The sequence below is a fragment of the Lachnoclostridium phytofermentans genome (assembly GCF_000733755.1).
Classification (GTDB): Bacteria; Bacillota; Clostridia; order Lachnospirales; family Lachnospiraceae; genus Lachnoclostridium; species Lachnoclostridium phytofermentans_A.
In genome coordinates, this window is sequence record NZ_JPOF01000003.1 from 1500001 (window position 1) to 1557671 (window position 57671).

General features: G+C 35.7%; 44 protein-coding genes, 7 tRNA genes, 1 rRNA gene, 1 pseudogene and 1 other annotated feature (2 of these 54 only partly in view). Of the genes and pseudogenes, 46 read left to right on the plus strand and 7 right to left on the minus strand.

Annotated elements, in window-relative coordinates; all coding sequences use genetic code 11:
- The 14 genes from CC92_RS0111905 to CC92_RS21670 all read left to right on the plus strand — a co-directional run.
- Positions 1 to 1795: ribosomal RNA gene (locus CC92_RS0111905) — 23S ribosomal RNA — on the plus strand (it extends 1123 nt beyond the left edge of the window).
- Between the two features lie 129 nt (positions 1796 to 1924).
- Positions 1925 to 1998 (plus strand) — tRNA-Asp (locus CC92_RS0111910).
- 32 nt (positions 1999 to 2030) lie between these two features.
- Positions 2031 to 2103, plus strand: a tRNA-Val gene (locus CC92_RS0111915).
- A gap of 55 nt (positions 2104 to 2158) precedes the next feature.
- Positions 2159 to 2231 (plus strand) — tRNA-Thr (locus CC92_RS0111920).
- A gap of 9 nt (positions 2232 to 2240) precedes the next feature.
- Positions 2241 to 2322: transfer RNA gene (locus CC92_RS0111925), tRNA-Tyr, on the plus strand.
- Positions 2323 to 2376: 54 nt separating this feature from the next.
- Positions 2377 to 2450 (plus strand) — tRNA-Met (locus tag CC92_RS0111930).
- A gap of 43 nt (positions 2451 to 2493) precedes the next feature.
- A tRNA-Phe gene (locus tag CC92_RS0111935) sits at positions 2494 to 2566 on the plus strand.
- A 47-nt stretch (positions 2567 to 2613) separates the two neighbouring features.
- Positions 2614 to 2686, plus strand: a tRNA-Lys gene (locus CC92_RS0111940).
- Between the two features lie 585 nt (positions 2687 to 3271).
- The gene (locus CC92_RS0111945) at positions 3272 to 4021 is read left to right on the plus strand and encodes an NAD-dependent protein deacylase (protein ID WP_029502668.1); all 750 of its coding nucleotides are present in this window, start codon (positions 3272 to 3274) and stop codon (positions 4019 to 4021) included.
- Positions 4022 to 4267: 246 nt separating this feature from the next.
- Positions 4268 to 4921 (plus strand): fructose-6-phosphate aldolase, encoded by a 654-nt coding sequence (fsa, locus tag CC92_RS0111950; protein WP_029502667.1) that lies wholly within the window; start codon positions 4268 to 4270, stop codon positions 4919 to 4921.
- Between the two features lie 241 nt (positions 4922 to 5162).
- Positions 5163 to 7145 carry a transketolase gene (gene tkt / locus CC92_RS0111955; RefSeq protein ID WP_029502666.1) on the plus strand — a complete coding sequence of 661 codons (1983 nt, stop codon included), beginning with the start codon at positions 5163 to 5165 and terminating at the stop codon, positions 7143 to 7145.
- 191 nt (positions 7146 to 7336) lie between these two features.
- Positions 7337 to 8911, plus strand: a complete 1575-nt coding sequence (locus CC92_RS0111960; RefSeq protein WP_029501492.1) for an IS1182 family transposase — start codon at positions 7337 to 7339, stop codon at positions 8909 to 8911.
- Positions 8912 to 9577: 666 nt separating this feature from the next.
- Positions 9578 to 10264: a response regulator transcription factor gene (locus CC92_RS0111965; protein ID WP_029502665.1), complete on the plus strand. Its 687-nt coding sequence runs from the start codon at positions 9578 to 9580 to the stop codon at positions 10262 to 10264.
- Positions 10254 to 11693, plus strand: coding sequence for a sensor histidine kinase (locus CC92_RS21670; protein WP_051650684.1), 1440 nt, complete (start codon positions 10254 to 10256; stop codon positions 11691 to 11693). Before CC92_RS0111965 ends, CC92_RS21670 begins: the two co-directional genes overlap by 11 nt.
- 546 nt (positions 11694 to 12239) lie before the next feature.
- Here the strand turns inward: CC92_RS21670 and CC92_RS0111975 are convergent.
- Both CC92_RS0111975 and CC92_RS0111980 read right to left on the minus strand, forming a co-directional pair.
- The gene (locus CC92_RS0111975) at positions 12240 to 14021 is read right to left on the minus strand and encodes an ABC transporter ATP-binding protein (protein ID WP_029502663.1); all 1782 of its coding nucleotides are present in this window, start codon (positions 14019 to 14021) and stop codon (positions 12240 to 12242) included.
- A 121-nt stretch (positions 14022 to 14142) separates the two neighbouring features.
- On the minus strand, positions 14143 to 15888 hold the full coding sequence (locus CC92_RS0111980; RefSeq protein WP_031420376.1) for an ABC transporter ATP-binding protein: 1746 nt from the start codon (positions 15886 to 15888) through the stop codon (positions 14143 to 14145).
- Positions 15889 to 16637: 749 nt separating this feature from the next.
- Here CC92_RS0111980 and CC92_RS0111985 point away from each other — a divergent pair.
- Positions 16638 to 17252 (plus strand): annotated as a pseudogene (locus CC92_RS0111985) (GTP pyrophosphokinase); the annotation flags it as partial.
- A 538-nt stretch (positions 17253 to 17790) separates the two neighbouring features.
- Here the strand turns inward: CC92_RS0111985 and CC92_RS0111995 are convergent.
- Positions 17791 to 18702: a S1 RNA-binding domain-containing protein gene (locus CC92_RS0111995; protein WP_029502660.1), complete on the minus strand. Its 912-nt coding sequence runs from the start codon at positions 18700 to 18702 to the stop codon at positions 17791 to 17793.
- Between the two features lie 192 nt (positions 18703 to 18894).
- Here CC92_RS0111995 and CC92_RS0112000 point away from each other — a divergent pair, with 192 nt between their 5' ends.
- The 3 genes from CC92_RS0112000 to CC92_RS0112010 all read left to right on the plus strand — a co-directional run bounded on the left by CC92_RS0112000 (position 18895) and on the right by CC92_RS0112010 (position 21350).
- Positions 18895 to 19620 carry an NUDIX domain-containing protein gene (locus tag CC92_RS0112000; RefSeq protein ID WP_029502659.1) on the plus strand — a complete coding sequence of 242 codons (726 nt, stop codon included), beginning with the start codon at positions 18895 to 18897 and terminating at the stop codon, positions 19618 to 19620.
- A 222-nt stretch (positions 19621 to 19842) separates the two neighbouring features.
- Complete coding sequence (locus CC92_RS0112005) at positions 19843 to 20181, plus strand: hypothetical protein (RefSeq protein WP_029502658.1); 339 nt, start codon at positions 19843 to 19845, stop codon at positions 20179 to 20181.
- A gap of 2 nt (positions 20182 to 20183) precedes the next feature.
- Complete coding sequence (locus CC92_RS0112010) at positions 20184 to 21350, plus strand: cation:proton antiporter (RefSeq protein WP_197035793.1); 1167 nt, start codon at positions 20184 to 20186, stop codon at positions 21348 to 21350.
- Here CC92_RS0112010 and CC92_RS0112015 read toward each other — a convergent pair.
- On the minus strand, positions 21344 to 22081 hold the full coding sequence (locus CC92_RS0112015; protein WP_029502656.1) for a hypothetical protein: 738 nt from the start codon (positions 22079 to 22081) through the stop codon (positions 21344 to 21346). The genes CC92_RS0112010 and CC92_RS0112015 overlap by 7 nt on opposite strands.
- Positions 22082 to 22620: 539 nt before the next feature.
- Between CC92_RS0112015 and CC92_RS0112020 the strand changes: the two genes are divergently transcribed.
- A complete protein-coding gene (locus CC92_RS0112020) occupies positions 22621 to 23916 on the plus strand; it encodes a M18 family aminopeptidase (protein WP_029502655.1) in 1296 nt (431 codons plus the stop codon).
- 514 nt (positions 23917 to 24430) lie between these two features.
- Positions 24431 to 24684: a binding site (T-box leader), on the plus strand.
- Positions 24685 to 24819: 135 nt separating this feature from the next.
- Positions 24820 to 26814, plus strand: a complete 1995-nt coding sequence (metG, locus tag CC92_RS0112025; RefSeq protein ID WP_029502654.1) for a methionine--tRNA ligase — start codon at positions 24820 to 24822, stop codon at positions 26812 to 26814.
- Between the two features lie 244 nt (positions 26815 to 27058).
- Here the strand turns inward: metG and CC92_RS0112030 are convergent, their stop codons facing one another.
- Entirely contained in the window at positions 27059 to 27274 is a 216-nt protein-coding gene (locus tag CC92_RS0112030) for a YaaL family protein (RefSeq protein WP_029502653.1), read from the minus strand.
- 210 nt (positions 27275 to 27484) lie between these two features.
- On the opposite strand from CC92_RS0112030, the gene CC92_RS0112035 reads away from it, so the two are divergent.
- From CC92_RS0112035 to CC92_RS0112055, 4 genes are all read left to right on the plus strand, one after another.
- Positions 27485 to 27748 (plus strand): pro-sigmaK processing inhibitor BofA family protein, encoded by a 264-nt coding sequence (locus CC92_RS0112035; RefSeq protein ID WP_162175512.1) that lies wholly within the window; start codon positions 27485 to 27487, stop codon positions 27746 to 27748.
- 220 nt (positions 27749 to 27968) lie between these two features.
- Complete coding sequence (locus tag CC92_RS0112040) at positions 27969 to 28271, plus strand: hypothetical protein (protein ID WP_029502651.1); 303 nt, start codon at positions 27969 to 27971, stop codon at positions 28269 to 28271.
- Between the two features lie 55 nt (positions 28272 to 28326).
- Positions 28327 to 29139: a hypothetical protein gene (locus CC92_RS0112045; protein ID WP_029502650.1), complete on the plus strand. Its 813-nt coding sequence runs from the start codon at positions 28327 to 28329 to the stop codon at positions 29137 to 29139.
- Positions 29140 to 29519: 380 nt separating this feature from the next.
- Positions 29520 to 30494, plus strand: coding sequence for a hypothetical protein (locus tag CC92_RS0112055; protein ID WP_029502648.1), 975 nt, complete (start codon positions 29520 to 29522; stop codon positions 30492 to 30494).
- A gap of 145 nt (positions 30495 to 30639) precedes the next feature.
- Here the strand turns inward: CC92_RS0112055 and CC92_RS0112060 are convergent, their stop codons facing one another.
- Entirely contained in the window at positions 30640 to 31815 is a 1176-nt protein-coding gene (locus tag CC92_RS0112060; RefSeq protein ID WP_029501701.1) for an IS256 family transposase, read from the minus strand.
- A gap of 415 nt (positions 31816 to 32230) precedes the next feature.
- Between CC92_RS0112060 and CC92_RS0112065 the strand changes: the two genes are divergently transcribed.
- The 18 genes from CC92_RS0112065 to CC92_RS0112150 all read left to right on the plus strand — a co-directional run bounded on the left by CC92_RS0112065 (position 32231) and on the right by CC92_RS0112150 (position 52276).
- A complete protein-coding gene (locus CC92_RS0112065) occupies positions 32231 to 33445 on the plus strand; it encodes a CpaF family protein (RefSeq protein WP_029502647.1) in 1215 nt (404 codons plus the stop codon).
- Between the two features lie 20 nt (positions 33446 to 33465).
- On the plus strand, positions 33466 to 34209 hold the full coding sequence (locus tag CC92_RS0112070) for a type II secretion system F family protein (RefSeq protein ID WP_029502646.1): 744 nt from the start codon (positions 33466 to 33468) through the stop codon (positions 34207 to 34209).
- A 16-nt stretch (positions 34210 to 34225) separates the two neighbouring features.
- Entirely contained in the window at positions 34226 to 35683 is a 1458-nt protein-coding gene (locus CC92_RS0112075; protein ID WP_029502645.1) for a hypothetical protein, read from the plus strand.
- Positions 35684 to 35750: 67 nt separating this feature from the next.
- Entirely contained in the window at positions 35751 to 35969 is a 219-nt protein-coding gene (locus CC92_RS0112080) for a Flp1 family type IVb pilin (protein ID WP_029502644.1), read from the plus strand.
- 12 nt (positions 35970 to 35981) lie between these two features.
- Positions 35982 to 38465 carry a DUF5702 domain-containing protein gene (locus CC92_RS0112085; RefSeq protein ID WP_029502643.1) on the plus strand — a complete coding sequence of 828 codons (2484 nt, stop codon included), beginning with the start codon at positions 35982 to 35984 and terminating at the stop codon, positions 38463 to 38465.
- Between the two features lie 218 nt (positions 38466 to 38683).
- Positions 38684 to 39598, plus strand: coding sequence for a hypothetical protein (locus tag CC92_RS21675; RefSeq protein ID WP_051650683.1), 915 nt, complete (start codon positions 38684 to 38686; stop codon positions 39596 to 39598).
- Positions 39599 to 39703: 105 nt separating this feature from the next.
- A complete protein-coding gene (locus CC92_RS21680) occupies positions 39704 to 40174 on the plus strand; it encodes a prepilin peptidase (RefSeq protein ID WP_051650682.1) in 471 nt (156 codons plus the stop codon).
- 130 nt (positions 40175 to 40304) lie between these two features.
- A complete protein-coding gene (locus CC92_RS0112100) occupies positions 40305 to 40877 on the plus strand; it encodes a TadE/TadG family type IV pilus assembly protein (protein ID WP_029502640.1) in 573 nt (190 codons plus the stop codon).
- A gap of 92 nt (positions 40878 to 40969) precedes the next feature.
- Positions 40970 to 42811, plus strand: a complete 1842-nt coding sequence (locus tag CC92_RS0112105; protein WP_029502639.1) for a DUF6382 domain-containing protein — start codon at positions 40970 to 40972, stop codon at positions 42809 to 42811.
- Positions 42812 to 43108: 297 nt separating this feature from the next.
- Complete coding sequence (gene glpK / locus CC92_RS0112110; protein WP_029502638.1) at positions 43109 to 44608, plus strand: glycerol kinase GlpK; 1500 nt, start codon at positions 43109 to 43111, stop codon at positions 44606 to 44608.
- A 12-nt stretch (positions 44609 to 44620) separates the two neighbouring features.
- Entirely contained in the window at positions 44621 to 45688 is a 1068-nt protein-coding gene (locus tag CC92_RS0112115; protein WP_242841338.1) for a rhomboid family intramembrane serine protease, read from the plus strand.
- Positions 45678 to 46682, plus strand: coding sequence for an SCP2 sterol-binding domain-containing protein (locus CC92_RS0112120; protein WP_029502636.1), 1005 nt, complete (start codon positions 45678 to 45680; stop codon positions 46680 to 46682). The genes CC92_RS0112115 and CC92_RS0112120 overlap by 11 nt, the downstream gene beginning before the upstream one ends.
- A 17-nt stretch (positions 46683 to 46699) precedes the next feature.
- Positions 46700 to 46969 carry a hypothetical protein gene (locus CC92_RS0112125; RefSeq protein WP_029502635.1) on the plus strand — a complete coding sequence of 90 codons (270 nt, stop codon included), beginning with the start codon at positions 46700 to 46702 and terminating at the stop codon, positions 46967 to 46969.
- Between the two features lie 139 nt (positions 46970 to 47108).
- Positions 47109 to 48083 (plus strand): M15 family metallopeptidase, encoded by a 975-nt coding sequence (locus CC92_RS0112130; RefSeq protein ID WP_242841337.1) that lies wholly within the window; start codon positions 47109 to 47111, stop codon positions 48081 to 48083.
- Positions 48084 to 48251: 168 nt separating this feature from the next.
- Entirely contained in the window at positions 48252 to 49820 is a 1569-nt protein-coding gene (dnaX, locus tag CC92_RS0112135) for a DNA polymerase III subunit gamma/tau (protein ID WP_029502633.1), read from the plus strand.
- Positions 49821 to 49846: 26 nt separating this feature from the next.
- Positions 49847 to 50206 carry a YbaB/EbfC family nucleoid-associated protein gene (locus CC92_RS0112140; RefSeq protein WP_029502632.1) on the plus strand — a complete coding sequence of 120 codons (360 nt, stop codon included), beginning with the start codon at positions 49847 to 49849 and terminating at the stop codon, positions 50204 to 50206.
- A gap of 290 nt (positions 50207 to 50496) precedes the next feature.
- Positions 50497 to 51093, plus strand: a complete 597-nt coding sequence (gene recR / locus CC92_RS0112145; protein WP_029502631.1) for a recombination mediator RecR — start codon at positions 50497 to 50499, stop codon at positions 51091 to 51093.
- 73 nt (positions 51094 to 51166) lie between these two features.
- Positions 51167 to 52276 (plus strand): hypothetical protein, encoded by a 1110-nt coding sequence (locus CC92_RS0112150; RefSeq protein WP_029502630.1) that lies wholly within the window; start codon positions 51167 to 51169, stop codon positions 52274 to 52276.
- A 123-nt stretch (positions 52277 to 52399) separates the two neighbouring features.
- Here the strand turns inward: CC92_RS0112150 and yyaC are convergent, their stop codons facing one another.
- Positions 52400 to 52993, minus strand: a complete 594-nt coding sequence (gene yyaC / locus CC92_RS0112155; RefSeq protein ID WP_029502629.1) for a spore protease YyaC — start codon at positions 52991 to 52993, stop codon at positions 52400 to 52402.
- 403 nt (positions 52994 to 53396) lie between these two features.
- On the opposite strand from yyaC, the gene CC92_RS23235 reads away from it, so the two are divergent.
- The 4 genes from CC92_RS23235 to CC92_RS0112175 form a co-directional block, all read left to right on the plus strand.
- Positions 53397 to 54701, plus strand: coding sequence for a LysM peptidoglycan-binding domain-containing protein (locus CC92_RS23235; RefSeq protein WP_029502628.1), 1305 nt, complete (start codon positions 53397 to 53399; stop codon positions 54699 to 54701).
- 166 nt (positions 54702 to 54867) lie between these two features.
- The gene (locus CC92_RS0112165; RefSeq protein ID WP_029502627.1) at positions 54868 to 56067 is read left to right on the plus strand and encodes a DUF5711 family protein; all 1200 of its coding nucleotides are present in this window, start codon (positions 54868 to 54870) and stop codon (positions 56065 to 56067) included.
- Between the two features lie 4 nt (positions 56068 to 56071).
- Entirely contained in the window at positions 56072 to 56773 is a 702-nt protein-coding gene (locus CC92_RS0112170) for a CvpA family protein (protein WP_029502626.1), read from the plus strand.
- Between the two features lie 197 nt (positions 56774 to 56970).
- Positions 56971 to 57671 carry the 5' portion of a bifunctional 4-hydroxy-2-oxoglutarate aldolase/2-dehydro-3-deoxy-phosphogluconate aldolase gene (locus CC92_RS0112175; protein ID WP_029502625.1) on the plus strand. 262 nt of this gene lie beyond the right edge of the window, so the window shows 701 of its 963 coding nt (coding positions 1-701); the start codon lies at positions 56971 to 56973; its stop codon lies beyond the right edge, outside the window.

The window sequence follows — 57671 nt, forward strand, 5'->3', positions numbered from 1 at the left end:
AGCCATACATTCAAAGAGTGCGTAATAGCTCACTAGTCGAGAGATCTTGCGCCGAAAATGTCCGGGGCTAAAACACACCACCGAAGCTGTGGAATCATACTTCGTATGATTGGTAGAGGAGCATTCTTAACTGCGACGAAGCTGTACCGTAAGGAGCAGTGGAGTGTTAAGAAGAGAGAATGCCGGAATGAGTAGCGAGATAGAAGTGAGAATCTTCTAGGCTGAATATCCAAGGTTTCCAGAGTAAAGCTGATCTGCTCTGGGTAAGTCGGGGCCTAAGGCGAGGACGAGAGTCGTAGTCGATGGACAACAGGTTGATATTCCTGTACCATATAGTAACAGAACTGTGGGGACACAGAAAGGTAGGAAAAGCCGGGAATGGAAAAACCGGCGCAAGCACAAAGTCAAGCTGGATAGGCAAATCCGTCCGGTGATGGTGAAGTGTGATGCGGAGTGAAATTTAAGTAACGAAGTTTCTGAACCTATGCTGTCGAGAAAAGCCGCTATTGTTTGCTATATGCCCGTACCGTAAACCGACACAGGTGGATGAGGAGAGAATCCTAAGGCCGACGGGAGAAGCATTGTTAAGGAACTCGGCAAAATGACCCCGTAACTTCGGGAGAAGGGGTGCCTGGGAAACCAGGCCGCAGAGAATTGGCCCAAGCAACTGTTTAGCAAAAACACAGGTCTATGCAAAACCGAAAGGTGAGGTATATGGGCTGACGCCTGCCCGGTGCTGGAAGGTTAAGGGGAGAGGTTAGACGCAAGTCGAAGCTTTGAACTTAAGCCCCAGTAAACGGCGGCCGTAACTATAACGGTCCTAAGGTAGCGAAATTCCTTGTCGGGTAAGTTCCGACCCGCACGAAAGGCGTAATGATTTGGGCACTGTCTCGACAATGCACCCGGTGAAATTGAAATACCAGTGAAGATGCTGGTTACCTGCGCCAGGACGGAAAGACCCCATGGAGCTTTACTTCAGCTTGATACTGGGATTCGGTGCTGCATGTACAGGATAGGTGGGAGACTAGGAAGTAGGAACGCCAGTTCTTACGGAGTCGCTGTTGGGATACCACCCTTGTAGTACTGGATTTCTAACCTGTAGCCGTGACCCGGCTAGGGGACAATGTCAGGCGGGGAGTTTGACTGGGGCGGTCGCCTCCGAAAGGGTATCGGAGGCGCTCAAAGGTTCTCTCAGAATGGTTGGAAACCATTCGTAGAGTGCAAAGGCATAAGAGAGCTTGACTGTGACACCGACGGGTGGAGCAGGTACGAAAGTAGGACTTAGTGATCCGGTGGTATAAAGTGGGATTGCCATCGCTCAACGGATAAAAGCTACCCTGGGGATAACAGGCTTATCACTCCCAAGAGTTCACATCGACGGAGTGGTTTGGCACCTCGATGTCGGCTCATCGCATCCTGGGGCTGTAGTAGGTCCCAAGGGTTGGGCTGTTCGCCCATTAAAGCGGTACGCGAGCTGGGTTCAGAACGTCGTGAGACAGTTCGGTCCCTATCCGGCGTAGGCGTAGGATATTTGAGAGGAGCTGCCCTTAGTACGAGAGGACCGGGGTGGACTGACCTCTGGTGTATCGGTTGTTCTACCAAGAGCATGGCCGAGTAGCCAAGTCGGGACGGGATAAACGCTGAAGGCATCTAAGCGTGAAGCCCCCCTCAAGATAAGATATCCCATTGCGAAAGCAAGTAAGACCCCTTAAAGACGATAAGGTTGATAGGACAAAGGTGGAAGTGTGGTAACACATGTAGCTGATTGTTACTAATAGGTCGAGGGCTTAACCTAAAAGGTTTGTTTAAAAGATTGTTGATCAATGTTTAATGGATTAACAATTTGATTGAAAAAAAGCTTTTCAATCAAATTGTTATATGGTATAATTGAAAAGTGACTTAGTCATCTAAAGTTATTTTAGATGGCCCGGTGGCTCAGTTGGTTAGAGCGCCGCCCTGTCACGGCGGAGGTCGTGGGTTCGAGTCCCATCCGGGTCGTTAGCTTAAGAAATTAAGCGAAAAATTGATATGGGATCTTAGCTCAGCTGGGAGAGCATCTGCCTTACAAGCAGAGGGTCATAGGTTCGAGCCCTATAGGTCCCATTCAGTTACAGTAATGCCGACAGACGATTAGGGTTCGGTGGATTTAATTTTATACGCCGACGTGGCTCAATTGGCAGAGCAGCTGACTTGTAATCAGCAGGTTATCGGTTCGAGTCCGATCGTCGGCTTAGGAACATGGATGGGTTCCCGAGTGGCCAAAGGGGGCAGACTGTAAATCTGTTAGCAACGCTTTCGAAGGTTCGAATCCTTCTCCATCCACTGATTGATACTAAGCATAAGATAATTAATATCAATCAACAAAAAAAATAATATCGCGGGGTGGAGCAGTCTGGAAGCTCGTCGGGCTCATAACCCGAAGGTCATAGGTTCAAATCCTATCCCCGCAACTCCAATCCGAAAGGATTGAAATTAAATAGTTATCATATCCATGCCCAGATAGCTCAGTTGGTAGAGCAGAGGACTGAAAATCCTCGTGTCACTGGTTCGATTCCGGTTCTGGGCATTTGTTTTATGCTTCCATGGTATATAATGTCAGAAGTATAAAACTATGGGATATTAGCTCAGTCGGTAGAGCACTTGACTTTTAATCAAGGTGTCCCGGGTTCGAATCCCGGATGTCTCATTAATTAAAGAAAGCTGTAAAATAATTGGACAATCCATTATTTTACAGCTTTTTTGGCTTTGTTATGTTTTTTTAACTAAAATGTTTTGATACAATATACAACCAATCAATGTGAAATATGTTAATACTGCCTACCATCTTAAAAATGTAAGAGAGAAGATACGTTCTTTAGTAAAGATAAATCATTTATTCTAAGATTTGATTTGTTCTTTGAAAATTACTTGTTACAAGAACAATACCTTATCCATACAACTTATGATATACTCATATTTGAGCAGTACAAGTTTAAATATGAGTTGAATTCAAGGATATCAAACGGTAGAATAAAAGAAAAGTCAGTATTTATTGAGAGGAAGGAGGTATTAAAAAAGATTGATTTATTTTACAGAGGAAAGTCTTCCAAATTTAAATAAGTAACTATAGCTTTGTATAAATTAAAATTATGATCTGACACATACTAAGTAATGGATTTATGTATTGGATGATGAGTATATATGAGTAGAAAATCTGTTTTAGCATAGAATTAAACTAAAAGACCTGATATTTGTGCTATAATAAAACTATGAAAGCAATGGAGATGATTCTATGACAAAAGAAACAGAGCAACTTGTGAGGATTGTGAAGGATAGTAATAATATTGTATTCTTTGGTGGAGCAGGTGTATCTACTGAATCTGGTATCCCAGATTTTCGCTCAGAAAACGGTCTTTATACTACTGGGGGAGGAAAAAAATATTCCCCGGAAAAATTATTATCTCATAGTTTTTTTATGAGGCATACGCTTGACTTTTTTACATTCTATAAAGAACACATGATTTATAAAGAAGCTAAGCCTAATCAAGCACATTTTGCATTAGCAAGGTTAGAAGAATTAGGAAAATTGACTGCTGTTATTACTCAAAACATTGATAATTTACACCAGATGGCAGGAAGTCAAACGGTGTATGAGTTACATGGTTCATCCAATAGAAACTACTGTATGAAATGTAGGAAGAGCTATGAACTTGATCAAATAATGAGTATGGATACCGTTCCAATTTGTACAGATTGTGGCGGTGTTATAAAACCCGATGTTGTTTTATATGAGGAGGAATTAAATCAGACAGTCGTTCAAAAAGCAATCGAAGCAATTGAAAAGGCAGATACTATGATTGTAGGAGGTACTTCACTCGTTGTATGGCCGGCAGCAAGTTTACTAGAGTATTTTAATGGTGATAATCTGGTATTAATTAATAAAAGTGAGACAAGCTATGATAGAAGGGCATCCTTGGTGATTCAGGATTCTATTGGTGCGGTTATGGATACCGTGTTACAAAACATTTTGGAATCTGAGTGAAAAGCTAGTTTTTGCGAATAAATTCGTTTTAAGTAATTAAAGAAATATATGGAATGTTTCATATAGTCTATAACCTGTTACTTAATTATTGTGCTATATGTTATTAAAAAACATGAAAATTCCTTGAAATTAAGCAGATTTGGCATTGAGATATTTTCTGTTACATGATAATATGAGTAAGGAATAATTAGGAATAACATAGTGTTGTAAGTTGCAGTGATGATTTAAATTTGGGAGGTATAAAAAATGAAATTTTTTATAGACACAGCGAATGTAGAAGAAATCAAAAAGGCAAATGACATGGGTGTTATTTGTGGTGTTACAACAAACCCATCATTAATCGCAAAAGAAGGTAGAGATTTTAAGGAAGTAATCACGGAGATCACCAATATTGTAGATGGTCCAATAAGTGGCGAAGTAAAAGCTACTACTGTGGATGCTGAAAAGATGATTGAAGAGGGACGAGAAATTGCTAAAATACATCCTAATATGGTAGTTAAAATTCCTATGACAGTAGAAGGATTAAAAGCAACCAAAGTGTTATCTTCGGAAGGAATTAAAACAAATGTTACACTAGTATTTTCTGCAAATCAGGCGCTATTAGCTGCTAGAGCAGGAGCAACATATGTTTCTCCATTCTTAGGTAGACTTGATGACATTTCAACTCCTGGAATTGATTTAATTCGTACAATCTCAGAAATTTTCGAAATCTATAACCTACCAACTGAGATTATTGCTGCAAGTGTAAGAAATCCAGTTCATATTACAGATTGTGCATTAGCGGGTGCACATATTGCAACAGTCCCATATAGCGTTATTGTTCAATGTACGAAACATCCATTAACTGATGCTGGTATTGAGAAGTTTAAAGCAGATTACAAAGCTGTATTCGGAGAGTAATTCTTTATTGGACTAAGCATAGTATTATGAAACATAATCTCCCATGTAAGAGTAAAATTTGCTCTTGCATGGGGATTTATATCAATTCAATAAACATCAGATTTTATTGTTTATTATTTTATTGGGACCAAACTAATGTTCCAGTAATTAAGTTAACAGTACTAAGGAACACTTATATCAGAAGTTCAAAATTAAACTTCCGATAAGTTGATTATTAGAAATGTATTTAGGAGGATATCACATGAATAACATTGACACAATGTCCATTAATGCGATCCGTGTATTAGCTGCGGATGCTGTACAGAAAGCTAAATCAGGTCATCCGGGATTACCACTTGGATGTGCAGCCATCGCTTATGATATATGGGCAAATGAAATGAAGCATAATCCAGCAAACCCTGATTGGGCGAATCGAGATCGTTTCATATTATCTGGTGGACATGGATCTACGTTATTGTATTCCTTGTTACATTTATTTGGATATGGTTTAACCAAAGAAGATATGATGCAATTCCGTCAGTTAGACTCCCTTACTCCTGGACACCCAGAGTATCGTCATACAAAGGGCGTAGAAGCTACAACAGGACCTCTTGGTGCAGGTATGGCAATGGCAGTTGGTATGGCAATGGCAGAGGAGCATTTAGCAGCAAAGTTTAATAAAGAAAATTATCCTGTAGTCGACCATTATACTTATGTACTTGGTGGGGATGGCTGTATGATGGAAGGTATCTCTTATGAGGCATTTTCTTTAGCAGGTACGTTAGGTCTTTCAAAATTAATCGTTTTCTATGATTCTAATAAGATTTCTATCGAAGGCGATACCGATATAGCATTCACTGAAGATGTTTTAAAACGTTTTGAGGCATTTCACTTCCAGACTATCGTAGTGGAAGATGGTAACAACATTGAAGAAATCTCTAATGCGGTAAAAGCAGCGAAGGCTGATACAACAAGACCAAGTTTAATCCTATGTAAAACTCAGATTGGTTATGGCTGTCCTGCAAAACAGGGTAAGGCAAGTGCTCATGGAGAACCTCTTGGTGATGACAATGTCTTAGCATTAAAAGAGAATATTGGTTGGCCATCCAAAGAACCTTTCTTTGTACCAGAAGAAGTATATTCTCACTATAAGGAAATTGCAGCAAAAAAGGCAGAGGATGAAACTGCTTGGAATAAGATGTTTGAAGAATACCTTGCTGCTTATCCAGAGATGAAAGAAGCTTGGGAGAAGGAATTTAATCTTGATATAGCAAAAGAATTACTTGATAATGAAGAATTCTGGTCATTTGAGGACAAACCAGAAGCAACTAGAAATTTATCTGGTGTTGTTCTAAATAAATTAAAGAATTATGTACCAAGCTTAATTGGTGGTGCAGCAGACTTAGCTCCTTCAACAAAAACTTATTTAAAAGAAGAAGGGGATTTCTCCAAAGACAACAGACTTGGAAGAAACCTTCACTTTGGTGTAAGAGAGCTAGCTATGGCAGCCATCGGAAATGGTATGGTATTACATGGTCTACGTGCTTATGTATCTACCTTCTTTGTATTTAGTGACTATATGAAACCAATGGCAAGATTATCATCACTTATGAGAATACCAACAACTTTTGTTTGGACTCATGACAGTATTGGTGTTGGAGAAGATGGCCCAACTCATGAGCCAATTGAGCAGCTTGCGATGTACCGAGCAATGCCAAACTTTCATGTATTCCGTCCAGCAGATGCGACAGAGACAATTGCGGCATGGTATAGCGCAGTAACATCAAAAGAAACTCCAACAGCTCTTGTATTAACAAGACAGAACCTCCCACAGTTAGCTGGTTCTTCAAAAGAGGCCTTAAAGGGTGCTTATGTATTAGAAGACTCAAATAAGGAAATCCCAGATGCCATTATTATTGCAACTGGTTCTGAAGTTGAACTTGCGGTAGCTGCAAAAGCAGAGTTATTAAAAGAAGGTGTTGATGTACGTGTTGTTAGTATGCCATGTATGGACATCTTCGAGGAGCAGAGCAAGGAGTATAAAGAAAGCGTTCTTCCAAGTGCAGTACGTAAGAGAGTAGCAGTGGAAGCACTGATCGGATATGGCTGGGAGAGATATGTTGGCTTAGATGGTGCGATTGTTTCTATGAACGGATTTGGTGCATCAGCTCCTGCTGCAACCTTATTTAAGAAGTTCGGCTTTACTACAGAGAATGTTGTGGCAGCAGTGAAATCGGTATTATAAGATATTTTGTATTCTTTAAAAGATAAATATCCTTGGAAGAAATGATTTATTTCTTTATGTAAGGGAGTTTGATATAGTTAAGATAAAGGTAAAGAGAAGGGGCTGTGAAAAAAGCACCTAACTAGAAAAGAGGATTTTTAATTCACGTTAGTGAGTTAAAAATCCTCTTTTTGTGGTAAAATTTATCTGCAATGAAAAATCAAACCACAACTTATTCTAAATCAAAACAAGGCATTTTGCCAATGTTTATTTCAGATTTTCTTGATATTTGTGATCCGGTTTTGACATTTGACGAATTCATGGAGGGAATTGACTTAGCTAAGTATCTGAGAAACATACCAGAACATGAAACTGGGCGCATCAGATATAATCCCGTCAACATGCTGAAAACGGTGCTTTTTGGATTTATGACCCAGGGCTACATGTCACTAAGAGAACTGGAAGATAACTGCAGAGTAAATATCAGATTCATGTATTTAATTGATAACGAAAGACCTTCCTACAGGACTTTTTCCTATTTCATCAATGATGTTTTAGGTGACTCCATTGAAGATATTTTCAACGATATCAATAAAAAGATTTTTGAACAGGAAAATGTAGACCTCAACCACCTTTACATAGACGGTTCAAAATTTGAAGCAAATGCGAATAAGTACAGCTGGGTATGGAAAAAAGCTACTGAGAAATCCAGATACCGACTGTTTGAAAAGATAACTGCCCTTTTTCATGAAATCAATACAGACCTTGAATGGTCAGGGCTTAAAATAGAAGCAAACGTAGAGTATGCACCTGAACAGCTACGTGAAATAGCTGATCAGTATGCCAAGGTTTGGAACGTTGATAGATCCGATTTTGTTTATGGAAAGGGACATCGAAAAACCTGTCAGCAGAGGCAGTATGAGAAGCTTTTAGAGTATGCCTCAAAGCTGGAGGAATACATAGAAAAGGTGAATATCTGTGGCCCTGCACGTAACAGTTATTCCAAAACAGATCATTCCGCCACATTTATGAGGATAAAAACGGATTACATGGGAAATGATCAGTTACTTCCGGCATACAATGTACAGGTTGGGGTAGCTGATGAATATATAGCAGTTGTTGACGTTAACCAGTATCGTTCAGACATGGACTGTTTTGTACCACTCATGGAGCAATTCAAAAAGACATATGGATTTTACCCGAAATATCCAACTGCGGATGCCGGATATGGTTCATATAATAACTATATTTACTGTGAACAGCATGATATGGAAAAATACATGAAATTCACTATGTTCAAGAAGGAAACCGAAGATAAAAAATACCATAATGATCCGTTCAGAGCTGTCAATTTCAGATTTAATTCGGAAGGATACATGATATGTCCAAATGAAAAGAGATTTATTTTTTCTCACCGAAGAGCAGTACGTGGAAATGAATACGGACGTCAGGAAGAAATCTATGTCTGCGAAGACTGCAGCAACTGTCCATATACAGCTCAATGCAAGAAAACAGAGAATAATCGTACTATAAGAATCAATCAAGAACTGACAGCGATGCATCAGGAAGTGATTGAAAATCTTGAAAGTATACATGGTGCACTTTTAAGAATGAATCGATCCATTCAAGCAGAAGGAACATTTGGAATCATGAAAAATGATCGAAACTATAAAAGAATTGTCAGAAGAGGAATCAATTCTGTACGATTAGAGATTTTTTTAGTTTCTATCGGACAAAATCTATATAAATATCATAATAAAAAGATGCGACTTCAAAAATCAGCATAAAATCCAAAATGCTGATTCTATGGGGTAGGGGGATTTATGCTCTTTTTTAGAGTGTTGATTTAGATTAAAAACAACTAGAGACGTCGGTTAAACCGACGTCTCTGTGTTAGGGGCTTTTTTCACAGCCCCTTCTTTTTGTTTTTGTATAATGTTTGTTTTTGTATAATGTTTGATTTTGTAGATAATGTTTGATTTTGCAGATAATGTTTGATTTTGCAGATAATGTTTGATTTTGTAGATAATGTTTAGTTTTTTAGAGTTATGTATAGATCTGTGTTAAGTTCTGTAGTTTGATTGTTTTCTATTATTCTATATTACTAGGGTTAGAGTTTTTTACTTATTCCTTATATAGTTCATATTTCTGAACATGATAAATACCCTATGTAATACCATTGAACTTTGATCTACGATATTAAATTGCAGGTTTTGATTTAATTTAGTATATTTTAATGCAAATCTAATTAACTTATCTATTGAAATAACCTTACAGAATCGCTAAAATTAGGATATATACTTGATTTTAAATGCGTGTTCTAAGATCGGATTGACGGAGCATGGAAAGCACCATTATGGAAAGCTTAATAACATTATGGAAAGTTATATGACTAATTTTGAGGTTGTTATTGGTTAAAGTAAAATTAATTGGAATAGAGAAGGAGAAAAGGTATGGCAAAGATATTGATTGTTGAGGATGAAGCTAAGATTGCTAGATTCGTAGAACTTGAACTAAAGTATGAGGGGTATACGGTTGATATTGCAAATGATGGAAGATCAGGACTTGAAAAGGCATTAAAGCCAGATGTTGATTTAGTATTGCTAGATATCATGCTCCCAGGGCTAAGTGGTATTGAGGTTTGTAGGAGAATACGTATGGAATCCCAGGTACCTATTATCATGTTAACTGCTAAAGATGACGTTACGGATAAAGTAGCTGGCCTTGATATGGGAGCGGATGATTATATGACAAAACCGTTTGCAATTGAAGAGTTATTAGCGAGAATTCGTGTGGCACTCAGTAGACATAGTAAAGGTGCTACAGAAGCAAAACAGGATGTTTTAATTCATGGAGAGCTTAGATTAAATCTGGCAAGTCATAGTGCATATTTTGGTGAGGAAGAATTATCCCTTACAAAGAAAGAATATGAATTGCTAGAGTATTTAATGAGAAATAAAAACATAGCGCTAACAAGAGAACAATTACTCAATAATGTATGGGATTACGAATATTTTGGTGATACCAATGTAGTAGATGTTTATATTCGTTATCTCAGACAAAAAATTGACGATAAGTACGGGGTTCATTTAATCAGTACAGTTCGAGGGGTGGGATATATAATTCGAGATGAAAAATAAAGCTGTTGAAAAGTTACGTAACATATTAAAAAAAATTGTGCTACCATACCGTGAAAAAAAAGAAGCAATCTTCGGTGGAATTCGTCTCTCTATTACCAATCGAATTGCTATGAATTATATGAAGCTTTTAATTATTAATGGCGTTCTATTTTTCTTTATATTTTCTATTCTCTATCTAAACATAGAAAAAGGAAGATATGAGGACCTAGCAGAAGAGATTGTTGTTAATTTGGAGAATGATGGGGGCGTTTTTGGAACTGAAGTAAATCCCTATTCAAAATTAGGTGTTAACATGATTTTATATGAAGCCGATACAGAGCGAGAGGTATACAATGATGTTACTTATGATACAAAAAATTATAGTCGTATTTTTAAATCGATTCATTTTACAAAATCAAGTGATACCCATCGTCTTGTTCTAGATGATGAAATAGAATTTGTTCAGGGTGGAACGCTATACCGAGCCCGGTTTTTTTATAATATGACAAAAGACTATAATCGTATGTGGTCTTTAGTATGGAATATGTTAATTTTATATGCTTTCATTGTATTCTTTATTATGAAAGAGGGAAAGAAGGATAATGTTAAACTTCTTGAGCCAATTCAATCTATGTCTGCGACAGTAAATCGTTTGACTGTGAATAACCTTCATAGCGAGCGTTTAAATGTGGCTGGAACGAAGAATGAGTTAAAGGACTTAGCGATTGTTTTTAATAATATGTTGGATCGATTAGAGACATCCTATGAGAGTCAAAAGCAATTTGTTTCGGATGCATCACATGAGCTTCGAACACCGATTGCGGTTATTCAAGGATATATTAATATGCTTGATCGATGGGGATCAAAAGATCAAGAAATATTAGAGGAATCGATTGAAGCGATTAAAAATGAAGCAAAAGCCATGCAGGATCTGGTGGAAAAACTTTTATTCCTTTCCAGGCATGATAAGAAAACGCTAAAATTAGAAAAAAAGATGTTCAATATGAAACCAATCGTAGAGGAAATGGTAAAAGAAACAAAGCTTGTTTCAGCAAATCGAATCATCGAAGCACCTTATCTGGAGGATGTTGATGTATATGGTGATAGGCAGGCTCTAAAACAGGCAATAAGAGTTTTTATTGATAATGCTGTTAAATATACTAGTGATGGAGATACCATCCGTATTTACTGCCGCAACATTCGAGGTGACTGTATGATTGGTGTTGAGGATACCGGAATTGGTATGACAAGAAAAGATATGGACAGCATCTTTAACCGATTTTATCGTTCTGATCATGTCCGTGATCGAAAAATAGAAGGTCATGGATTAGGTTTATCAATTGCAAAGCTAATTATAATGGCGCATACAGGAAGAATTAAAGTCCGTTCTCAGTATACAAGAGGAACAAGTTTTATTGTAACGATTCCAAGAATACGATATGATAATTAAAGGGAAGGACAGTAACTAGTTATACACTTACTGTCCTTTTTTTGTGAATAAAAGTCTGAAATTTTGCTTGAAGTGTGGATAAGTATATTCTACATTCGATATTTAACGATGAATAAGATAAAAAGATTAATTAAGATGAAAAAGTTAAATAAGGTATTGAATTTCTTACCCCATAAAAAATGTCAGAAATGGCTACAATATAAATACTTAATAGGACTTTTAGAGTGTCTTTTGATATGAAATAAATGAAAAAGGTGCTAAGTCCAATACAAGCTCTATTTAAAGCTGATATCATCCGTTAACACCTTTATAACGATAGATAGTTACACACTAAATACCAAATACCATATACCAGTAAGCTGTCTACTTGTCATAAAGTAAAGTTACTTTCTGTATTCATATTTTTTCATCTTGTGAAAAGTAAGGATTTAGTGGTATAACCTATCGTTTGCTCAAATTCTACACATAGTTTAATTCTGCTATGGAAGTAAGGAAGTCATCACAGTTTATTGTAAAGTCACAGGTGTTCTAACTTCCTTATGAAATCTATGCTATATTTTTAAACTGAGCCATATATAAGTTGTAGTAAGCTCCCTTCTTTTCAAGAAGCTCTGCGGCAGAACCAGATTCAATAATGCCACCATTATCGATAACAAAGATTCGATCTGCCTTCTGTATGGTAGAGAGACGATGGGCAATAACAAAGGAGGTACGTCCTTTGAGTAAAGCTTCAATTCCCTTTTGTACAAGAAGCTCTGTATGAGTATCAATACTAGAGGTAGCTTCATCTAGGATTAAGATCTTAGGTTTTGATACCATGGTACGGGCAAACGCTAATAACTGCTTTTGTCCAATGGATAATCCGGCACCACGTTCTTTTAATTCTGTATCGTAACCTTTCTCCATTTTCATAATGAATTCATGAGCATTTACTGCCTTGGCAGCAGTAATAATTTCTTCTTCGGTAGCGTCAAGTTTACCATAACTAATATTCTCCCTGACTGTACCAGTGAATAAGAAATTATCTTGAGTCATGACGCCCATTTGCTCACGTAAGCTTTCAATAGATACCTTTGTTAGGTCGTAGCCATCAATTGTGATAGTTCCTTCCTGAATATCATAGAATCTGCTAATTAGGTTAATAATTGTTGTTTTACCAGCTCCAGTTGGACCAACCAACGCTATCGTTTCGCCAGGCTTAACATGGAAGCTGACATCACGAAGGACATTGGTATCCTCATCATAAGAAAAGGAGACATGCTTAAATTCCACCTCGCCCTGAATATTAGGGAGGGTATAAACATCTTTCGCATCACTAACATCTGGTTTTGTATCAAGAATCTCAAAGATACGTTCTGCACCGGTAATATTCGTTATTAACTGATTATAAAAGTTACTTAAGTTTAGAAGTGGATGCCAAAACATAGAGATATAAGAACCAAAAGCTACAATTGTACCGACATTTACGCTCGGATCCTTACCTATAAGGTTGACACCAACCAGAAAAAGAAATAGGGAGGCGAGTGCCCAGCAGATATCAACGATTGGGCCAAAGGCATCTGCAAATAGTACTGCTGACATAAAAGAATCACGATGTTCTTTTAATAATTCATCAAACTCTTCTTCTGTTTCATTTTCTGCACCAAAACTCTGTATAATACGCATTCCGGATACATCTTCATGAATGAAGGCATTGACATTGGAACTTTTTTTCTTATGAATCTGCCAACGTTTGTGTGCTCTTGTCTGAACAAACCATACGCCAAATGCCATTAGTGGGAAACTACAAAGGGAAGCAAGTGCTAGTTTATAGTTTTTCACAAACATAATAACAACAACAGAACATATGGTAATAAAATCAGGAATTAAAGTGGTTACACTATTACTGAGTACATCTTTCAGTGAATTAACATCACCCATAATACGAGCAAGAATCTTACCGGTTGGTCTTGAGTCAAAGAATTTAAAACTCAAGGTCTGTATATGAGTGTAAAGTTCCTGACGTATTGTAACGAGTACACTATTAGATAATCTAGACATAATGAACATTCGAAGCTTTACTAACAGTACTAAGGTTATATTTAGCACGAGTGCAAAGATTCCTAGTTTCAGTAATCCATTGACATTACCACGCTTGATATAGTTATCAATTGCTGTCTCTATAATTAAAGGATTGACCAAAGAAATGCTAATTGTACCACACATAATCAGTAGTACTACGGCGATTGATTTCTTGTAAGCAAGCAGATAGCGATATAATCTTAGCAGGGTATTTTTTTTCGAGGTTACGTGAAGACTTTCATCTTCTTTAATAGCGTTCACAGCCATAGTTTCACGTCCTTTCGCTATGGGAATTCTATTCATGACAAGGAAAAGTTCGCCTAGCGTACTTTTTCTTGTTTCAGCAGTATCACATCTGTCACAGATGTGATATGCAATGGAAGTTAAATTAATAGTTACATGCGATTACCTCTTTGGAGGCTTCTAAATAATCGCCATACTGTGCCATATAGGTTTCATAATAGAGTCCTTTTTTCTGTAAAAGGCTGTTATGAGTTCCTCGTTCTGCAATTGTTCCATTTTCTAAGAAAATGATTTCATCTGCATTACGAACAGCACTGATTCTGTGAGCGATGATAATCTTTGTAGTTCCATTTAAGGAATTTAATGTTTCTTGTATCTGATGTTCTGTTTCCATATCAAGAGCAGAAGTAGAGTCATCTAGAACTAAGATAGGAGCTTTTTTTGCAATAGCTCTACCGATACTGATACGCTGCTTTTGACCTCCAGACAATCCAACTCCACGCTCTCCAATAATAGTTTCGTATTGTTCCTCCATTTGCTCAATAAAATCGGAGGCCTGAGCACGTTTTAGTGCATGAATGATTTCATCTTCTTCAATGGATGATTTCTTTCCAAGCTTAACGTTTTCATTAATGGTATCTGAGAAAAGGAATACATCTTGCATTACTAAAGAAACGCTTTTTCTTAGCTGAGTAAGATTTAGTTCTTTAATATTCACTCCATCTAACAGTACTTCTCCTTGTTTTACATCATAAAATCTCTGGATCAGATTAATTATGGAGGTCTTACCAGCACCAGTTGCGCCCATTATACCAATTGTCTTACCTGCAGGTAAGTGAAAATTGATATTATGAAGAATCTCTTTCCCATCGATTTCAAAATCTACATTACGAAATTCGATATTCCCAGTTACCTCTTCAAGAATAACAGGATTTTCTGGATTTTTTATAGTAGGTGTTTCTGCAAAAATCTTTTTAATCTTCTTATTTGAAGCGACAGCAGATGCAGCAGCGTTTGTTAACCATCCAATCATCTCCATCGGCCAGGTAATATTATTGCTATACTCAACAAAAGCAGCAAGTACACCTAGGGTGATTTCACCTTGAATGGTTAAGTAGCCTCCATAGATAATAGTGATTAATGGAAGTGCTCTGGTGATCAGCTGAAATAATGGCTGATAACGAATGAGAACTTTGGATTGGCTCATATTCAAGTCGTAATAGCGTTTGTTGTGAGATAAAAATTTCTGAATTTCAAATTTTTCACGAGCAAAAGCTTTTACTGTTCGAACACCAGCAAGATTTTCTTGTGCGATGGTATTAAGAGTTGCATTTTGTTCGCTGATTTCTTCATATATTCCACCCAGCTTTCTCTCTAATAGAAATGCTAAGAGTGCTACCAGTGGCATTGCGATAACTGGAATTAAGAATAATTTTTTATTCAGATGGAACATGCAATATAAGATGATACTGGTATGAATGGTTACCTCTATTAGTAACATACTGACGTAGTTAAAGGCATCCCAGATACGATCAACATCATCTTTTACACGGGACATAAGCTCTCCAGTGTTATTTTTATCAAAAAAATCTACGGATAGTGTTTGTATATGGCGAAACAACTTGCTTCTTAAATCAGCAGATATTTTGGAGCTTACGGAATCAAAGTTATATTCTTTTAAGTATCCAAAGATACAACGACCTGCTCCGATAAGAAAAACAACAAGCAGCAGTGGAGCAAGTTGGTCTCGTTTCCCTTTTTCAATGACATCATCAACAATACGCATAGTAACCTGTGGATTCAGCATATCTAAACCAACGGTTATGAAAATGCAAGTGATGGCAAAGGCATAACGATACCAGTATTTTTTTAAATAGTGCGAGATTTTCATAAGGTGTCTCTCCTCCTTACACACCTATCTAGGTATTTGATTACAATTTGGGTAAAGAAAGGACTAGTTTTATTTCTGTCATGGGTGCTGATCCGAGACAGAAATGTGACTTGCACACGACAAAGGATATGGTTTCTCACAGGTGAAACCATGAAAAGACAAAAAAAAGCCGTGGCAAGATACCACGGCATTCATTCTAAGATATAATAATACTATAGACGTATACCGGAGGCAGTCCTGCATGAATTAATTGTGTTATTTAACATTCCAAAATTATTGATCTTCTTACTCATGAATTCTTACCTCACTTTCTTTATTATTTCCATAGATTGAGTAGATCTACAGATGTAATTATGGTTACTTTTGAATTATATTCCAGTATTGTGGCTATGTCAACCCTAAAATTTATAATTTTTTAATTTTTATGTAAAAAATTATAAACTATCCTTAATTTCCTACGAGTGAATAACTTCTGGATTCTGCTGTATTTCTTTTCATTTCTTAGACCTATACGATAAGGAAATGTAACAGTTAGATAATAAATACTTATGACATTGTAACTAAGATTAACAAAATATTAAAGATACATTAAGACTTAAAAACTTCAAAAATTGTTCATAATTTTATGCTATAATGAAGATAATGCAGGAGAAAAAAGACAGTTAATAATTGAAAATTAAGTATACAAATTAGAAAAAAAGCCATAAGGATACATAGTGTAATATTATGTAAAGGAAAAGGTGACAAATATGGAATTACCGATGTTTTATGATCAAACAGAGGAATGGAATCGAGCCCTTTTATTATATGATGCGGCTCTTAAGGAAGTAAATACAAAGTTAGAAATTCTAAATAATGAGTTTAAGTTGGCACATCAATACAACCCAATCGAACATATTACTTCAAGAATAAAAACTCCACAAAGTATTGCTAAAAAAATTCGCCACAACAATATGGAGCTTACAGTTGAGAATATAGTCAAATACATTAATGATGTTGCCGGTATACGTATTATTTGTTCTTTTACTTCCGATATTTATCGAATCGCTGATTTGATTCGTAAACAAAGTGATGTAAAAGTATTAAAAATCAAGGATTATATTACAAATCCTAAGCCGAACGGATATACGAGTTACCATATGATTGTAACAGTGCCGATATTTTTATCACAGGAAATGATCGAAACTAAGGTTGAGATCCAGATCCGAACAATTGCGATGGATTTTTGGGCGAGTTTAGAACACAAGATGTACTATAAATTTGAAGGAAATGCACCTGCCCATATACGAAGAGAGCTTAAAGAGTGCGCTGATATTGTATCGTTTTTGGATCAGAAGATGTTAGCAATAAATGAAGAAATAAGAACCTATAGTGATGATGCAATGGATCATTATCGTGAAATTGTTTCTGATATGTTCCAAAGTAAAATTAAAGAATCTTACGGAAGCATCGTGGATGACGATAACGATGAGGAAGTAGTGAATGATAAAAATATTCCGGAAAAAGTAAAAGGAATTGAGCAAAAGGAGCTTATCATTGACCATGATATGAATGTAGACAGTGAGATGGTAAGTGCAATACAAGAAAAAGCGTTAAAGGCGAAGGCAAGTGATAAGGTACCTTTCTCCTTATTTGGAAGTAATAAGCGTAAAAAACAAGAGATGAAGGTAAATGTCTTATAACATCAAACATAACATCAGACAATACCAACTAGAATATTCTACTGAGAATATTAATATCGATATAAAACTACACGACAAAAAAACGGGTACAAACGAAGTTGTTCCAAGGAAAGCATGTTAGCTTCTCCAAGGTATTTCGTTTGTACCCATTTTTTATAGATGATTCCAGAGTATGTTAACTATAGAATCGTGCATGGAAAGCTAGTACCCATTATTCTATCTAGAACTTAAAATTTTTTAATAGGTCACCTAAGCCTGTGGTTGCTTGTTCTCCTGTACTATATTCTATTGGTGCGTTAGCTGCGTCGTCGAGAACTTCTTCCTCCTCAGAGACCGCTTTTATACTTAGACTGATTTTACCGTCTTTTACATCCAAGACTTTAACGTTTACCTCTTGACCTTCTTTTAATACCTCAGCAGGTGATTTAAGATGTTTTCCGCATATTTGAGAGATATGGACAAGTCCAGAAAGACCTTCTCCAATTGAAACAAAGGCACCAAATGGCATAAGCTTTTCAACAATACCAGTTGTTACAATACCTTTTTGTACTTGGGATATTTTATGAGCTTTTACTTTAGCTTCTTCCTCTCTTAACACTTCTTTTGCAGATAAAATTAGTTTATTTGCTGCTTTGTCTGCTGTTACTACGATTACTCTTAATTCTCTTCCAACAAAGGTTGAGACATCCTCTACATAAGAAAGGCTTAACATTGAGGCAGGAATAAATGCACGAATACCTTCTAAATAGGTTACAACGCCGCTATTTACAGCATTTGCTACTTTTACTGTAACAACAGTACGTTCTTCCATCATAGTTTTTAACTTATCCCAAGATAATAGATCATCTGCCTTCTTCTTTGATAGAAGTACATTGCCTTCCTTATCCTCTGATAACACCATAACAGTAATCTCTTCTCCGATGTTAACATCTGCTTTAATTGAAAATCGAGGATCATTACTTAATTCTTCTAGCTTAATGATACCCTCAGAGCAATACGCTAAGTCTACAATAACTTCGGTATCAGAGATACCAATTACAGTACCTTTCACAAGATCACCCTCTATTAAACGCTTTAAGGAATGATCAAGTTCCGTTTTAAAATCATCCATGGTTAAATTAGTTTCGTCCATTTTTTTCACCTCATTTATTTTGTGTAGTTTGGTCCTATCTTGTATCTAAAATACTTAAAAAATATGACAAACTCGATATTTTTAGTATAGCATGGTTGTTTCAAAGAAACAATGACTTACTTGATTATTGCAAAATGGTGTATTAAGATGTTGGAAGGAAATTATGAAATAAGAATAGAAATGAGGGAAACTATGAATGCATTTGTAAGTGATATAAAGAAATTTTTAGGAAATGGAAAGGATAATGAGGAAGGAAAATCTCTAGAGAGGTTTTTAATGGAATATGATCCTAATCGATATCAAAATCCATCTGTGACAGCAGATATTTTGGTTTTCCAAAAGAGGAAAGAAATTCATGACCTAGAAAATGGACTAAAGCTTCTCTTAATTCAAAGAAAAAACCATCCTTGTATTGGATGGTGGGCCCTACCAGGAGGATTTGTTGAAATTCATGAAGATATAGATAAGGCAGCGGCAAGAGAGCTTCTTGAAGAGACAGGACTAAGTGATATTCCTATGGAACAAATCTATACCTTTGGGAAACAGGATAGAGATCCAAGGACTAGAATAGTAACAGTTGCGTATCTAGCACTACTAGAATCTGACCAAAAAGTTATCGCTGGAGATGATGCGGCAGAAGCAGAATGGTTTTTCGTTAAGATTGATAAGGTAATAGAAGAGATTATGAAAGAAGATGGTATTGCATCAAAGAATAAAAGAAAAAGAGTTCGTTATCACATTGAGGTAATCTGCGAGAAAAATCATGATAGAAAGGCAGAGGCTATAGTAGATTACTTTACTAATGTTGATACACTTTTGTTACAAGAGGATTATAAAGTAATTGAGAGTAATGGAATTGCATTTGATCATCCTGCATTTATTGTAAGAGCATATCAGTTACTAAAAAACAGATTGTAATAGTAGAAAAAGAGAAGAAAATCTGCCAAAGTCATGGTATAAAACTGATTAATATTGTTGATACTAAAATTGCATAAAGCCTTATTTTTCATGCATCTGAAATAATATCTAAATAACAATTCCATAACAAAATATTGACATTTTGGAATTAGAGGACTATGATAACACACGGTTTTTATTTTAAATTTTGCAGTAATCATATGACAAAAGTAGGAGGTACATATGCAATTATTAGTTTTAATTCTAAAGAAGTATGAGTTTATGGATGAACTGCTAAAGCACCTGGCTAAGTCAGGAGTAAAAGGAGCTACTATTCTAGATGGAACCGGTATGGCAGAAGCTCTTGTAAATATGGAGGACTTGCCGATGTTTGGAGTTCTTAGGCGTATGCTTTCTGAGGAAGAAAAAGAAGTGAGTAAGGTTATGTTAATTGTTCTAAAGGATGAACAGGTTATTAAGGCTAGAACCGTGATCAAAGATGTGATTGGGGATTTGAAAGAGCCAAATACAGGGATTATGTTCTCAATCCCGATTACTTACGTAGAAGGGCTTGGTGATTAATTGTGATTCGAGTTTATTTATACCTTGCGCTTGCATTATTCTTAGCCCTTATTGCAGGGAAAATCGTAAAACAGATTAAAATGCCAAATGTAACTGGCTATCTTATTATGGGTCTTTTGGTTGGCCCGTACTGTCTTAATTTAATTCCTTTGGATATGATTGAGACATTCTCTTTTATTCCTGAAGTGGCATTAGGCTTTATAGCATTTTCCATTGGCGCTGAGTTTAAATTATCTTATTTAAAGAAGGTTGGAAAATCACCAGTTATTATTGCTTTTTTAGAAGCAATTATGGCTGTTTTATTTGTAGATGTTATCTTAATTGTAACCGGACATGATATACCATTTAGTTTAGTCTTAGGGGCAATTGCTGCAGCTACAGCTCCGGCAGCTACCTTAATGGTTGTTAAGCAGTACAAGGCGAAGGGCCCAGTGACAGAAACCTTATTGCCAGTTGTTGCTATTGATGACGCAGCTGCTTTAATGTGTTATGGATTATCCGTTGCAATAGCAAAAGCAATTAGCTCAAATGGTCAAGCATCTATCATTACCACAATATCAAAACCAGTGATTGAGATTCTTGGTGCTTTAGCGATTGGTGCTGTACTAGGATTAATCTTTTCATTTTTAGCTAGGTGGTATACAGGACGTGGTAATCGCTTAGCGATAACATTTGCAATGATTTTCGTTTGCATCGGTGTCTGCGACTTACTTGAGTGGTCTGCTTTACTTGCATGTATGGCAATGAGTGCAGTTTTAGTAAATACAAGTAGAGCAAGCGAAGTAATTTTTAATCAAACGGACCGTATAACACCACCCATCTTTATGTTATTTTTCTTCCTTTCGGGAGCAGAACTAGATATGAGGGTCATTCCAACGGTTGGTGTAATCGGAATTTTATATATTATATTCCGTGTACTTGGTAAAATCTTAGGTGCAGCATTAGGTGCGAAGATAACTCATGCAGCACCGACTGTCCGAAAGTATTTGGGATTTACCTTAATACCTCAAGCAGGTGTAGCGATAGGCTTGGCTACGACATCCATGACAATTGTTCCTGAGTATGGATCTATGATACGGACCGTAATTCTTTGTGGTACTGTAATTTATGAATTGACAGGCCCAATAATTACAAAGATAGCTCTAAAAAAAGCAGGGGAAATTCAGTAAACCACTTCATAAAGAAAGGCATTACCCTGTTTTCCTACTCGGTCAATCGTATTCATATGATATAAGATATTAAGAGCTGTGGAGGCAATCCCTTGGGAAACCCCTGCAGCTTTTTTATAATCTTTTGTAGTAAATTGTTTCGGCAAGTTATCTGGTAAAAGTTTATAATAATCTTCTTTCGTTGCAATCGTTATTTCATCGAATAAAGAGACAGGTATACCATCATTTCTAGTAGAACCTTTTTTCTTATCCTTACTCCATCCATTTAGTAAACGATACTCTTCCACATCGATGAATGTAATATTAAAATGAAGATTCGGATTTTTTAAATAATCCTTAATTCGATACAGTTCAGGGAATATTTGATATTTAACCCCTGTCTTTGGCGATTTTCTTGGCTTCGATACTTCTCCCGTTTCTTCATTTACCCAACATAACCATTTGGTATGGGCAATTGGATAAACGATAGTTACCTCATAGTCAGGAAGGTAAACATCTAGTTTTCTACGTAGAGTATGAAAGTGTCTGGTCTGAATTTCTATAATTTGATTATCCATTAAGATATCAGCCACATAGTTTTTTACCTTTTGCTCATGAAAAGATATGTCTGGACTATAATAATGCTTTAAGACGGCATGGATAGTTTTTTCACTTAAGGTACCAATTCCGTTTCCTTGCAAGTTTTGATCAATTACGAGGGAACAGGAGGTTTGAAATAATTCTTGGTCCATAGTAGGACCTCCTCTCATTATGGTAAATATAGAATACCTTAGATTCTTTCTTGATGCAAGATGAAAGGTTGATTGCTATAGAGATAAAGGGGAATTGTAAACACTCTTTCATTGAATCTGAGCAATTTCCTCTATACAGGTATGAAAATCTAGGGTATAGTATTACATAGAAAAACAATCTTATAGAGTAAATGTAAGATGCGAGGGATACTATGTAATTTAGTGAAATAGATGAAGTAATATGAGGCTTAGAAATCAGTGTGAATCATAGAGATTAGCCCAAAACTTGTGAGTTAGAGTGGGTATATAGATTTGATAAAATTATGGATTGATATAGAAGTAGAGTAAAACCTAGGAATTAGGATAGAGTTATAAAGTAGAAAGAATTCTATGAAGCAGAGGAAAGTAGGAATTAGCATGAAATAGTAAATTAGAGTAAAACCTAGGAATCAGAATACACCTTTCAATTTTTTAAAATAGTATTGATGTATTATGAAGTAGGTACATTATAGTTAATATAAGATTACAGGAGGATTACAATGAGAGAAAAAGAGATTGCAGGAGAATTACTATCCTATATTAAAAAATCAACATCACCTTATCACGCTGTTTTAGAAGGAATTACTATGCTTGAGGAAGCAGGCTTTACAGAGCTTGATTTTAGAAAGAGTTTTAGTTTACAGCCAGGCGGAAAATATTATACAAAACCGTTTGGAACTACATTATTTGCGTTTACTATTGGTAATCAGGTCTCTTCATCACAGCAGTTTCGCTTAGCTTCTGCACATACGGACCATCCATGCCTTCATGTAAAACCAACCGCAGAGTTAACGAGTAAGGGATATTTAAGAGTAAATACTGAAATTTATGGTGGACCGATTTTAAATACTTGGCTTGATCGACCACTTTCCGTTGCGGGTAGAGTTGCATTAAAGAGTGAGAATCCATTCGCTCCTAATACTAAGGTAATTAACGTTGATAAACCTTTCTTAACAATCCCAAACCTTGCAATTCATATGAATAAAGAGGTAAATAAGGGTGTAGAGTTAATGAAGCAGACGGATATGCTTCCATTGATGGGTGTATTAAATGAAACATTAAACGAGAAATCTTATTTTATTGAATTTCTAGCAAAAGAGCTTCAAGTTAAGGTTAGTGATATTCTAGATTTTGACCTTTATGTATATTGTGCAGAAGACGGTTTGTTGCTTGGTATGAACGAAGAGTTTATTCAGAGCCCAAGACTGGATAATTTAACATCCTGCCATGCATTACTTAGAGGAATTATTGATGGAGATCGTGAAGATGGTATCAACATTATCGGCTTATTTGACAATGAAGAAATCGGAAGTGAAACAAAGCAAGGAGCAGATTCTGCATTGTTCTCTATGTTCCTTGAGAAGATTTATCAAGCATTAGGTTATGATAGAGCGGAATTAAATGATTCGATCTTAAGTAGCTTTCTAATCTCTATGGATGTGGCTCATGCTCTTCATCCAAGTAAGACAGAGAAATATGATCCAGTAAATTATGCATTAATGAATGATGGAGTAGTATTTAAGATCAGCGGAAACCAACGTTATACGTTTGATACCGAAGCGATTGCATCTATGGTTATGTTATGTGATAAATACAACATTCCTTATAAGAAATTTGTAAATCATTCCGATGTGATCGGTGGCGGAACGATGGGACCAATTATCTCTTCTTGGTTACCAATGAAAACTGTAGATATTGGTATTCCAATGCTTGCAATGCACTCAGCGAGAGAGCTGATGGGCACGAAAGATCAGATGGCATTAGTGGATCTTGCAACTGCTTTTTTTACGGAATAAATGACAGCATTTCATTTTAGTTTTTATAATATTTGCTCTTATATATTCACACTATGTGAAAAGTTACAAAAGGAAGGTTTAAATAAAAGACTTTCTTGACATATTTCACAAAGTTTGTTATAATGCATTTGGTCGGTATCGAGAAGGTATTGTCCGGAGGATGAAGCATTGGGGAATGTTTAGAGGGCGAAGCTATTTAAGAAATAAGATTGATGAGTCGGTGTATTACGATACAGCATTTATATTTCTCGTATGGGGACGAGAACCGCTGTAAGGAGGAATACAAGTTTCATCAATCTTATTTCTATTTTGAGGATAGATTTTTGGCAAGTCTGGAGTTATACAAGATTAATTTTTGTTAGGCATTGAATCTAAATATTGAAGTAGCAGAAAACTAATTATTGATGTAGGAGAAAATTAAACATTGAAGTAATAGAAATCTATTTATTAACGTAGCAGAAAACACCCTTGACAAAATTAAGCTAGAAATGTATACTTGATGCAAATTCATATAAAAAATGCTGGGAAAAGAAGAGTATATATGGAAAACTGAACAGAGAACCTTGCCGAAAGAAATTTCAGTGCTGAGAGCAGGGAACAGTGGAACATATAGAAGATGGTCTTGGAGCTGCGTGGCTGAGGTTACAAACTTAGGTTACGACGTATTCACACGTTATCGTGAGAGACTGTGTTAGCAGTCGGTAAGATACTAGCTGAAAGGTTAGTATGAATTAAAGTGGTACCACGGGAGATACTCTCGTCTTTAAATAGACGGGGGCTTTTTTTATTTTTAGGAAAAGAAGGCAGGTAAATCCATATTTTATTCATAATGAGTGAGTAAGTGTTCAAGTTCAGTATTATTTACACACGTTAGGCAAATCATAAATGTAAGGAGGAGATGTTATGAGCAAAAAGCCATATTACATCACAACAGCCATTGCATATACTTCAGGCAAGCCACACATTGGAAATACGTATGAAATCGTACTTGCGGATAGTATTGCGAGGTTTAAGAGATTGGAAGGTTATGAGGTATTCTTCCAGACAGGAACCGATGAACATGGTCAAAAGATTGAAGAGAAGGCAGCAGAGGTAGGAATTTCACCAAAAGAATTCGTTGATAAGGTAGCAGGTGGAATCAAAGATATCTGGGATCTTATGAATTCTTCCTATGACAAGTTCATTCGTACTACCGATGAAGATCATGAGAAGCAGGTTCAGAAGATTTTTAAAAAATTATATGACCAGGGTGATATCTACAAAGGTCACTACGAAGGAATGTACTGTACTCCATGTGAGTCCTTCTTTACTTCCTCCCAACTTGTGAATGGAAAATGCCCTGACTGTGGAAGAGAATGTCAGCCAGCAAAAGAAGAGGCTTATTTTCTAAAGCTTAGCAATTATACTCAGAGATTAATAGATCATATCAATACACATCCAGAGTTCATTCAGCCAGAATCCAGAAAAAATGAGATGATGAATAACTTCTTATTGCCTGGATTACAGGATTTATGTGTATCCAGGACCTCATTTAAGTGGGGAATTCCAGTTGATTTTGATCCGAAACATGTAATTTATGTATGGATTGATGCATTAAGCAATTATATCACTGGTATTGGTTATGATTGTGATGGAAATTCAACAGAGCAGTTTAACAAGTTCTGGCCAGCGGATTTACATCTGATTGGTAAGGATATCTTACGTTTTCATACCATTTATTGGCCAATTATGTTAATGGCACTTGATTTACCATTACCAAAGCAGGTATTTGGTCATCCTTGGTTATTACAGACAGATCCAAATGCAAAAGACGGTTCCGGCGTTAAGATGAGTAAATCAAGAGGAAATGTGTTATATGCAGATGAGTTAGTGGAATTCTTCGGTGTAGATGCAGTTCGTTACTTCGTGCTTCATGAGATGCCATTTGACAATGATGGTGTAATTAACTGGGAGCTTATGGTGGAGCGTATGAATTCCGACCTAGCAAATACCTTAGGAAACTTAGTAAATCGTACGATTTCTATGTCAAATAAGTACTTTGAAGGTATTGTTAATAAAACTGATGTGACAGAGCCAGTAGATGCAGAGCTTATTGACGTAGTAACTAAGACAAGAGATAAAGTCATTGCAAAGATGGCAGACCTTCGTGTTGCGGATGCTATTTCTGAGATTTTTACCTTGTTTAAGAGATGTAATAAATATATTGATGAAACAATGCCATGGGCTCTTGCGAAGGACGAAGAGAAGAAGGCTAGACTTGAGAATGTACTATATAACTTGGTTGAGAGCATCTGCATTGGCGCTAATCTTTTAGAGCCATTCTTACCAGAAACTTCAGAGAAGATTTTAACACAGTTAAACGCTAGAAAGAGAAGTATGGAGGAGCTTGCTACCTTCTCACTATATGAAAGCGGTACGAAGGTTACAGAGCAGCCACAGATTTTATTTGCAAGGCTTGATTTAAAGGAAGTTTTAGCAAAAGTGGAAGAAAAACATGCAAGCGAAGCAGAGGAGACAACAAACGTGGAAGAAGTAAAACAAGAAGAAACAGTGATAGAGATTCCAGCAAAGGATGAAATTACCTATGATGATTTTGCAAAACTGCAATTTCAGGTAGGTGAGATTATTGCTTGTGAAGAAGTAAAGAAATCAAAGAAGCTTCTTTGCTCTCAAGTTAAAATTGGAAATCAGGTAAAACAGATTGTATCTGGAATCAAAGCTCACTATACTGCAGAAGAGATGGTTGGTAAAAAGGTTATGGTATTAGTAAACCTAAAACCAGCGACGTTAGCAGGGGTTGTATCCGAAGGCATGTTATTATGTGCAGAGGATGAAAATGGAGTACTTGCATTAATGACACCAGAAAAGCCAATGCCAGCTGGAGCAGAAATCTGCTAAGATAGTATCATTAATATTCCATGTCTTCAAATGAAGTATAGAAATAAATAACGATATAGTTTTTATAGTCATATCAAAGGAAAAGAGGGAACAAAGGCTGCATCCTAGTGCGAAGCACAACAGGAAGACAATCTTTGTTCCCTTTTTGATTTATTGCAAGGTAAAGTTTATAAGGATACATAGCTTACTTATTATTGATAATAAGATTTCATTTAGGCGTGACTGACTAGAAAGATAATAAGTACTAGATCGAATATGGGGTTGAATTCTTTACCTGTTTTAGCAAGAATTTATACCGATGTTGAATTGCATTGACCTGATAGATGCAGCTATCAATTAAGTCTGGATCAACGACATTTTCAAAATTAGAGTAAGCAGATTCTAATTCTTTTTGCGTATTTGCAATTTCTTGTAATAGTTCTTTGTTAAATTCCTCTTGTTTTTTCTTGAATAATCTCATACCATCCACCACCTTTTAAATCAATTTGTTAATAGAAATGAAAACTTTAATTTTTATATTTGTTATATTATAGTCTCACTTTGGAAGCGATATACATGCTTGTATTAATTTTCTTTTATATTAATTATTCTATCTTTTAGTGGACAGAATATACTTACAGTAAATAGGTCAAGTGGTTATATGGATTTTAAAAGAAAGGTGAAAAGGAATATGAAGCAATATATTTCCTATCTGTTATTTGCGCTTGCTGGCATGCTATTTGCATGGTATCTATATCTTAATCATAAAAAATGGATTGGTACCGTTATTGTTCGTGCAATATTATCTATTGTTGTTATTTATCTTATTAATACGGTAGTCCTAAATTTCGGTATAGAGGCCTTAGTAGGAGTTAACTTTGTGAGTATTGGGATAACGGCATTTTTAGGGGTTCCAGGCTTGTTGTTATTATATGGAGCATCTGTCTTTTTCTAAGAGAATTCGGTAGTGGAGATTGTTAGCCCTAGTATAAGAAATGTTATTATTGTGAAGATAATGTTGACATCCCCATATTTTAGCATGTAATATGTAATTAAATGGGAATACATTCTTGATTTACTGTACTTACTCGAGAAAAAAACTGTGTGATATAAATAATGAAGCGATAATGAGTAGGCGAGTTAGTTATTAAATATATGGATTGTGTAAATCAAGTATGGCAATGGTTTTAATCGATATTCCATATGGTATTTGTGCAGATGTAAGTCAAAGCCTTGCTACTACTGTAAAGACGAATATGCATGTTGGTGGAGGAAAACTCTATATTTTATATGATACACAGTTCCATCAATACTTACATATGCATGTTAAAATTATAGGTGATGATACTAATAAAATGAGAAGAGCGAATTCTCTATGTTATCAGATATGGCTTGAGTATTCATATGATCCTCAATATGATTTACCTGTATCCCCATTACAAATTCTTACTGATGTCAAAAATATTCCTCTTAAATAAATTGAATTAATAATGATTAGAAGAGCATAGCTTATTTTTTTAAAAGGAGTGCGGTATGGATTTTTTACCTAAGGTAAATGAATTAATAAAAAAAAGTGATCATATGGAAATTGTAGATTCGGAATCCTATTTCCGAAAAATATACTATGATAATTATAATGAAATTATATTAGAACATACCATTTATAAAGAAGATTTAGATACATCGTATTCGATGTATGAACTCACGTATGATACTCACAGTAATATAGTATGTGAGGAATACATTTATATCTTAAGGGAATTAGAGCGCTCCCACTCATTTACTTATTATCAGTATGAGTATGATGAGCATGGTAATGTCGTTAGCAAATCAACCTTTGACAATAATCATAAGCGTAATCAATTAATAAATTATTACTATGAGAATAATTTATTAGTAAAAAAAGAAATATGGGAGATAAAATTACCACGGACTTTGTTAGATCCTATAACAGATGAATTAGTGTGCTACTATATTCATACCTATCATTACGATGAAGATAGGAAGCTTCTGGAAGAGAAGGTTACGTTTCCAAACGGGGAGGTTTGTTACTATGTTGACTACCATGATAAAACAGCATATCCAGAGGGTAAAATCCTGAATCCTGCAAGGTCAAAGTATGCATGGAAGGTATTATCAATGGATACTTATATTGAAGTCACCGAAAAATATTATACCCCTGAGGTATTAAAAGAAATTGTAGAGTACGTCCGAGCAACGTATGAAAGTAAATTGGTTATACTTTGGGTTAGGGGAATTTGGGAAGAACGTTATATTATTTCAATCAATGAATTAGATCAAGAATATAGAAAAAACTTTGGTATTAGTGTTCACTATACCTATTAATTATTTTGTTGAATAAAGAGCTGCTCTTGAATATCTGAAATATTAAGATATGGGAGCAGCATTTTGTTGGCAGGCACACTTATACTAGTGGATAACTTTTTAATATTGTGGATATTGTATAAAATATTTTTCTTCTCTGTGCATACCGATGAAAATACGAATAAGCCAAGTAAAAGAGTTGACGGATTACAAATTAAGGAATATGATAAACCTATCAAACAAAGCTGTCTATCAAACGTAAAAGAACTCTTGCCTTTGTTCCTTTCGGAAGCCTCAAGCATATAGGGTAAGACATACGGTGTCTAAGAAAAGAAAATCTTAAAGTTCTAGCATCTATCTTGTTTCTAAAAATTTTCATTGATTTAATTCAGGGGGAATATATGAATTTAACTGTTGCCATATTAGATCGCCAGGAGGATTATGCACGTCTTTTGATGGAATTTATGAATCAGCAGGCGGATTACGGTTTTTGTACCGTTGTATTTACGGAGAAAGAGCTATATCGAGGATATGAGAAGGAACATAAGGTAGATATTCTCTTGTATGCAGAAGAATTCCGAGATAGTATGATAACAAATCTATCAAAAGTTAGCTACTGCTTATGTGAAGAGACTACGTTAAGTAATGAATTCATTTTTAAATATCAGTCTGCAAGTAATATTATGAATCTGTTACTTGAGCGCTATCTAGATCTTGGTTACTCTTGGAAGCCAGCAACAAAGCTTTCTGGGAAACAAAAGATAATTGGTGTGTTTTCTCCCTATTATGAGATTAAGCAGTCAGAGCTTGCTATAAGTCTTGCAAAATATTTAGCTACGAAAGAGAAATGTATTTATCTTAACTTGCAGCCCTTTTTTCTATCGGAACTTCTTGGGAATGGGGATTACAATAGTTTAAGTGATATTATTTACTTACTGAAACAGGATGGAGTAAATAAGAGTGTGAAGATAAAGCAATGTTTGGAGAAGGTGGGAGAGTTAGATTGCATTATAGGAACTTATTATTATGCTGAATTATATGAACTAACCTATGATGAAATGATAAAGCTATTGACTGAGCTTAAGGAGAATCTCTTGTATGAAACTATCGTAATAGAATTTTCACTTGGTACTTCCTTGGCACTTGATTTAATGAAAATCTGTGACAGCTTGATACAACTCCAGTTAGTGGGAGGAGTGCAGCAACGTTTTAGTATAACTTTTGAGAATCAATTAAAAAGAACCGGACAGGAGCAATTAATTGAAAAGTTAGTAACGATATCAACCCCATGTGAAGAGCAAGGACAAAAAAATATACGATTAGATAAGCAAAAAGAAGCGGAATATCTACAACTTTTAAAGGCATTTCATTTTTAAGGAAGTCCATTTTTTAAAACATCTTATATCATATTCTTTCAAACATCTTATTATATTCTTTTGAACACCTATTTAATATTTCAAAGATAGCGTCAAGAATTTTGTGTAAACACTTCCTACCAGGTAGACCACTCCTGGGCTAACTTTAATCAAAGAGTTCATTTAGTTCAGCTGACGCCTGAGCAAAACCTTTATGAATTCTTGTGCTGAAACGGTTGTTATAATCACTACAAAAGCTACAGACATAACGCTCCAAGGAATCCTCATTTGGAAACTGTTCTTTGCGTTTGGTTCCTCTTTTGAGATTTTTATTAAAGCCTTCTATCAGATTAGTAGTATAAATGCTTGCTTTAATCTGAGTAGGAAATTCATAAAAAGTAAACAGGCTATCATTATCTTTAAGAACCTTGACTGCCTTTGGATATACAACAGCATACTTTTTCATGAAGGAATCTAAGAACTCTTTCGCTTTTTCAATGGTTTCAGCTTTATACACTGGTTTTAAGTCATCCATCACTTTGGATTTATCCTTTGCACGAACATGTTTCATTACATTTCTAGCAACGTGAGTCCAGCAACTTTGATGCTTTGCTTTTGGGTATACTTCTAAGCAAGCATTTTTAAAACCATTGAGTCCATCTGTAACAAAGAGTAGAACCTGTTCCAAACCACGCTGTTTTAAGGACTGTAGCATTTCTCTGTAATTATCAGCTGTTTCACTTGGGTAAAGAGCATAATCTAAGACTTCTTTCTCTCCCTCATGAGTGATACCAATAAGGATATGCAGAGCTTCCTTGGCAACACTATCACGACGTACACTAAGGTAAGTCGCATCGCCATAGATAATGGCATATTTATCAGAAATAGGACGCTGATGAAAAGCCTCAACTTGCGCCTGGACAGCTTTGGTTATATTTGAAACAGTCGCTGGACTGTAGTGATGACCATACATTTTTTCTATAAGATCAGCAATCTCACGGGTTGTGATTCCTTTTTTATACAGCTGTATCACAGTGGTTTCTAAAGAATCCGTGTTTCTTTGATAAGCCGGAACTGTCTTCTGCGAAAACTCTCCATTACGATCGCGAGGGATTTTAATATTCAGGTCCCCAAAATGAGAATGAATCGTTCTTTCATAGTAACCGTTTCTAGAATTGCCTGAATTATAGCCTTCTATAGAGTATTTCTCATAGTTGAGGAAAGCAGTAAGCTCAGTAGTTAGTATTTCGTTAGTAGCCGTTTCAAGTTCCTGACGAAAAATTTCATCAACTGATTCATTTTTTAATAGTGCAGACAATAATTTTGTGTTAAGATAAGACATAAGGGAACTCCTTCTTTTGTGTTTATTGTTTGGTCACTTTAAACTATAAAAGAAGTCGGTTCCCTTTTCTAGTATTATTTTTCTAGAAGAACCTGTTTACACATAATATTTTACACTACCATTTCAAACATCTTATTATATTCTTTTAAAACATCTATTTATTATTCTTTTAAATCTTCTTATCAATTACTTTTACAGTCTACGTGTTCCCAATAAATCTATAGGTAAAAATGGTTAAAATCAGCCAAGTATATTAATTATTGAGATCGCTATAACTAATTACTATGGAATTTAAGCAACATAGAAACAGGAATAATCCTGTCAGAGGAAGAAAGAATAAAATACAACAAAAAGTTACCTATCTGAGAATGAATTGCATAGGGAACTAATACTCAATTGAGAGAGAGGATCGCTTATGGAACAGAGGAAGCAGGAATTACAGGAACAGATTCTTGCTGGAATTGATATGAGAAAAGAATTATCAGAAGAAGAACTATTTGACCGTATTGATGAAGCAATTAAGATATGTAGTAGAGAAGAATACATAAGTATTACTGAAAAACAGCGACTTCGCAGAGAAATCTTTAATTCCATTCGCAGGCTTGATGTGCTACAGGAGCTTGTCGAAGATACTTCTATTACGGAGATTATGATTAATGGAGCAAAAGAGATATTTGTGGAGCGGGATGGTAAATTAATAAAATGGGAGAAGGAGTTTGAATCCGATCGAAAACTAGAGGATGTGATTCAAACAATAGTAGCAGGGGCGAATCGTATTATTAATGAATCAAGTCCTATTGTGGATGCTAGGTTAAAGGATGGCTCCCGTGTCAATATTGTTCTTCCACCGATAGCGATTGGAGGACCAACGGTTACGATTCGTAAGTTCCCAAAAGAGACGATGACAATGGAAAAACTAGTGGCGATTGGTTCCTTAACTGATGAAGCAGCAGAGTTTCTAAAAAAGCTGGTGATTGCAGGTTATAATATCTTCGTTAGTGGAGGTACTGGTTCAGGGAAAACTACCTTCTTAAATGCACTGTCAAACTACGTTCCATCGGAAGAGAGAATTATTACGATTGAAGACTCTGCTGAGCTGCAAATACGTAATATTCCGAATTTAGTTCGTTTGGAAGTAAGAAATGCAAACGTTGAGGGAAAAAATGAAATATCAATTCGTGACTTGATTAAAAGTAGCCTCCGAATGCGACCAGACCGAATAATTGTAGGTGAGGTTCGAGATGCCTCCAGCATTGATATGCTACAAGCACTAAATACAGGACATAATGGGATGAGTACGGGGCACTCCAATTCTCCAACGGATATGTTATCTCGATTAGAAACTATGGTTTTACTTGGTGCAGATATACCGTTATTGGCGGTAAGAAAACAAATTGCTTCCGCGATAGATATTGTGATTCACCTTGGAAGACTTCGAGACAAGACAAGAAAAGTATTGGAAATTATTGAGGTGTTGGAATGCGTGGATGGGGAAATTGAAGTGAATCCGCTTTTCTTATTTTCGGAAGAAGGGGAGACGAAGGAGGGAAAAGTAATAGGAGAGCTTAAAAAGACAGACAATTCACTGCTTCATGTACAAAAGTTATTACGTGCAGGCTTATCCCTATAAAGGAGGTAGTAGGTTAGTCGATGATTGAAGATTATGATGTTTATCATATGAATAAAAAAGAGTTTCTTCTTTGCCTGTTCAAAGGCTTTCTACTGTGTCTTATCATAAGTTACTTATTTTATCAAAATTTCTTTTTGTGTCTATTTCTATCACCCTACCTATATTTTTTTTATAAAAAGGAGAAAAGAAAAAAAGCAGAAAATCGAAAAGTAAGGTTAAACGCAGAGTTTTTGGATGGCATACATAGTTTATCGGTAGCCTTGGAAGCTGGATATTCAGTGGAGAATGCATTTAAAGTTGCAATCAAAGATTTGGGTTTAATGTATTCGGAGGACGCGCTTATTATGATAGAATTCCAATGTATTGTATCTCAGATTAATCATAATATCCCTATTGAGGATGCCATTGCTGATTTTGCAAAACGAAGTAAGCTAGAAGATGTGGAGTGCTTCTCTGAGGTTTTTAAGACAGCCAAGCGAACAGGCGGAGACCTAGTCGCTATTATTAAAATGACTAGTAAAACAATAGGTGAGAAAGTAGAGGTAATGAGAGAGATTGAAACACTGATTACAGCGAAAAAGATGGAAGCTAATATCATGAAGGTGGTGCCATTTGGCATCTTGGGCTATATGTTACTTGGCAGTCCGCAGTTTTTAAAACCGCTTTATCATAATTTGTTTGGAATCCTTTTCATGACAATTATATTAGGTATTTATTTGTTATTAACGAAGTTGGTAGATAAAATTATTGCCATTCGAGTTTAAACAGATTGGAGATACTATGACTTATGCAATTCTATTCGTTCTTGTTCTTATTTTTGTACTCTTCTTATTTTCAAAATCTTACAACAAACAATTCATTGATGGTCTTGATAGTAAGGAACATCCACTAAAGAGACTCTATCCCTTGGTCGGGTTTTGCTGGTTTCAATTAATTCATCGTCCTCAAAAGTCAAATACCAAAGAGACTGCATTCTTATACCAAAAAGGGGCTCTAATGACGTTTGTTCTTCTATTATTTTTAATTATTCTTCTTTTGAATGAACAAAAAGTCCCGAAAGAGGTTTTGCAAGATGGCTATAGAATAGAACGACCAGAGGTAGGAGAAGGTACTAAAACATATCATCTAGGATATGAACTAGGAACAGAGAAAGATGAGCTAACCTTTGAGATAATAGAAAAGCAAGTTAAAAAAGAGTTTCGAAGTAAGATGTTTCATGCAGCAGAAGCTGCTCTAAAAAAGATTATCTTAAATAAGAATAGAGACTTTAATCAAGTAACCACCGATTTAAAATTTCCGAAACAATTTGGTTCCCCAACTCTTAATGTCTCTTATAAAAGCGTAAACCCGGAGTACCTTTCAGAGGATGGAAGTATTAGAAATGAAGGGTTAACTAAGGAGGGGATTTTGGTCAGCGTTAACGTAACAATGCGATATTTTGAGGATATTTATGAGTTTCCCATCAATCTTACCATATTACCTTCGATTGTTCCGGAACTTTCAAAAAAGGAAGTCATGGAAATGGAAGTGAAAAGACGAGAGGAGGAGAATAGAGAAGAAGATACCGTAACACTGCCAACAGAGGTCATGGGTGACTCTGTTTTATGGAGAAGTATTAAAAATAATTCCTCCCTATCCTTATTGCTTATGGGAACCTTGGTCATGGTATGTATTCCATTTTTTATGGAGCAGAAGAAAAGAGAGAGGGAGCAGCAAAAGCAAGAACAACTCTTACTTGATTACCCAGAGATCATGATGAAATATACTCTATTACTAAGTGCAGGTATGACTACCTATGGAGCGTGGGAGCGTATTGTTAAAGATTATAACATACGAAAAGAAAGAGAGTCTGGAGTAGTTAGTGGAAACAAAAAGAAATTATACAAAGGAAATAGTAAGAAAGCCAAACGATTTGCTTATGAAGAGATGATAATAACAAAAAATGAAATCGATCTTGGAGTCTCAGAATCTATTGCTTATGAACGTTTCGGAAGAAGATGTAAGCTTCTTTCTTATCTTAGATTTAGTTCAATTATAGTTCAAAATATGAAAAAAGGAAATAAAGGGATGATACCTATGTTGGAAGCGGAATCTGTGCAAGCCCTTCTTGATCGAAAGGATCAGGCAAAACGTTTAGGGGAGAGGGCTTCAACAAAGATGTTAATACCTATGATGGGGATGTTATGCATCGTAATTGCAATACTGATGGTACCAGCGATGATGTCAATGGGGATGTAAGAAGGTTGGTCTACAAGGAAGTAATAACTATATTATAAAGTGCTAATGCACTGGAAACGAGGATTGTATGGGAAGAAGCAAAAGAATGGACCAGAAAAGAATGAAACAGAAAATAATTAGAAATAATCAGGGATTTGGGGTAGTGGAAGTTATTCTAATTATCGTTGTTGTGATAGCACTTATCATAATATTCCAAGAGCAGATAACAAGTATTTTTAATAGGGCGATGGGTGCATTAAAGAATAGTACAGAGAGTTATTTTAATAATATTACTCCAACTCCGTAGGGGGGCATTTGAATGAGGAAGCAAACAGCAAGTGGAGTAATAACCATCTATCTGACCCTAACATTATCTATTATGATAACGTTAATAGTAACAACGATTGAGATGGCTCGTGTAACTGCTGCAAAATCATATAGTAAGCGAGTGCTACAAACAGCGATGGAGTCTACTCTTTGTGATTATTATTTACCATTATTTGAGCGGTATCATGTGTTTGGACTAGATATAGGATATGGGAGTAGTACTGCAGATAGTAGTATATTAGTTGATGAAGTTAGAAGGGGTATGGATATTAGCTTCCTACCACTAAACAATGACCCACAATCGAATCTCTTGTTGCATAATAAAAGTTACCTTATATGTAATCCTAAGATAGATACGCTTATGGTAGATAACTTACACTATTTAACGGATTGGGATGGGGAATTTTTTCGAAAGCAGGCAACTTCTTATATGAAGTATCAAGCAACAGTAGAAGGATTAGAGTTTTTACTCGACTCGGTTCATGCGTTAGACAAAACAGAGAAAGCAAACCAGAAGTTTGAAGAAAAGATGAAGGTTGAGCAGGAATTCATGTTAATTGATAAGGATATCTTAAAATTGTTGGAAGTTATTGATGGAATAAAAATTAAAGATAACCAAATCGAGTGCAAGAATGGAAAAGTAAAAACAGTAAATTCATTTGCAAAGAAATTACTTGCTGAGGAACCTTCGATGGATAATACATGGATTAACCATTCTACAATATTTGAATCTGTAAAGGATAACTATATGAATTATCCAAAACAGTTAAATAATTTAAAGACTAGTGCACAGGAAGTGACGAAGCGCTACAAGACTGCATATGATAACGCAGTTAGACAGCGAGAGGAGGATCTTTTAAGTCTCCGTAAGGAAAGAGCAGAGCTTATAAAAGAATCGAAGGACAAACCTTATGATACAAGTGAAATTGATGCAAGAATCACATCATTAGAGCAAGCATCGATTACAATTGATATCTATATTCAGGATAGTCTTATGGAAAGTTGCAATTCTATTAATCAAGATATTGCTAATTTTATTGGTACAATAAAAGAGGTAAATGAGAAAGCAAATCAATCACTTTCACTAGTACAAAAAATAAAAGAGGCGAGATATAATGCACAGGATAGTAAGAATAATTTTCTTGAGGAGTTAAACAAAGCAAAGGAAGAAATAGGAGATGACTTATATGAAGAATTATCAAAAACTTCGGAGGAGATGGAGAGGTATTCAAACCCTCAAGAAAAAGGAATAGGTATAATTAAAGACATTGTGTTAATGGAAGAAACATTAAAACAAAATATAAAAGTATTAGATGAGATAGAAAGATATCCATTGCCCAATATGACCTATACAGAAGAGGGCTATGCGACATGGCTATCTTCGGTTAACCAAATACATAATTCTTTGGATAAGTTTATATTAGAGGGGCTATTGTTTGATTACAGCGGTGTTAATTTCTCCGAAGAAAAGAATAGTATTTTAAAAAATGCAAAGTCCATGATTTCGGATGGCTTACTAAACTTAGTAATGGAAGACGTAGAGAACATATCAAAGGCCGAAATAAACCAAATAGAATTACCTTCCTTTACAGCAAAGAAATCTAAAGAGAATGGATCACAAGCTGAGAATAATATTAAGAACCTCTTGGACACTGAGGATAGAGAGGATGTAACCACCACTGGGATAGGTAACTATGGAACGGATGCTTTGGGTAATTTCTCGAATAGCTTAGTGGAAGAGTTATTGTTTCAAGCATATGAGAATGAGCACTGTTCTTATTACCTCTCAGAAAACTATAAACCAGGACAGGTTCTACAATATGAGCTTGAGTATTTATTATATGGGAATATGAGCGATAAAGAGAATGTTTCCTCTTTTATCAATCGACTTATCTTAATTCGAACGATTGGCAATATGATTTCTGTATTAACAGATGCAAATAAGGTAAGAGAAGCAAGTGCATTCGCAGCAGCAGTTGTAGGATTTTCTGGATTACCTTTTTTAATAAGCGTAGTAAAGTATGTGATTTTATTTATATGGGCATTGGAACAATCCTTGGTGGAAACGGCAACAATGCTACTTGGTAACAAGGTTCCTATATTTAGTCAGAAAGACGATTTTGTAGTAGAATTTAAAGATTTATTAGCTTTTAATAAAGATACAATCTTTAAAAAGGCAAAAGCATATAAATCAAAAGAAGGCCTCTTAAGTGTAGGGTACAAAGAATATCTTCAGATATCGTTGCTCTTTTCAAATAAGAATAATCAATACTACCGAATGATGGATTTAATACAGGAAAATCTGCGATATGAGTATGAAGATACATTTCGAATACGTAATTGTATTGTAAGTTATCGTGCGGAGGCTAAGATAAGTATGCCTGAACAGTTTTTTTCACTTCCACTAGCCATACACCGTGAGGCTTTGTCCATTAACGGTTATCAATATTTGGCCCAAAGTGCAGTCTCATACTAATTTCCTCCTAAGAGGGTGTGGTGAGGTCTTTGTTTTTTACATATAAAATAAAAAAATCTCTCTCCAAGAGCAATTGCCGATGTCTATCTCATGTAAAAAACAGAGACCTGACCACACCCTGTGGGACTGCTAAAAAAGAATTGCTTTTCTTTATTCATGATTAGAAAAAATTAGCGAAGCGTGCCTTTCCTTGTTTGAAATTAATAGGAGGATAGTTAGTGTTTAGAAAAAGAGAAAAGGGATTACTTACGTTAGAGGCGTCCTTAGCATTACCGATATTTGCATTTGCAGTCTATGCATTAGTTTTTTTCTTTCAAGTCATTTCTGCACAGGATTGCCTTCATTATTATGCAACTAAGATCTCAAGAAATATGTCCTCTTATGGCATGATAACAAATTATGTTATGGATTTTAGTGAAGATGAGGAAAGTGGCACAGAGATAGAGGAAAACTTAAATGATGCTGATGAAACAATCTTTTCTGAGTTATTTGAGTCATCGGACGTTACCAATATACTCACATCGACAACAAGTGGACTTTTGCTTAAAGAATCCATAAAACCATATGTAAAGGATCATCATGCGATCAAGAATTGTATTCAAGGGGGTTATGAAGGAATCTCATTTTCTGGTTCTTCTTTATTTGATGAAGAAGAGTGTATTCAAGTTGTTTTGCAGTATAAGATACAACTTCCGATTTGGAAAGAGATATTGCCTGTATTTCCGGTGGTACAGCGTGTTAGAATTCGTGTGTTTAATGGACATGCAGTACCTTCTTCATTAAAAACTGGAGCGGAAGAAAACGAAGATGGTGAATATGTTTATATCACACCAAATGGCACAGTATATCATACCAATGCAAATTGCTCTCATATTAAGATTAATATTCAATCGGTGGATAGTAAAACGCTTTCTTTCCTTTATAATTCCTACCATAATGCTTATCGGGCATGTGAACTATGTTTTGATAAAGCCTCATCACTTCCAAGTACCGTCTATATCACATACTCAGGAGACTGCTATCATAGCAACCGTGGATGCTCTGGAATAAAGCGGACTGTTATGAGGGTACTTTTATCAGAGGTAGGTGAAAGAAGCGAGTGCGGTAGATGTAAGGCATATCGCAAGGAGTAAGTATGAATACATGTACGATTAATGTTAGAAGCTAGTGCAAATGCTGTCCGTGATGCAAACCTTAGAGTTAAAAAAATAGGCAAGGGAATGGGGGAATAGTAGAAGATGTTTTTTATGATAGATTTCGGTAAGCTTAGCTTATTTGATATTTTTCAATACAGTGGAATACTCTGGATTGGAGTGCTGCTCTTTATCTTAGGAGTTCAGGATATAAAACAAAAGGAGATCTCTTGTTGGTGGCTTATTAGTATAGTTCCACTTATTATAAGTGAACTTATCATTCCTTCTGAGATAACCTTGATGGAAAGAGTTTTTGGAGGGCTTCTTGGTCTTTTCTTTGTTATTGTTAGTAAGGTTACAAAGGGGCAGATTGGGATAGGAGATGGCTATGTTTTATGTGCGATTGGAGTGATACTTGGCATTAGTAAATCTACTATTCTTATAAGTTATGCATTTTTACTAACATCAGTAGTCTCTATCGTACTACTTGTATTTTTTCGGTGGAATCGAAAGAAAACAATTCCGTTTGTGCCATTTTTATTTTTTGGTTACCTTGGTTGTATACTAATAAAATAAGTGCTGTAGTGCAATTAGAGTGTTGAATAGATGGGTATAAATTCAAGGATAGTTTATAGAGTATCAATATAGTAGGATTCTCTTTCGCTCATTTACTATAGGTGGAGCAGCCCATAACGAGGAGCAAGGAATGAAAAAAAGAGCTTTTTTTACTGTGGAGGCAGCGTTTGTCTTACCACTTGTATTTTATACAATTTTATTTCTCTTAAATTATTGTCTCTATAGTCACGACAGAACAAAATTACAAGTAGTTGGTGAGGAGGCAGCTTTAACTGCAGCTTCTCTTATCTCCTATCAAATTGATATGGACTGGCCAGTGTTAAGAGAAGAAGATTATTTATCCAATGGAATTCTCTATCCTTTTGCGATTGGAAGAGAAAAGGATGAGAGAAAAGTATTAAGCTATGTAAAAGAAACATTAACCAAAGGATATTTCGTATGTGAGATCAGAGAGTTACAAATTAATACTACCTTATCTAAAATTAGAATAACTGGTAAGTTAGAAGCGGTTTTTCCTAGTGCAAAGTTTTTTGGAATTTTAAAAAAGGATGGTTTTACAGTACCATTTTGCTTTGAGGAAACTGTATTTTCAAGGGAAGAAAAGACACGACTACTAGATGTATCGATACAACTGGGGAAAAAGGTAAAAGGTGTAGACAAAGCAATTCAAAAACTGAAGGAGCTTGTTGAAAAAATCAAATAAAGTGAGTTCTGATTATTAAGGAGTAATAACTTTAGAGTTTAGTTTTATTTAAAAAGTGGATTATATTTAGAAGATAGAGGGGGTGGACAAACGTGGGGAAAGAGGATATCTGTTCGGAATGGAAAAGGGATATGTATCATAATTATTTGATTATCAATGGAAGGGGAGAGGAGAGGACGTTATTTCAGGAAAAGATGCTGGAATATAATAGAATTGAAGGAGTACTTTCTTTTCATATTTATACCGTTGATAATCATAAACAATTTCATTATGAGGTGACGGGATACCAAGCAATTTCTTGTATATCGGAAAAGGTTCCTCTAAAATTAAGTCAGATAACAATGCTCCTTAATTATTTGCTGGAGGTTTTGAAAGATGCAAAATCGTATCTTTTAGATACTATGGACTTTGTGCTGTTACCAGAATATACGTTTATTCATTTACCAGATTATAAATTGGGACTCTGCTATTATCCAGGGTATCATGTTCCACTACAGGAACAGTTGGTAGCATTTTTAGAATTTTTAATGGGAAGTGTAGATTATCAGGATAAAGAAGCGGTACTTTTCGTATACTCACTTTATATGAAGAGTAAGGAAGATAATATCACGATACAAGAACTTAAGTCCTTTTTGGAGCAACAAACAGACAAAGATAGAACAACTATTCTACCCGATGGAAATAATTTTATTAAACCAAGTGAAACTCAAAAATTGAAAGAACCGCAAAATTATAGAGAATCATATCAAATAAAAGATTCAAAGCAGCTATCTAATTATTGTGAAGGTAATGATGTAAATCCAATAAAGAAGTATAAGGGGGTCTCACTGAAGTTACTACAAAAAGGGCAATTGCAACAAAGAGTTACGTCATTATTAATTAATGCAAAAGATAAAATACATGGAAAAGATAATGAATTAAAACTTCAGAAGAATAATGAAGCTACTAAAAGTGAACTATATAATTATAATAAAAATAATGAAATGCGTAGTGACAATAGTAAGAAGTACAACGAAAGTGGCAAAGTTTTAAAAAACATCCATAGTGATAGTATAAAAAAAGAGGCTATGAGGGAATCAAATAAGCAATCTCAATACCCCTTTATAAAAGAGAAAATGGATCAGGAAGAAGAAATCCAATATTATCCTTTGAATTGTTATGTTTTATTAGGATTATTAGTTGCCCTATGTATCGGAATCTTCCTATACGTGTATCAAAAAGGATTTTTATTTCAACCTTTAAATAAAAAGATAAATGGTATAAAGTTTATATCAATACTTTCGGTCATGGGTATCGTATTAGGTTATGGGTATCTGAAATTATTTTCGAAGGAAAGAAAACATTACCGTATCGTTACTAGGACTACATATCAGACTCTTGAAAAGGAGGATTTTTTACCAAACTTAATATCAACAGAGAGTGATTTTTTGGAAGAAAACAGTGGAGTAATAAATTATAAGATAGAGAATAGTGTGGACCTCAATATTCACACAAATTCTACATTGTCAAATGGTGAATCACCTATGATTTCTAGAGAAAGCTATCTTCCTAGTTTAAGTATTGAAGATTCCTACGATGAGGAGGAGTGTACTACAATACTTTCTAGCCATAACAAAGAATATGATACCTTTATTCCTTTAGAACCAATGAAATATAGCAGCATAGACATAAAAGAATATCCATTCTTTATTGGGACAGCGAAAAATAATCTTGGATATAGTTTAACCAATACGGTGATTAGTAGATATCATGCAAAACTAGATAAGGAGGATAATAGTTTTATATTAACAGATCTTGATTCTACGAATGGGACGTTTGTGAATGGAAGGAAATTAACCGCTAACGAGAATTTTGAGATTAAACAAGGAGATACGGTTTCCTTTGCAAACATAAGTTTTATCTTTACGAATTTAAATAAGTACAGTATAGAGTAAGTTATAATGGCGATCTCATACTTTTTTGGATAAGTTTACTTGCCCAAATAAATCAACTGTTATATAATATTGATAATTAGGTAATAACTTATATAGACAAGGAGGTGTTGTAGCGGTCCTTTGAACAAAGGAATCAAAGGGCCGTACAGCACCCTTTTGGATTTTCGGGAGATTGATTGCCAGACAACAGATAACGGATAAAGTAAAGATATAATTTTTGAGTTGGACAATTGCATAGAGATTATGCAGATACAATCTGTCCAAGCGCGAAAAGCGTAGGCAAGAATGGAGGTATGTATGGATAAGTACATTATGGCACTTGATCAGGGAACAACAAGTTCAAGATGTATTCTATTTAATCGCAGAGGTGAGCTATGTAGCGTAGCTCAGAAGGAATTTACGCAGGTTTATCCTAGGGCAGGTTGGGTAGAACATAAACCCATGGATATCTGGTCATCTCAGATCAGTGTGGCAGCAGAGGCTATGGCGGCAATTGGAGCAAAATCGGAAAATATCGATTCGATTGGAATTACAAATCAGAGGGAAACAACCATTGTATGGGATAAGAATACAGGAGAACCTGTATATAATGCAATTGTGTGGCAGTGTCATCGTACCGCGAATATGATTGAGCAATTAAAAAAAGATGGTTTTGATTCCGTGATAAGAAAAAAGACGGGACTTATTCCGGATGCCTATTTTTCCGCTACCAAGATAAAATGGATTCTCGATAATGTGGATGGTGTGAGAGAAAGAGCAGAAGCAGGAAACATACTTTTCGGTACGGTTGATACCTGGCTTATATGGAATTTAACAAAGGGTAGAAAACACGTAACAGATTATACCAATGCATCACGGACGATGCTCTTTGATATCCATAAACTTTGTTGGGATGAAGAAATCTTAAACTATTTTAAGATACCAAAGAGTATGCTTCCTACAGTACAGGCATCAAGTAGTATCTTTGGTCATACAGAAGGAGGTCTTCTTGGGGGTGAGATTCTGATTGCTGGTGCTGCGGGAGATCAACAAGCAGCTTTATTTGGACAGTGTTGTTTTGAACCGGGAGAAGTGAAGAATACGTATGGTACAGGTTGTTTTCTTTTAATGAATACTGGAGATAATGCGATTGAATCACAGAATGGATTACTAACAACGATAGCTGCAGGAGAAGAAGGACATATAGAGTATGCATTAGAAGGTAGCGTATTTGTAGCTGGTGCAGCAATTCAATGGTTAAGAGATGAACAACGAATGATTAAGAATGCAATTCAATCAGAAGAATATGCAAAAGAGGTAGAGGATACCAATGGTGTTTATGTAGTACCAGCATTTACCGGTCTTGGTGCTCCTTACTGGAATCCATATGCAAGAGGGACTATCGTAGGTATCACACGAGGGTTTAGTAAAGAGCATATGATTCGAGCAACCTTAGAATCACTCGCTTATCAAACAGTAGATGTTCTTCATGCAATGGAGCAGGATTCCAATATTTCCTTAAAGAGTTTTAAAGTAGATGGTGGTGCTTGTGCAAATAATTTTCTAATGCAATTTCAAGCAGATATATTAGATACCCTAGTATATCGTCCTCAATGCATTGAGACGACTGCACTGGGAGCTGCTTATCTTGCAGGACTTGCTACTGGATATTTTAAGGATAGAAATGAAATAAAAGATAATTGGACACTTGGAGGAACCTTCTTTTCTCAGATGGGAGAACAAAGACGAAAGGAACTTTTAAATGGTTGGAAACGAGCTGTTCGCTGCGCGCTTGCTTGGGCAGAGGATGAAGAGTAAAGGAGCTAAAGATTGGAGTTATATCAAAAAATATTAAATTATTTTTTAGTCAAGGGATGCCAAAAGTTACAGGTTAATGCATCTGGTATGGATGTATTCTATCAAACAAATCTAGAACACTGCTGTGTATATTGGGTGATAGAATTATATAATGGGACCGAAATGACTAACGATCAGTATCAAAATATCGAACGTCAAATTAAAAATGCTTTTTTCAGTAGAGGTTATCAAAAAGTTACAATACATGCAATTCTTTGTACTAAGAATAAGGACGCAGCAATGAAAATTTGTAGGACAAATGAAAATGCTTGTATTATAGATATGCTTCAGTTTCGTCTGATGCTTTTTGAGGGCCAAGTTAGTGATGAGAGTGGAATATTCCGTGGGCTAGATCAATTAATTTCAGAATACAAAAGAGGTCAAGGGGCGTATCAACAAGGCTATGGTTATTCTCAATCAAGAGCATCTTCTTATCAAAAAAAGAATGGAATATTTTCTAGGATAGGTATCGTTACACTAATTATAATAGTAATAAACGCAGCAATATTTTTGTATACGGATTTATCTGGGAATTATAATAAGATTGTTTCCAAGGGTTGTATATTTTGGCCATTGATAAAATTCGAAAATGAGTATTATCGTCTTTTAACTTATCAGTTTTTACATGCGAATATAAGTCATTTGGCAAATAACATGCTTATTCTAGGGATTATGGGATCAACTTTAGAGCGACATGTCGGTAAGGTTAAGTATCTGCTAATTTACTTTCTGTCTGGAATTGTTGCAGGGATTGCCTCTATGAGTTATAATATGGAGAAAGGCTTACTTAGTAATAGTATAGGCGCCTCAGGAGCAGTATTTGGCGTTATAGGTGCAATCGCTTTGATTGTAATAGTGAACAAAGGAAGACTAGAGACGATTGGTACTAGGCAGATTATCATATTTATAGCACTCAGTCTATATGGAGGATTTACAAGTCAGGGTGTTGATAATGCTGCTCATGTGGGAGGTCTGCTTGCGGGCTTCTTTATTGCTATGCTTGTGTACCGAAAGAAGAGGGGGCGCATTCGTGAAGATTAATATCTATTATGGTGGAAGAGGATTAATCGAAGATCCAACAATCTGCGTGATGAATAAAATGACGGAAGTTTTAGAGGAACTTCGCGTTGAAGTAACAAGATATAATCTATATGAGCAAAAAAATAGTATCAGTATGCTTCCAAATACATTAAAAGAGGCGGACGGAATTATACTTGCAGTAAATGTGGAATGGATGGGAATCGGCGGATATATGCAGCAGTTTTTAGATGCTTGCTGGCTATATGGTGATAAGCAGAAGATACAAAAGCTTAGTATGTTCCCAGTTGTTACAGCAAATACTTACGGAGAACGAGAGGCTGAACTTCATTTAAAGAGGTCATGGGAGGTTCTTGGAGGAACATCACTTGATGGTATAATAGCTTATGTAGAGAATCCAATTGATTTTGAAGTGAATACTTCCTATGCAGGGATCTTTGAACGGAAAGCGGAATCATTGTATCGTTTTATTAATCAAAAGTCGGTTACATTTTCAAGTAGTAGCCATGCAGTCATGAAAAATACTTTAGCAACATCTCCGATTGAATTAACACCTCAGGAGAGCGAACAGTTATCAATGTATGTATCAGATGATACTTATGTAAAAAAACAAAAAGAAGATATTGAAGAGCTGGCACAGATGTTTCGTGGCATGCTAGAAAACAGTGGTATAGATAAGAAACAAGAGTTTATTAAAAACTTTAAAGATAATTTTAAGCCACAGGAAGAGAATTTTAAGGCTACATTTTCTATTACAATGACAGATACGGATAAGACGCTATTTCTTGAAGTAGCGGGGAATCAGCTAAAGTGTAGCTATGGAGATAAGATAGAGGCAGATGTTATAGCAAAGACAACCAGAGAGATGATCAATCGATTGGTGAATGGAAGAACAACTTTCCAGGGCGCATTTATGTCAGGGGAACTGACTGCCAAGGGAGATTTTAAGATTCTTAGAAAATTTGATCAGATATTTCATTTTTCGGTGTTATCGTAAAGAACGAGAGGAAGAATATGTTTCGTTTATGGGCTAAGATGATAAAGGACAATCATTTGCTTCGGGATATGGTGGTAGAAGACGATTCTACGAAACGTACCAGAACAAAAAAGATTTTTCATGCGTTAGATGAGGTTTGTCATGAATTTGACTTATCAAAGCCATTGTGGCTTGAAGTAACAATCAAAGATTTTAAAAAGCATGATAAAACTAGATTTTATCAAGATAATTTTATAGAACAGATCGAATTTGATTACTTAGAAATTCATGTAATTGAAGAAGATTAGAGTGAATTAGAAATTAAAGGTAACTATCACTTGTAAAAGAGATTGCATTAAGATACTTTGCGGGGAGTGTACTTAAGCAAGACAGACAAGGGAAAAGTATTTTAGGGTAACAATGTAATATATGGGAGAGGAAATGTAGATGAGTAAACTTTGTCAAAAGCCTTTTAAGATGTTCGTTGTGGGGACCATGATACTTTCTTTGACTGCATGTAATGAGACGCAGGATGGTACGAAGGTTGAAGTGAAATCTAACTATGTAGTAAAAGAGGTTATTACATCTGGAAAGACAGAAGAAAATGAAAGTTATCAAGCGAGTGATGAAATAACGAACGAGGAGCCAAAAAGTTCTGATAATACTTTCAGTGGGTCAGGCATGGATGTTGAATTATTCGAAAGCTCGTTGGATGATTTAGGAAGTGTATTAAAACCAGAAAGCAGTGAGGTAGTCGACATGGATACCGTGAAGGCAATTAACAGTATGCCTGCTAAATCAACCGTTAAGGTATACACAGCAAATGCAGCAACATTAGCAGAATGCTTCTATGCCGAAGATATCAGTCCGGCATTGTTTGATCGTATGGAGAATAAATCCTTTAGTGAGGGAAGCACAATTTCGATAGACACCTTAAGCTATGTAAGGGTATTGCATTTTGGTTATGATGGTGAAATACACATTGGAGAATTAGTAGTAAATAAGTTAATCGAAGAAGATATTATAGAAATATTCAAAGAATTATTTGATGCAAGATATCCGATCGAGCAGATGGTATTAATTGATGAGTTTGATGCAGATGATAATAAGAGTATGGCTGCAAATAATACGTCAAGTTTTAACTATCGCATGGTGGAAGGTACAACGACTCTATCAAAGCATGCCTATGGATTGGCAATTGATATCAATCCGAAATATAATCCTTATGTGCGTACAATTAATGGGGAAACCGTAATAGTTCCCGATAACGGAGTGGAGTATGCGGATAGAACATTAGAGAATGAGTATTATATTAGGAAAGATGATGTTTGCCAGAAAGCATTTGCAAAAAGAGGGTTTACTTGGGGTGGTGACTGGCAGTCCTCCAAGGATTATCAGCATTTTCAGAAGGTATTTCAATAGCATTGCGAAGATACTTTCTCTCATGTTATAATGGGCATTACGAAGGTAAGGCTATATTGCGTAAGTAATAGTATAGTACGTAAGTAATGATACAGTGCATAACACATTTTAATGTGGGTGCATCGTAGAGTGCGGATAATGGAGCAATAGGAAGGATACGGTGTCGCTATGTCATACATGGCATTATATAGAAAATTCCGACCGGATACATTTGAGGATGTAAAAGGTCAGGATCATATTGTTACAACAATGAAAAATCAAATTAAGGCGAGACGTATCGGGCATGCATACTTGCTTTGTGGTACTCGTGGTACTGGTAAGACAACAGTAGCGAAAATACTTGCAAAAACAGTGAACTGTGAACATCCGGTGGACGGAAATCCATGCAATGAATGTGCAATGTGTAAAGCGATACAATCGCAAAGCTCGATGAATGTTATAGAAATCGATGCTGCCTCTAATAATGGCGTGGATAATATCAGGGAGATTGTTGAGGAAGTAAAGTACTCTCCAACCGAAGGAAATTATAAGGTATATATTATAGATGAGGTTCATATGCTTTCAGCGGGAGCATTTAATGCACTTTTAAAAACATTGGAAGAACCACCATCTTATGTAATATTTATACTAGCTACTACAGAAGTACACAAGATACCGATTACTATATTATCACGCTGTCAGCGCTATGATTTTCGAAGAATTACCATAGACGAAATTGCAAAACGATTGAGGGAGCTTATCGATAAAGAAGGTATTGAAGCAGAAGAGAAGGCTTTAAGATATGTTGCAAGAGCGGCAGATGGTTCGTTACGAGATGCACTAAGCCTTTTAGATCAATGCATAGCCTTCTACTTTGGTCAGACTTTGACTTATGATAATGTATTAAATGCATTGGGAACCGTAGATATTGAGGTTTTTGCACGGCTCTTGCGTTTCATTCGAAAAGGAAGTGTTACTGATTGTGTAGCTATCTTAGAAGAATTAATTGTTCAAGGAAGAGAGCTTACGCAATTTACAATAGACTTTACCTGGTATTTAAGAAATTTGCTTTTGGCAAAGACCTCAGAAGATATGGAAGATATTCTTGAGATGTCAAGTGACCAATTGCAGCTATTAAAGCAGGAAGCACAAAGTAGTGATACAGAACTATTAATACGTTTTATCCGTATTTTTTCAGAATTATCAAATCAAGTGAAGTACGCAACACAAAAGAGGGTTATGATTGAGGTTACTCTGGTAAAGCTATGTAAGCCAGAGATGGAAACAGATTATGACTCATTAATCCATCGGATACAGGTACTTGAGAAACGTTTGGAGCAAGGTGTTTTTGTAACTTCTAAAGAGGAAAAAGAAGGTACGGGACTTGCTGCGGAAACGATTAAGAAGGATGTTGTAATAACCCAGTTACCCAAAGCGGTGAGTGCTGATTTACAAGAAGTTGCAAAGAATTGGAATTCCATTCTTAGAAGTTTGCCTCCGTTGGTACGAACAGTACTGATTAGTGCGCGTGTTGTACCTGGAGAAGGAAGTACGATAATCCTGGTATTTGAAAAAGAAGTTGATGAAGGTGTGATTAACCAAGAATCTCATCTTGCAGAAATTAAAACAGCGATCGCAGATACCATTGGAAAAGAAGTCTTAGTTCAAACTAAGGTGATAAAGGATGGAGAGGCCTTAGATGCTTATCCTGATTTAACGAAAATAATTAAAAAGGTTCCGATTGAATATGTCGATTAACCGAAAAGTTGGAAGGAGAAATGAATATGGCAAAACGTGGTGGATTTCCAGGTGGTAATATGCCTGGTAACATGAATAATCTGATGAAGCAGGCACAGAGAATGCAAAAACAGATGGAAGAGAAGACAAAAGAGATGGAAGAAAAACAGTGGGAGGCTACTGCTGGTGGTGGAGCTGTTACTGTAACTGTTTCTGGTAAGAAAGAAGTGTTATCCGTTAAGTTGTCAAAAGAAGTAGTTGATCCAGATGACATTGAGATGTTAGAGGACTTAATTGTTGCTGCTACGAATGAAGCTCTTCGTAAGATGGAAGAGGAGTCTGCAACTGCTATGAATTCCATCGCAGGGGGCTTAGGAAACTTCGGAGGTTTAGGCGGTTTATTCTAATCACAAGGAATAAATTAGTCACTTTATTATAAGACAAAAAGATATCTTTTATCAGTATGAGTTATTTATGATTGAGAATACTGTTGAAAGATATCTTTTTGTTTTGGTACTTGTAGCATGAATGGAAATAATGGTATGATAAGGGTGATAAACGAGTTAAGGATAAATAAGGTGTCATACGATTGTATTGCATAGGTTAATGAATCGATTTAAAGAGTAAATAAAATTTAGAGTGTTATATATAGCAAAATATTTATAGAGAAAATATATTTTAGAATATAGGTGGAAACGTGAATTATTATAGTACACAGATTAGCAAGTTAATTGAAGAGCTTGGCAGGTTACCTGGTGTTGGTGCAAAATCGGCACAGAGACTTGCATTTCATATTATCAATATGCCAAAGGATCAGGTGGAACACCTTGCTAGTACGATGCTAGAAGCAAGGAGTAACGTGAAATATTGTAAAATATGCCAGACCTTAACTGATAAAGAGGTTTGTCCGATATGCTCTAGTGATAAGAGAGATCAAAAGGTCATTATGGTGGTAGAAAATACGAGAGATTTAGCCGCTTATGAAAAGACCGGAAAATTCGATGGGGTCTATCATGTATTACATGGTGCTATTTCTCCGATGTTAGGAATCGGACCGCAGGATATTAAATTAAAGGAATTAATGTTACGTCTTCAAGGAGATGTAGATGAAGTAATAATAGCTACGAATTCGAGTCTTGAGGGGGAAGCCACAGCGATGTATATTAGTAAATTAATTAAGCCAGCAGGTATTAAAGTGAGTCGTATCGCAAGCGGTGTACCAGTAGGCGGTGACCTCGAATACATTGATGAAGTAACATTACTTCGTGCGCTTGATGGAAGAATTCAGTTATAGATTGAAAATTTAATCAAAGTAAAAAAAGGAGCGTGTCCCTTGACACGAAATAATAAACAGTAGGAGGTTTCCTATGGAGCGTAAAAACGTATTATCGGGTGGTATTGAAGCTCTTTATACGATCAAAGAGAACTTGCTTGAGCTTGAGGGGTATAAAGAGAGTAGTAAAGATTGGGCATTTAAAGAAGAGCAAGCGGAAGAACAGTTTGAAGAACGCCAGAAAGCAATTACAGATGAAGTTGGAGTTATCTTAAAAAAGAGACGTCAGGAAGTAGAAGCCTCTTTTGAAGAACAAATGAATGAGACCAAGACTCGCCTTAAAAAGGTAAAAACCAAAAAGGAAAAGCAGCTTGGTAAGAAAGTATCAGAAAGAATTGAAGAGGAAACTGCTGACTTAACAAAAGAAGGCGTTCGTCTAGAACAGGAACTAAAGGCAGTTTTCCAGAAAAACCATATTTCTAGAGTATTTAACCGTAAGTGGTTTCATTCCGTGTTTATGCCTTGTTCTCTAAGAGATATAGGAACTCTTTTCATTACTGTACTTATTTTATTTTTAGCACTTCCTGTAGGTATCTATAAGTTTTTATTACCAGCCAAAACCTTATATCTAATTCTTGATTACTTTGTAACGATACTTGTTTTTGGTGGCCTCTATATCCTCATCAATAAGAAAATTAAAGAAAATCATGCGGAAGCAATTATTGATATGAAGGCAATTCGCCAAAAGATGGCTAAGAATAATAAAAAGATTAGAGCGATGGCAAAGGAAATCAGAAAAGACAAAGATGATAGTATCTATGGATTGGACGATATCAAAGAAGAAATCAGGACATTAGAAGATGAACTTAACAACCTAATGGAAGAGAAAAAGAATGCATTAGTAGAATTTGAAGCAACAACCAAAGCAGCTGTTATAGAAGAAATTAAGTCTCGTTATGAAGAGGAGATGAAAGGACTTCAAAATAAGGTAAAAGAAGCCCACGAGGAACAAAGAAAAGCTGCGGAAAAAGTAAAAGAGTTTTCTTTGGAAATCACCAATCGTTATGAGACCTATTTAGGGAAAGATATGCTAACCAAAGCAACCATTGACCGCCTTATAGAAATTATGCAAGAACAAAAGGCAACGACTATAACAGAGTCACTTAGTATTTATCGTGCTGAGGTAAATAAACCTATGGAATAGCGCAAAAGAAGAAAGTATAGTATTCCTTTATTCATAACACAGATGTAAAATTTTATAGACATTCAATAAATAGCTCCCTCTGGGTAAATCATAAATAAAGTGATTTACTAAAGGGAGCTATTTTTATGGATTGGATTTTTCCATGAGACGGCTTCTCATAAGATACATACAATGAGTAATGCCTTGGCAGATATAATCAACCAGAGTCATAACCGTACCAAGACGAGTAGTTTGTAAAAGCATTTGGTCAAAGAGACCTGAGAGATTAACAATACCAGTTACGAATAAATCTCCGACATAAGGTAAGTCCTTATCTACTCCGGCTCCAGGCTTTAAAGGGCCTTCCCCTAAAGTATAATATCCTACATGTGAGGCTTTCCCTAAAGAGGCATCAATCGCAATGATAAATGGGTTATTATTCTCAGCATAAATGCGAGTAACAGTTTCTTTTAAGTTTTTGGCATGAACCGGATCTTCTAGGGTACCATAAACTACATAATTCTTGGCAGGAAGATGAGAAAGCTTGTAACCAAGAAGTGGACCAAGACAATCACCTGTTGCACGGTCTGACCCAATGCATAGAAATACAATGGTTTTATTCTTATAACTGTTTATTTCTAAAAGATCCAGCAGAGTATTTCCAAAGTCGTATGGAGAATAACGTTCTTTAGAGTCAAAATAAAAAATTTTCTTGTTTTTCTCTACAAATTGCTTCAAATAGGAAATCCACCTTTCACTAGGGTATTTTTTCTTCATAGACTAATAAAAAACAATGAAGAGCAACTTTTGTTGCGATCAAATTTGTTGCGAGCAATAAAAGTTGCTTGTCTCTTTACAGAGTATTTCCGTAAGGTAGATTCATAGACATAGAATCGTAATACTAAAAACTTGGTTTTATGACAAATAAAAGAAAAAAATATTCAGAAAAAGAAGAATAGTAAAAAAATAATAATAACACTGCAAAAAGAACTGGAATAAAACAGATAAAAAAGCCAAACTTGCATATGTAAACCGACAAAAACAGCAAATCCACTGTGGTAGGATTTTAATATTAGTAATCATATTTCTCGTTTGAGAAAAGAAGAACGGACATGGATTTATTGTGGAAGGGCGGATTCGTATGAATGATACAAAGCTTAGTTATAAAAGCAATCAGACGGCAGCTACATCGGAGAAAACAACTTCAAAAATAAAAATCCCGAAGAATGTAAGGCAGATTGGAAAAATTGGTGATCAATTAAAGATTTATATGGAGGATTATGTAAAGACCTATACAAGACAACTTGCGGAGAGTGACTATGCAAGTCGTTGTATGGCAATCTTAGTAGGTGAATACCGTCACGAAGAAGAAGACAGAAACGTCTTCATCTATGGTGCTATCCTTGTGGAAAACTGCTTGGAGGATGGAAGAATCGTTTTAAAAGAGGATTCTTGGGCCCATATTTATGAGAAGATAAAGCTGTATTTTTCAGAGGCTGAAATTGTTGGATGGTATTATGGCGGGACAGGCTTTGGAACAGAAGAAATAAACTTACTACGAGAAGTACATATTGATAATTTTGCTGGCAGAGATAAGCTACTGCTTACTTATGATGTCCTGGAAAAAGAAGATAATTTCTATTTATACGATGGATATGGCCTGAAACAACAACCAGGATACTATATTTATTATGAAAAAAATTTAGAAATGCAAAATTATATGGTGGATCACAAAAAGATAAAGAATGAGGAACTAGAGGTAAGTGATCGTGCAATGAAGGAGATAAGAACCATTCTAAAGGAAAAGAAACCACCTGTGGAGGCAGAGAAAGAACAGCGAACGATGTTACGCCTCGGATATGCGGCAGGTGGATTAATGACTGTGGTTGCACTGGTAGTTGGAATTACGGTTATGAATAATACAGAAAAAATGAAGCAGATTGAGCAAACTGTAAACTCAATTTCTAAGAATATATTTGATAAGGATAACAATAAAGGCAATACTGATAAGGGGATAGCAGCGATAACACCTATTCATGAACAAGATCCAGAGGATGAAACAAAAGTAGATACATCAAAAGGGAAGGATGATGCTGTTGAAACATCTGGTAATAAAACTACACCTATGCCAACGAAAGGAACAGATGAATTGACAAAGACACCTACACTCACCCCAACCTTAGCACCAACGGAAAGTCCGACACAAACCCCAACGGTTACTCTAGCGCCAACGCAGACACCAACTCCGACGCAAGAGGCAAATAAACCAACAAGTAATATTGATGTTTCAAAGCTAAAAATATATCGAGTAAAGAGTGGAGATACATTAGCAAGTATCTGTATGCGCCTATACGGAGATTACAAAATGCAATCCACAATTAAAGAATTGAATCAACTGGTGGATGAGAATGTAATCTTTGAAGGGCAGGAACTATTAATACCATAATCAAAATTTAGCTTGGCATAGAGTTTACTTTATTTACTCTAGGTCAAGCTTTTTTTAAGAAATATAGTGCCAAGAAATGAAAAATAAGGTATAATCGAATCAAAATGGTGATGTGATAACGCATTGCTGATGATAAATGCATTAGAAAGATAGGCAGAGAAGGAAAATGGCAAAACTAAAACGAAGCCTCAGGGCAGATGAATTAAAAATAAAAAAGAAAAAAAAGCGTAAATTAATCCTTGTCCTTGGTGCTATAGGTATCTTTATCCTCATCGGGATAGCGATTATATTACATAGACAAACCACAGTATACACCTCTTATAAGGTAACCGGATCAACAGAGTTATCCAATGTAAAAGAAAGTAACTTTATCAAATATAAAAATGGAGTTTTAAAATATAACCGAGATGGTGCAGAGGCAATAGGTGCAGATGGAACAGTATTGTGGAACGTCTCTTATAGTATGAAGAAACCAATTGCCGATGTAGAGGGTAGCTACGCTGCGATTGCTGATATGGGAAGTTATGACCTCTATATCATAAATGGTTCTGGAACAACGAATGTACTCACTACGACAGAGCCTATTGTAGAAGTGAAAATTGCTTCACAGGGAGTGACAGCCGTGTTAACGGGAAATGGTACTGCAGATTACATCTATTTTTATGATATGGATAGTGTAAATGGGAAGGAAGCAATTTTAGATGTAAAAACCTATGTAGCAACGGATGGATTTCCAATCGGCATCGGATTGTCAGAGAATGGTAAGAAGCTAGTCACTTCTTATTTGGCGGTCGATGATGATAATGATGGTGTTGTTAGCAAAGTTACATTTCATAATTTTGGAGAGTTTGGTAAGAATCAAGTTGATAATTTGGTTGGATCTTATTCAGATTACCGGGGTGAGGTAATACCGAAAGTCGAGTTTATAACCAATGAACTTGTAGTTGCATTTCGAGATACTGGAATTACACTTTATTCCATAAAAGAAGTGCCACGTGAAATAATGAGAGAAACCTACACAGAGAAAATACACAGCATCTGTTACAATGATATGTATATAGGAATAGTTCTAGACGGTACAATTAATACGCAGGCGAGGAAAGTAATACTATATGACCTTGCTGGGAAAAAGGTGTTAGAAAAAGAGGTGAACTTTAGCTTCCAAAAAGTCACCTTAATAGAAAATGAAATTATTTTCTATAGTAATACCGAATGTAATATTATGAATATTGATGGTAGTATGAAATTTCATTCACAATTCCATACAAATGTAACAAGCCTTTATCAAGCGAGTGGTGCGAATGAATATCTTTTAGTTACGGATGTAGGGATAGACAAAATACAATTAATTAAGTCGGAGGAGTAAGAGAATGAATGCGTTAGTGTTAATCGTTGTGGGGATTCTAATCCTGAATGCATATTTAGGTATGAGAGCGGGGTTTATTAAGACAGTTTTTTCGATTTTTTCGATGGTAATTGCTCTTGTTTTTACATTAATCTTAAGTCCTTATCTTAGTAAAAGTCTACAGCAGAATGAAAAATTGGTGACATATTTGTCAGAAAAATCAGCAGAGGTTTTAAAGCTTGATGAAATCGATGAAAAAATTAACCAGACGGTAGAAGATAGTGTGATTAATAAGTTACCATTGCCAGAGTCATTAAAAAATACCTTACAAAAAAACAATAATTCAGATACGTATGATGTTCTTGGAGTTAAGGACTTTAAAGGCTATGTTAGCCATGCTGTTGCAAGCATCGTAATCAACGCAATCTCGTTTGTTATAATGTTTGTTGTGCTAATTATTTTACTTCGTATACTAAGCGCAGTACTTAATATTATTAGTAAATTACCGATACTTCACCAAATCAATAAATTAGCTGGTTTGCTTTCAGGTGGTATCCATGGACTCATTATCGTATGGCTTTTATTTATTCTACTGACAATCTTTAGTGGAACAAAGCTTGGACGAGAGTGCTTTACCATGATGAATGAAAGTGTATTCCTAAGTGCACTCTATGATAATAACTTAATTATGAAATTTGTAATGAATTTATCTGGTATACTAGGTTGAATCGCTTGAAAAAATAAGTAAATATCAAACTACAACTTGAAATTGCAAGAAAGGTGGAGTATACTTGCTTTGTAAGCACTTACATCTTTAAAGCAAACGTAAGAAGCATGGACTACTTATAAAGTAGGAAGAAATGTACAGTTGAACTATTTGCTTAGTTACTGTCCTAATAAATTACAAATAAAGGAGTATAGAAAATGAACGAAGTATTAAAGCGTTTTGAGCAATTAGGAATTATTCCAGTTGTTAAAATTGATGATGCTAAGGATGCAGCACCTTTAGCAAAGGCTCTTTGTGAGGGAGGTCTTCCAGTAGCAGAAGTAACATTCCGTACTGCAGCTGCAGAAGAAGCAATCCGTAACATGGTAGAGGCTTGTCCAGATATGTTCGTTGGTGCTGGTACTGTTCTTACTACAGAGCAGGTTGACCGCGCAATCGCAGCAGGTTGTAAATTCATCGTTAGCCCTGGTTTAAATCCTAAAATTGTAAAATATTGTACTGAAAAGGGTATTCCAATTACTCCAGGTACATCTAGCCCAACTGATATCGAGCAGGCAATTGAGCTTGGTTTAGAGGCTGTTAAGTTCTTCCCAGCTGAGGCATCTGGTGGTCTTGCAAAGATTAAGGCTATGGCTGCTCCATATGTGAATATGAGATTTATGCCAACAGGTGGTATTAATGAAAAGAACCTTACTTCTTATCTTGATTTCCCTAAGATTTTAGCTTGTGGCGGAAGCTGGATGGTAAGCGATGCATTAATTAACGCTGGTAAGTTTGATGAAATCAAGAAACTTACAAGAGAAGCTGTTAACACAATGTTAGGTTTCGAATTAAAGCATGTTGGAATCAACGCTACAAGTGAAGAAGAAGCTGATGGTGTAGCTACTTCCTTTGAGAA

What these genes read in the sequence shown, in the direction of transcription:
- CC92_RS21680 (WP_051650682.1), top strand. Translation starts at nt 39,704, where the DNA reads ATGTTTTTTATGATAGATTTCGGTAAGCTTAGCTTATTTGATATTTTT.
- CC92_RS0112035 (WP_162175512.1), top strand. Translation starts at nt 27,485, where the DNA reads ATGAAGCAATATATTTCCTATCTGTTATTTGCGCTTGCTGGCATGCTA.
- CC92_RS0112080 (WP_029502644.1), top strand. Translation starts at nt 35,751, where the DNA reads ATGGGAAGAAGCAAAAGAATGGACCAGAAAAGAATGAAACAGAAAATA.
- CC92_RS0111975 (WP_029502663.1), bottom strand. Translation starts at nt 14,021, where the DNA reads ATGGCTGTGAACGCTATTAAAGAAGATGAAAGTCTTCACGTAACCTCG.
- glpK (WP_029502638.1), top strand. Translation starts at nt 43,109, where the DNA reads ATGGATAAGTACATTATGGCACTTGATCAGGGAACAACAAGTTCAAGA.
- CC92_RS21670 (WP_051650684.1), top strand. Translation starts at nt 10,254, where the DNA reads ATGAAAAATAAAGCTGTTGAAAAGTTACGTAACATATTAAAAAAAATT.
- metG (WP_029502654.1), top strand. Translation starts at nt 24,820, where the DNA reads ATGAGCAAAAAGCCATATTACATCACAACAGCCATTGCATATACTTCA.
- CC92_RS0111960 (WP_029501492.1), top strand. Translation starts at nt 7,337, where the DNA reads ATGAAAAATCAAACCACAACTTATTCTAAATCAAAACAAGGCATTTTG.
- CC92_RS0112045 (WP_029502650.1), top strand. Translation starts at nt 28,327, where the DNA reads ATGGATTTTTTACCTAAGGTAAATGAATTAATAAAAAAAAGTGATCAT.
- CC92_RS0112005 (WP_029502658.1), top strand. Translation starts at nt 19,843, where the DNA reads ATGCAATTATTAGTTTTAATTCTAAAGAAGTATGAGTTTATGGATGAA.
- CC92_RS0112140 (WP_029502632.1), top strand. Translation starts at nt 49,847, where the DNA reads ATGGCAAAACGTGGTGGATTTCCAGGTGGTAATATGCCTGGTAACATG.
- CC92_RS0112015 (WP_029502656.1), bottom strand. Translation starts at nt 22,081, where the DNA reads ATGGACCAAGAATTATTTCAAACCTCCTGTTCCCTCGTAATTGATCAA.
- CC92_RS0112020 (WP_029502655.1), top strand. Translation starts at nt 22,621, where the DNA reads ATGAGAGAAAAAGAGATTGCAGGAGAATTACTATCCTATATTAAAAAA.
- CC92_RS0112150 (WP_029502630.1), top strand. Translation starts at nt 51,167, where the DNA reads ATGGAGCGTAAAAACGTATTATCGGGTGGTATTGAAGCTCTTTATACG.
- CC92_RS0111980 (WP_031420376.1), bottom strand. Translation starts at nt 15,888, where the DNA reads ATGAAAATCTCGCACTATTTAAAAAAATACTGGTATCGTTATGCCTTT.
- CC92_RS0112100 (WP_029502640.1), top strand. Translation starts at nt 40,305, where the DNA reads ATGAAAAAAAGAGCTTTTTTTACTGTGGAGGCAGCGTTTGTCTTACCA.
- fsa (WP_029502667.1), top strand. Translation starts at nt 4,268, where the DNA reads ATGAAATTTTTTATAGACACAGCGAATGTAGAAGAAATCAAAAAGGCA.
- CC92_RS0112060 (WP_029501701.1), bottom strand. Translation starts at nt 31,815, where the DNA reads ATGTCTTATCTTAACACAAAATTATTGTCTGCACTATTAAAAAATGAA.
- CC92_RS0112085 (WP_029502643.1), top strand. Translation starts at nt 35,982, where the DNA reads ATGAGGAAGCAAACAGCAAGTGGAGTAATAACCATCTATCTGACCCTA.
- dnaX (WP_029502633.1), top strand. Translation starts at nt 48,252, where the DNA reads ATGTCATACATGGCATTATATAGAAAATTCCGACCGGATACATTTGAG.
- CC92_RS0111965 (WP_029502665.1), top strand. Translation starts at nt 9,578, where the DNA reads ATGGCAAAGATATTGATTGTTGAGGATGAAGCTAAGATTGCTAGATTC.
- CC92_RS0112055 (WP_029502648.1), top strand. Translation starts at nt 29,520, where the DNA reads ATGAATTTAACTGTTGCCATATTAGATCGCCAGGAGGATTATGCACGT.
- CC92_RS0112075 (WP_029502645.1), top strand. Translation starts at nt 34,226, where the DNA reads ATGACTTATGCAATTCTATTCGTTCTTGTTCTTATTTTTGTACTCTTC.
- CC92_RS0112165 (WP_029502627.1), top strand. Translation starts at nt 54,868, where the DNA reads ATGGCAAAACTAAAACGAAGCCTCAGGGCAGATGAATTAAAAATAAAA.
- CC92_RS0112170 (WP_029502626.1), top strand. Translation starts at nt 56,072, where the DNA reads ATGAATGCGTTAGTGTTAATCGTTGTGGGGATTCTAATCCTGAATGCA.
- CC92_RS0112040 (WP_029502651.1), top strand. Translation starts at nt 27,969, where the DNA reads ATGGCAATGGTTTTAATCGATATTCCATATGGTATTTGTGCAGATGTA.
- CC92_RS0112130 (WP_242841337.1), top strand. Translation starts at nt 47,109, where the DNA reads ATGAGTAAACTTTGTCAAAAGCCTTTTAAGATGTTCGTTGTGGGGACC.
- CC92_RS0111995 (WP_029502660.1), bottom strand. Translation starts at nt 18,702, where the DNA reads ATGGACGAAACTAATTTAACCATGGATGATTTTAAAACGGAACTTGAT.
- CC92_RS0112065 (WP_029502647.1), top strand. Translation starts at nt 32,231, where the DNA reads ATGGAACAGAGGAAGCAGGAATTACAGGAACAGATTCTTGCTGGAATT.
- CC92_RS0112125 (WP_029502635.1), top strand. Translation starts at nt 46,700, where the DNA reads ATGTTTCGTTTATGGGCTAAGATGATAAAGGACAATCATTTGCTTCGG.
- CC92_RS23235 (WP_029502628.1), top strand. Translation starts at nt 53,397, where the DNA reads ATGAATGATACAAAGCTTAGTTATAAAAGCAATCAGACGGCAGCTACA.
- CC92_RS0111945 (WP_029502668.1), top strand. Translation starts at nt 3,272, where the DNA reads ATGACAAAAGAAACAGAGCAACTTGTGAGGATTGTGAAGGATAGTAAT.
- CC92_RS0112030 (WP_029502653.1), bottom strand. Translation starts at nt 27,274, where the DNA reads ATGAGATTATTCAAGAAAAAACAAGAGGAATTTAACAAAGAACTATTA.
- CC92_RS0112000 (WP_029502659.1), top strand. Translation starts at nt 18,895, where the DNA reads ATGAATGCATTTGTAAGTGATATAAAGAAATTTTTAGGAAATGGAAAG.
- CC92_RS0112070 (WP_029502646.1), top strand. Translation starts at nt 33,466, where the DNA reads ATGATTGAAGATTATGATGTTTATCATATGAATAAAAAAGAGTTTCTT.
- tkt (WP_029502666.1), top strand. Translation starts at nt 5,163, where the DNA reads ATGAATAACATTGACACAATGTCCATTAATGCGATCCGTGTATTAGCT.